Genomic DNA, 57,671 nt, shown 5'->3' with positions numbered 1-57,671 from the left:
TGAACGCATCACCATTCGTTCATATAAAGCCAGGTGCTCATCTTCAGGTTTATCCTGATATTTTTGAATTTCAATGAGTGCATATTGCTGAATGGCCAACAATGGAAGTACAACGCTTTCACGCAGTTTAATACTATTTCGGCTTCTGGCATTATCTTCCAATAACTCTTTATCGCCAGATACCTTTAACACCATCTCTCTTGTCAACAAATATTCATTGTAGATGATTTTCCAGAAATCACCAAACTTCTCATCATTCTCCATATACTTAGTCAATGCAAAGTTTGTTTTACTCATACTCTGCATACTATTCGATATCAAAGCCTTAAAGAATATTGATGAATTATGTAACTCCTTACAATCATCCAGATTACCTGCTTCTTCCTGCTCTTTTAGTGCTGTTCCTAAACCGTAGAAACCAGGCACATTCTGCTTCAATTGACTCCAGGCTCCCACAAAAGGAATCGCCCTTAAATCATCAAATTCAAGCTTATCACTTGCACCTCTCTTTGATGGTCGACTACCAATATTTGCCAGTCCATAGTATTTCAATGTACTTCGCTCTTCCAGGAAAGGAATAAATAAAGGATGGGCTTTTAAGGCAGCATACTTGTCATAGCCACTTTCCGACATTTGTTGAATCAGCCCTCTTTGACTTTCGCTTAAATCAGAATCTGTACGGTTAAATAAATTATTCTCAAAGCCTGCTGTCATCAGGTGCCCCAGGTTATGTGTAGCAGCCTCTTTAATGCCGTAATGAGAGCTAATGGTTTGCCCCTGAATAGTCAGCTGTATCTGGTGACTATCAATTGTTTTTCCTAATGCCGAATAAAACAAATGCGTATTACCACCACCACGTGCCGGGGGGCCTCCTCGCCCATCGAAGAAAACAACTTCAATATCACATTCACGTGAAATCATTGAAATATCTTCTTTTGCACGATAGATACCCCAGTTAGCCATCAGATATCCACCATCCTTTGTACCGTCTGAGAATCCAAGCATAACCGTCTGACGGTTTTTACGATTGGCTAAATGCGTTTTATACTTTGGATGATTATAGAGCGTCTTCATGGATTGACCTGCTCCCTTAAGATCATCAACCGTTTCAAATAATGGCACCACATCTAATGACAATGGCTCATCGCCCCAGCTGCATAATCGTGCCAGGGAAACTACTTTGGCAATATCAATGGCCCCGCGGCAATTACTGATAATATAACGATGCGCAGCACGCTGTCCGTTTTCGTTTTGAATGCTACGAATCGCTTTCATCGATTCTAAAGTGTCACGCACTAAATCATCTTCAAATACACTGGTATCAATGCGACCTTTAACTTTCAACAATAAGTTTAATTGCTCTTTTTCGGTTAATTCCCACATGTTATCCGGAAATAACCCCGGATTAACACGCATCACCTCATTAAAAGCCTTGCCAATTATTCGGCTATCCTGTCGAATATCAATACTAGCAAAGAAAAAGCCAAATTGCTTTATCTTCCGTTTAAATGATTTTACTTTATCTATAAACAAGCTTTGATGTTCATCTTTAAGCAATTTCTCAACCTTATCTAGCTGCGATAATAAGTGATTTACATCAATATTCTTCTCACCATTAGCATTGGTCAGCTCTTCGCTAAATTGCTCATCCAATTCGTTTAAAATATCATAAACACCTTCAAAGCTCATTCGACGCTTGATGGCTTTTAGCTCGTTATGGTAACAGGTAGCCAATGTAAAACGTAGCTTTCGGGCTACTTTTAATGTCGTATCGACCTTCACAAACGGATTACCATCACGATCGCCTCCAGGCCAAAAACCCATGGTGACTAATTCTTTGTTGTGATCTATTTTACCGGGGAAAAACTCATCAATTCGATCCAGTAACTGCCCAACTGCCGAATAAAAAATATTACCTAAATACCAGGTGAGCGCCATGGCCTCATCATAGGCCGATGGTTTTTTCTTGCGATAAAAAGGTGTTTTACCCAATTGCTGCAGCAAATCGCGTGCATACCCTACTTCATCATTCGTGATAGCCTCAGTTAAATCTGTTGAGATAGCCAGTACGCGCCCCGGGTAAAACTGTGTTGGGTGAGCTGTAAGAACCACCCGGATTCCAAATGTGTCGAGGAGCTCTTCCATTTGTTCTTCCAGGTTGCGATTTTCAACCTTTTGCTTTATTCTCCCCCACGAATCTGAATCATTAATACGATGTATTTTAGTATAGGCTGCTTCTTCAAGTGCATCAATCAATACAATCTGACGTTCGACGTATTGAATGATTTTAAACAAAAAAGAAATACGTTCTCTTTCGGTTAAATCTGGTTTATGTTCTTTAAAAAAACTATTAATGATGGCCGAAGGTGATTCTCCGCTGTCGAATCCATTCTCACAGGCTTCTTTTAACAATGGCAACAATAATCCGGTTTGTTGTACTGCATCCAATGGAAGTGTGAGAAATAAACTATTATAAAGCTGGTACTTAAGCTCAACCAACTCACGATAAGACCTCTCAATTTGGTTCATTCGAAATATATTTGTGTATTGTTAACTATTGAAAAAGATTAGCTTATAAATCAAAAGCAATAACCTCTTCTTTATAACAAATACAAAGATAAGATGTTTTTAAAAGCAATACTATAACGAAATATTTCTTTAATATTTTTTAAGCTTTTACTCAAGTTGAAGGTTTAAGAACAATGAGATATTAATTTAAAAAGAAGTTAACTGATTATTATGGTATTTTTCTACCTTTGTAGCTTGTAATTTTCGCTCGTATTGAGCAATTGAAAAAACTTATAAAATTATTGTTGTGCCGGAAACAAGATATGTATTTGTAACCGGAGGTGTTGCCTCCTCATTGGGAAAAGGAATTATATCAGCTTCATTAGCAAAATTATTACAGGCAAGAGGCTATAAAGTAACCATTCAAAAGCTTGATCCTTATTTAAATGTTGACCCGGGAACACTAAATCCGTATGAGCATGGTGAATGTTATGTAACCGAAGATGGTGCAGAAACAGATTTAGATCTAGGGCATTACGAGCGTTTTTTGAATGTTCCTACATCACAAGCTAATAATGTTACTACAGGACGCATTTACCAAAACGTTATTAATAAGGAGCGTAAAGGAGATTACCTTGGTAAAACTGTTCAGATTATCCCACATATTACCGATGAAATCAAACGCAATATAAAGCTACTTGGTACCAAGAATAAATATGACTTTGTAATTACAGAGATAGGTGGTACTGTTGGCGACATTGAATCCTTACCTTATGTTGAGGCTGTTCGTCAGTTAAAATGGGAATTAGGAAATCATGCAGCAGTTGTACACTTAACTTTGGTACCTTTCTTAAGTGCATCGGGCGAATTAAAAACGAAACCAACACAGCATTCAGTAAAGCAATTGCTTGAAAATGGTATTCAGCCAGATGTATTGGTCTTACGAACTGAAAAAGAATTATCGCAAGATATTCGTCGCAAGGTGGCTTTGTTTTGTAATGTTGACAGTAAAGCCGTTATTCAGTCAATTGATGTTAAAACAATCTATGAAGTTCCTGTTAAAATGCAGGAAGAAGGATTAGATGAAATTGTGCTGAAGAAAGTTGATTTGCCAATCGATGAAAAACCTGCTTTAAAAGACTGGAAAGGCTTTTTGAACAAACTATACAAGGCTGAAAAAACGGTTAAAATTGGATTGGTTGGTAAATATGTAGAATTAGCTGATGCCTACAAATCAATTATTGAAGCCTTGCATCATGCAGGAACCTACAACAACCGTAAAGCTAAAGTTGAGTTAATTCATTCTGAAGAAATCAACGATAATAATGCTGCAGAAAAACTTAAAGGCTTAGATGGTGTATTAGTGGCTCCAGGCTTTGGTCATCGTGGTATTGAAGGAAAGTTATCAGCCATTAAATATGTTCGCGAGAACAACATTCCTTTCTTAGGAATTTGCTTGGGAATGCAATGTGCCGTTATTGAATATGCCCGCAATGTATTAAAGTTAGGTGAAGCTAACTCACGCGAAATGAATGAACGCACGCCAAATGCAGTTATCGACTTGATGGAAGATCAAAAGAATGTGACCGACATGGGTGGAACCATGCGATTAGGAGCTTACGATTGCAATCTTAAAAAAGGCACAAAGTCATTTGAAGCATATGGCAAAGATGATGTTAAGGAGCGTCACCGTCATCGTTATGAATTTAATAACGAATACCTCGACCAATACGAAAAGGCAGGTATGAAAGCTGCTGGATGCAATCCGGAAACAGGACTGGTTGAAATCATGGAATTACCAGAACACAAATGGTTTGTTGGTGTTCAGTTCCATCCTGAATACAGCAGTACAGTCTTAAAGCCACATCCTATTTTTATGGCCTTTATAAAAGCCGCAATTCAAGAATAAACTAACACACAAAGAAATAAAATGGATAGAAATTCGATAACCGGAATTGTACTTATCACCGTTATTCTGGGTTTCTTCTGGTGGATAAACAAACCATCGGAAGAACAACAAGCCGAACAGCAGCGTCGACGTGACTCTATCGCTTTGGTAGAAAAAGTTAGGCTCGAAGCTGAAGCCCAAGCCGATGCTGCCAGAAAAGTAGAAGCAGAACAGGAAGTTGTTGAGAAAGACCCTGCTACCATTGCAGCTGAAAAAGCAAGCAAATATGGTTTCTTCGCTTCAGCAGCGGATGGTCAGCAGTCATTTGTGACGCTTGAAAACAATCTGATTAAAATGAAAATATCAACCAAAGGTGCTCGCATCTATTCGGTTGAATTAAAAGAATACAATAATCACGAAGGCAACCCGGTTGTCTTAATGCATGGTGACCAAAATAAGTTTGGTTTTTACTTTACACATAGTAACCGTAATTTCCATACCAATAATTTATATTTTGATGTAGCCTCAACCTCGTCTGACAAAGCTGATTTTGTGGTGAATGCAGAAGAAGGACAAATGACCTTCTCATACACCCTACCAGATAACAGCTACATGGCCGATTTCAATATTACAACTCGTAATATGGCCAGTATCATGTCAACCAATACCGGTTCTTTAGGTATTGAGTGGAATATGCGTATGGATGCGCAAGAGAAAGCTCCTGATTTTGAGCGTCAGCGTTCGGGTGTTTATTTCAAATATGATCAGGAAGATGTTGACCATATTAATGCAGCCAGCTCAGATAGTGAGAAATTAAGTACCAAAGTACAATGGGTAGCTTTTAAAGACCAGTTTTTCTCATCCGTGTTTATTTCAAAAGATAACTTCTTAAGCGGAGAAGTATCAACTGAAGCACCTGAAGAAAAAAGTGATGAATTAATTATGAATGCCAAAGCATTGGTGAATGTACCTTACTCAGGTAATGACAATTTGGCGTTTCAGTTTTATTTCGGACCTAATGACTTTAAAACCTTAAAACCATTCGAAGAGGAATATCAACTTCGTAAATTAGTTTATCTGGGTTGGGGACCATTACGCATCATTAATTTAGGTGTTATTGAGGTCTTCCATTTCTTCGAAGGTTTTATTAGCAACTATGGTTTAATTATTCTGTTATTAACCATTCTGATTAAACTACTCCTCTTCCCTCTTACATATAAATCATATGTTTCTACGGCTAAAATGAAAGTGTTAAAGCCACAGATTGAAGAGATAAATAATAAGATACCGAAGGATAAAGCAATGGAGCGCCAGCAAGCGACTATGGCGCTATATCGTAAGGCAGGTGTAAACCCTATGGGTGGATGTTTACCTATGTTATTGCAGATGCCAATCCTGTTTGCGATGTTCCAATTCTTCCCGGCATCTATTGAGTTACGTGGCGAAGCATTTTTATGGGCAGATGATTTATCATCGTATGATTCAATCTTCCAACTTCCATTTGAAATCCCATTTTATGGCGACCATGTTAGTTTATTCTGTTTATTAATGTCCATCACTAATATTGTGTATACTCGTATCAATCAGGAAATGACTCAAAGCAGTCAGCAAATGCCTGGTATGAAAGGTATGATGTACATGATGCCAGTGATGTTCTTGTTCTTCTTTAATAATTATGCATCGGGATTAAGTTACTATTACTTTATCTCAACATTAATCACTATCGGACAGACTTTATTAATCCGTCGATTTGTTGATGAGGATGCACTATTGGCAAAACTAAATGCCAATAAGAAGAAGCCAAGCAAGAAATCGAAATTCCAGCAGCGACTAGAAGATATGCAAAAGCAACAAGCACAAGCTGGTAAAAAAGGTAAGAGAAAATAACACTTAATGTGTATGATAAAATAAAGCCGTTTGATAATCATCAAACGGCTTTATTATTATATGTTTTATTTATTCTGAAGCATTATTCTTGTTGCCCTGGCGCAAGCTTTTAGGCAAATGAGGCATATTCGGAATTGGAGGTAATAGCTCCTTTAATTCCATCAAAGGGTCTAAGAAATTCTTGCGAAAATCAGCAGGTGGAACAATCACACGTAACGAAAGCGGATGAATCCTTATTTCAGCCTTTTTACCAAGCTCTACAGGTTCGCCATCTAAATGACCTAATAGCGTATTATCACTTTCAATGATAATATCCTTAGCTTTCGTCACCACATCATATCGCCGCTGATCAACACTTTGGTCCAGAATACTTATTAACAAAGAAGGCCCGTCATAAAACGGAAATTCCTTGATAATACAAACATCAATTAAGCCATCATCGATTTTGGCCTGCGGTGCAATATGAATATTATTACCCCACTGCGATGAATTAGCAAATGTGATCATAAAAGCAGGTAGCTCAAATGTTTTTCCATCGATAGAAATACGATAAACTGACGCCTTGTATTTTGCGTATTCAAGAGCAATTAACTTTACATATCCTGCAGGCCCGCGATTCTTTTGTTTGGCAAACTTATGGCTTATATGGGCATCAAAACCGATACCGGTAACATTCAATGAAACCTGATCATTGACTTTTAGAGTGTCAATTTTTTTTATCTCCATGTGGTTAATCACCTGAATAGCTCTATTAACCTTTAATGGAATATCTAAATACCGCGCCAGGCCATTTCCCGAACCTGTTGGAATTATTGCTAAGGCAGTAGTTGTATTGATTAAGGCCGAACCAACCTCATTAACAGTTCCATCACCACCAACTGCAACAACGACATCAAATTTATCAATGGCTTTCTGAGCCAACTCCCTGGCATGACCAGCATATTCGGTATAGGCTATTTCTACCTCTATCCTATCGTGTGCAATTTCACTCTCAACAGCTTGCTCAACTGTTTTCTGCTTTCCAATTCCTGAAATTGGATTGATAAGAAATAGTACGCGATTTTTCATTTCAACTTATGAATTAGCTTTATAGCGAACTGTTATTTACGCTTCTGACCTCTTGTTTTTGGCTTCTTATATTTGGCTGCAAGTTTCCTGCGATAAGAACCTCCCTGATTAGTCTTGTTGTTTTTATCTTTCTTTTCGTGGAAAGCCGCACCCTTCTGGACAGTAATTTTTGGCGTTTTAACCAACTTCATTCCTGCCAGAATTTCTTTCTCCGATTCTAACAAACGTTCGCTTTCATTAACCTCCACAGGCATGGGATGCAACACCACCTCTTTCTTCATTAAACGCTGAATAGAAGCCCAAATCTCTTCATCATTTTCAGTAACAAAAGCAATTGACATACCATCAGATTCAGCACGACCTGTACGGCCAATTCGGTGAATATAAGATTCGGCTGTTTCGGGTAAGTCATAGTTCACTACATGGCTTACTTGTGAGATATCCATACCACGTGCAATCAAATCTGTGGCAATCAATACACGGCTTTTACCTTCCAAAAACTCCTCAACCATACGAAATCGGAAATTTTGCGATTTATTAGAATGTATGACACCAATTTGTTCTGGATATTCGGCATTTAATTCATCAAATAGCAAATCGGCAAGGCTTTTATTCTGAACGAAAACCAATACCTTTTCCATCGTTTTATCACTCCCCAGCAAGTGAACCAACAAATTGCGTTTGGTATAAAAATTCGGAACGATATAACCAGTCTGAAATATTTTCTCCAATGGCGTTCCTGTTGCCGCTACTTCAACCCTGATTGGGTTATAAAACCATTGATTAATTAAGGTCTCCACATCGTCGGTAACTGTGGCTGAAAACATCAGGTTTTGACGTTTATCAGGTAATAACTCCTGAATTTGCTCTAATTGTGCTCTAAAGCCAAGGTTGAGCATTTCATCCACTTCATCAATTACCAGTTTCTGGATAGTTTTAAGTCTTAGTACACCCGTTAAGCACAGGTCAATCAAGCGTCCTGGTGTAGCAACCAGAATATCCAAACCTGCATACACAAGTTCTTTCTGCGTATTTATATTCGTACCACCATACACCCCACCAACTCTAACGCTCATGTATTCGGTCATCTTACGAAACTCACCTGCGACTTGCTCTACCAGCTCCCTCGTTGGAACCAATACCAGCACACGCGGATGTTTTTTTTCTGAATACTTTAATTGACGTAGAATAGGTAATATATAAGCAAAGGTTTTACCAGTTCCTGTTTGCGCAATTCCTACCACATCTTTTCCCGACATAATTACCGGAAAAGCTTTTTCCTGAATGGGCGTTGCATCAGTTAAACCAATATCTTCCAAGGCATTTAGAAGAACGGTATTAATATTTAAGTCTGTAAACTTCAATGTCCAATAATTTAGTTTGTTGCAAAAGTAATGGCTTTATATAACTAATCCGATATTTCAATAATGAATTATTAACTAATTATTGCCGAAAACAATCATTTTGCCAACAAATGATTTTTCTGTGTCATCACGTTTATTTTTTTAACACATTTTGAGATAACCTTTTACACATACTTTCGTAATACTTTTCTGATGAAGAGTTGGGTTAAAAATAATCTGGCAGCCAGCGAGTTTCAGTTAGATGATGGATTGAACTATTGGCGCGAGAAGATTTACAAGAGTATAATACTAATAGTATCCATTGTTGGATTACCAGCATATGCCTTTGGCATGTATATGAGTATAGTACATAAAGTGTATTCAGTTGCTATAATTGATACAGTCGTTTATGCTTCACTTTTATACTTATGGCTTAAGAACCCTTTTAAGCTTCGCACAAAAGTACACATACTTATTTGTCTACCTCTTATCGTTGGATGTTCTCTTATTCTAATTTTAGGCCCTAAAGGAGCAGGATTCAGCTACTTTATCGGTTTTATGATACTGACATCCATTTTAATGGGTATACGAGGTGTAATATATGGCCTTAGCTTACATATCTGTTTCACCTCTATAGTTGCATTTGGCCTATATTATGGATGGTTTCCAAATTTAGGTGTAAACCTTTACAGCACTATGGATTGGCTTACTATAGCTATTAATTCTCTTGTTGTTTGTTCTATTACCTCAATACCACTATCTATTTTAATAAAAGGACTTGGCGATTATATCAAAAAACACAATGTGCTAGAAAAAGTACTGAAAGAGAAGATAATACAATTAAACAGTGCCAAGAATGAAGCCGAAAAAGCAAATGATTTAAAAACAAAGTTTCTGGCCAATATGAGCCATGAAGTTCGCACGCCTTTAAACGTTATCATGGGTTTTTCAGAAATTGTACAAAATGGTATGTACAATGATAAAGCGGAAAGAAATCAATTTCTTCGAACAATTAGTATTAACGGCCATTATCTGCTTAATGTGATTGAAAACATCCTTGATATCTCTATGATTGAATCGAATCAATTTAAGTATAGTATCCATGAAGTTGGTGTATTAAGCATTATAAATGAACTAAAAGAAGTATATCAACTCAAAAAAACAGATTTGGAGATAAGCTTTGCCAATACCAGTCATAAAGAAGAGCTATTAATAACAAGCGATGAAACACGCCTGAAGCAAGTATTGATTAACCTCATTAACAACGCGATTAAATATACCGAAAAAGGCAGTGTAAAAGTTGATTATAATACAAATGCCTCACATGTAATTTTTAGAGTTAGTGACACAGGAGTAGGAATACACCCTGATAACATTGAAACGATATTTGAACGCTTTGTAAAGATTGAGGGTGAAAACACGGTAAAAGATGGTACTGGTTTAGGATTGGCCATTTCAAAAAGCATCATAGAAACACTGGGTGGGGAACTAGCCGTGAGTTCAGAATTATCTAAAGGGTCGGTATTTACAGTTACATTACCATTACAAACTGCCAAAACACTTCCATCTTCTAACAGCGAAAATGCTTTGACAGCTTAATTTGATTACTGCTCGTAATTATAACTCACCATCCAGTTAATACCATATTTATCAGTAAACATGCCAAACAAAGAACCCCAAAAGGTTTTTTCAAGTGGCATATTAACCTGACCTCCTTCTGATAATCCTTCAAATAGCCGTTTTGCTTCATCTTCAGTATCAGCATTAATTGAAACTGAAATATTGTTACCAACTATACAAGGCGGGCCAAACGCTGGTGATGAATCACTACCCATCAATACAGTTTCTTTACTTATCTGCAGAGATACATGCATTATTTTATCAGCCTCCGAATCAGGAATCGGATGTTCTGATGGCATTTCCTTAAAACGACTCAGGTTTTCAAATTCACCACCAAAAATCGTTTTATAAAAGTTAAAAGCCTCTTCGCAATTACCTTCATAAGTAATGTATGGATTTACTGTTGCCATAACGTATACTTTTAAATTATTTAGAAAGAATAAAAATAAGAATAATATCAGTAATATTCCAATTTGATGACTTATGTACCACTAGCAGTTGACACGGTTTTTAATTCATAGTAAATTTATCAAAACAGAGGTTAATAAAACATTAAAACACGGTGAATTATCGATAATGAGTGCCCACTAAATTTTAATATTCGAATAAATTTTCTATTTTTATTACAGACTTATATTTACTATTAAACCATTTCAATATGAGTACAACAACAATCACATTTAATCAGCTAAGGAAGATTAAGGATAGTCTGCCTGATGGAAGCATTCACACAATTGCTGAAGAGTTAAACCTCGACGTAGAAACAGTAAGAAATTACTTTGGCGGTGCCAACTATGATCGAGGTAAGAGTGTAGGGATACATCTTGAACAAGGACCCGACGGCGGTATTGTAGAATTAGATGACACAACTATCCTGGAAATGGCCCGCAACATTATCGAAGGCAAAACGCCTGTTGCTCAAAGTTAACGTTTTACATCAGATAAAAGAAAAGCGCCTATTGGCGCTTTTTTTATGCTTGTTAGTCAAAGTTAGTACTCGAATAGGCAAAAACTTTAGTTTTAAACTCTTCAACAGTTTATTTTATAAACTTCTCTCTGTTCTGAAGGTTAAGCAATCCCCAAAGAGATGCTACAGATGCAACTATAAGCCATGTTCGCATATGTTTTAACACAACACTATCCCATACTATCTCACTCATACCTGATGGCAAATCAAACGGATTTAAAAACACATTCCAGGGACTTCCTTCCATGAATTCGGTAAACAGCCATACCAGCAAACCAATTATTACCACCACAACAGCCGTTCCGTTACCATTTTTTACCACGGTGCTAAAAAAGAATCCTAACATACCGAATAGTAGCACTGGAACCATAAGGCGTAAAGTCATTTCCCAAACTGGAATATTAATGAGCAAAAAACTACTAAGGTTAGTCATTAAAAAGATAAACCAAAAGACCATAAAAAAGGCCATCACCAGTCTGACCAACCATATTTTATAGCGATAATTAGGTATACCAAATAAGATTTCGAGAATACGTGCATCTTCATCGTTTTGAATGCCATAAGTAGTCGGAAAAAAGATGAGCAAAAAAGCAGGGAACATTAACTGATAATATACTCCTTCGACACTAACTGAATCGGCTGCAAACAAGCTAATGGAAGTAATTAAAAGGTAGAATATAAGTGATGCTCCTAAGAAATACACAAATTTGTTTCCGAAAACTATCTTAAGGTTATACTTGATAAACTTAAGAAGTAATTTAAGGCTGGCTATGCTTTTAATGTTTGTCATCTGAGTGTTTCCTTAAATTGTTTTTTAATAACCAGATATAGGCATCTTCTAAAACGGCACTTACGCCAACAGCATCCTCCACCGGTTTACTATTAGCAATACAACGTACTCTGATATTTTCTCTGTCTCGCATATGATGTACTACCAAATGTTGCTTATTAACCGATTCAAAATCCTCGGCTTTAATATCAAATTGCCATACTTTATTGTTGGCTATATTAACCATTTGACTTGGCTCGCCCCAATATTTCAGGTCTCCTTTGCTCATTACCGCTACCTGATTACACGAACTTGATATATCTTCAATAATATGTGTTGAGAATAAAACAATACGCTCGCGACTTAACTCAACCAATAAATTTCGAAAACGAATACGTTCGCGTGGATCCAAACCTGCCGTTGGTTCATCAACAACCAATATTTTTGGCAGATGAAGCAAAATCATAGCAATACCAATTCGCTGTTTCATACCACCTGAGAACGAGCCAATTTTATCGTCCTTTCGCTCCCACATATGCACTGATTTTAACACATACTCTAAACGTTCTTCTCTAAGTGCAGCTTCAGTAATTCCTCTTACAATAGCCTGATAATCCAGAAACTCAAATGCAGACATATTTTCATAAGTTCCAAACTCCTGCGGCAAATAACCAATAATCCCTTGCAGTTCTTCACGCTTTTCTGCTGTATCATAGCCATTGATATATACTTTACCATAGCTTTGTTCCAATACGCCACAGATAATTCGCATTAAAGTCGTTTTACCAGCACCATTGGGGCCGAGCAAACCAATCATACCCGTTTTAAACTCCAATGAAATGCCTTTAAGCGCCTTGAATGGTGTCTTTTGTTTACCTATACCAGGCATACTTCTTAATAAGCGGTAATATGAACGTCGCCAGCCAGCAAATCGTCCGGTAATACGTTCAATGTTTACTTTTTCACTTTTCAATTTCTTGCCAGAGTGAACTAGTATTAATAATAAATACCATAAAACACCCACAACTATGGCAAGAGAAAGGGCACTCCAATGCATTGCAAGTATCACCATTCCAATGGCCGGATAACCAAGGTTTATTAATTTGCCAAGCAGATTTACAAAACGGTTTTGTTTTTCATTTGACCTAAACCAATCATTATAAACCTGTTTGAAAAAGAAATAATTAAGGATGGTGAACACCAACCCCCATAAAACGGTATCGAGGTACCACCAGGTAAAGTAGATGGCAAAACCAAATAATGGCACTTGCCAAACCAATTGCTTAATAAACTGTCTTTTCGATTTATTTTTTGAAGAATCGATGTCCCTTTGCTTTTTCAAACGTGCTTTATATTCACGAATAAACTGGGTATCTCTGTCGTATACTTTCACCAGATTACGAATGGTGATATTCACTTCTTCCTCAGGCTTCAATAAATTAGCACTTGCCATTCGCAATGATGATTTCACAAAATACACGATAGACGGAACACCACTAATTATCAACACTCCATAAAGCATTTGCCAGGCAAATGAGGCATCTGAATAAAAATAAACCAAAGCTAATCCGCCCGTCCATAATACATAAATGAGCATTTTCAGCCAAAATTGAAGGCTACGAATCCACCCCAATGCACTGTCTAGACCAAAGGCAAATGTTGGCATAAATACCAACGTTAACAGGGTACTAAAACTTAATCCGCCAACTACTGTAATGGCAAAGGGCGCCCCTAAAACACCTACGTATTCCGATTTCCCCATAGCCAATGGCATCATAGCTATAATTGTGGTTATGGCTGTAATGGTTATAGGTCGAATACGAGAGATACCTGCTTGCATCAATGCACGGGCATGATTATAACCTTCTCGTCTAAGCTGTCGCGAATAGTCAATCAGCAAAATCCCATTATTGACCACCACTCCGAGTAAAATCAGGAAACCAATGAATGTGTTGATATTGAGCAGTGAATTACCTGTTAGCACCAAGGCTAATAATGAGCCTATAGCAGCCAAAGGAACAGAAAAGAGCATCACTACCGGCGCAGTTAAAGATTCAAACACCGATGCTAATATCATAAATACTAACAGCAAGCCAATTAAGCCTAAAAACTTAAACTCGGCAAACATGTCTTCTTCATGTATCACCTTTAAGGATACCTTTGAAGAAACCGGAATTGAAGCCACTAGTTCATCCACTTGCAAACGAGCATCTTCCAATATGGTTTTTGAGTTATTTACTTCATCAGAGAAGCGGTAAGTTACTTCTATCTCTTTCTCCTGATTAACACGCATTATCTCCGTACGCCCGGATGCGTAGTTTATTTCTGAGAAATCTCGCAGTGGCACAATAGCATCCTGATTATTGGTGATGTTTAACTTTTGCAAGTCATCCATTGTTTTGGCCGGTATTTCATCTAAACGGTCATCATCCACCGTCTTCATGATGATGTCATAGGTCTCATTATCAACTTTCAATTGCCCGCCTGAACTCACTTCTGAACGAAAAGTAAATAATTCAGATGCCACGTTATTAGGTGAAATATTCATAAGCCCCATTAAATAACCATCCATATCTAAATGAACTTCCGGTCGTTTATTGGAGCTAGATATACGGGCACGCTGCAGGTTATCAATATTGTTCTCTAAATAGTATTTAATATCATTGGCCACCATGAGCATTTGGTCATAGTCCTCCCCTTTGATTACCACCTTTTCTTCCTGTTCACCCAAACCAAGAAACATCATCATACCTAAACCAGGGTTTGAACCAAAAGCACCATTGCCACCCATGGCCGATGTTGAACTTTGTGAAAGACTAATCTCCCCGCCCTCCACTTCATCAATGCGCTCTTGTATGTCAGCCCGAATTTCAGGAATGGAGCGTTTGGCAATTTTTTGATAGTCTTCTTTCAGAATAACAGAAATGCTGGCCTCATCTTCGTAAACCTGAGCCACTACATCCTCCTTCTCTTCAATATCTGCCAATCGGTTCTCAATTTCACGCACCACCTTGTCAGTATTAGATAACATGGAGCCTGCTGACATCTCAACGCTAATGTTAAACTCTTTGGTTTCGGCCTCTTGTTGTGTTGTTACACTAACACCAATACTAACAATGAGAACTACAAAAAACACAAGCAAAATACCAATAATGGTTACTGCAGGTCGACGTAATGTAGCTTTTAACAGCAAAATATAGTACTGCACCAGTTTATTGTGTAAATCCAGCTTCTCCAGAGCTTCAATGCGATTTCGTACTATCCCTGACAGGAATAAATGGGAAAGCATTGGAATAAGGATTAATGCCACTAGCAATGACACCACCAAAGTTGAAATTATGGATACACTAATGTGTTTCGCTATTTCTCTGAAAATCATCTGCTCTGAGAAAACAAATGGTAGAAATACAGAGATTGTTGTTAAGGTGGCAGCTGTTACCGAGCGCCACACTTCTTTGGTTCCCTTAACCACACTATCCTCTCCTGAATGCCTGCCAGTTGATGCAACGCGATAGATATTCTCCATCACTACCACACTATTATCGAGCAACATACCAATGGCTAATGCCAATCCAACCAAGGTTAACACATTAATTGAAATATCGCTGGCAAAGAAAAAGTTAAATGCTCCATATACCGAAAGTGGAACAGATAGCATTACCATTCCTACTAACGGAATATTGTTTAAGAATATCCATAAAACAAATATGGCCAATATGCCACCTACAAAAGCTAACTCAATAATTGAATCGAGATTACTTTCCATTGTTTCAGCCTGATTACTAACTACAACCAGCTCAATTCCATTGGCTTTATATTCGTCGTTTATCTGATCAATCAAATGAATGGTATTCTCTGATAAATCAATCATGTTGACCTGGGCATCTTTCGCAATAGAAATTGACACCGATTCCATACCATTCACACGACTGTATGAATCATCTTCTTTAACACTAAAGTTTACTTGCGCTACATCTTTTAACAGTACTGGTCCATCAGCCTTCACCACAATATTCTCCACATCACTAATGCGATTATAGTCAGCCTCAGCAGTGACATAATATTGCATTTGACCTTTCACTACTTTCCCGGCGAAAACTTTCTCATTCTGTCCGGAAGTAATCAATTGGCGAATGCGGCCGGATGTTAAGCCATAACTATCCAATACATCCTGACGACAAATGATTTCAACTGATTTTTGCCGACCACCAGAAACCTGAATCGATGAAACACCATCAACACTTTCGAGTTTACTTTTTATATCTTGCTCGATGACATTTCTAATACGGTCAACACCACCTTCACCCCTGACCTGAACAGTCATAAACTGACTATTAACTTGCTCCACATCAGCTTTAAACACTTGAGCCATCATTGTTTCAGGTAGAACGTTTGACGCACCCTCGATCTTCTCAACAAGTTTGAGATAACTGTATTTGACGTCAGCATTACGCGAAAGGTATACCAAAATCATGGCTTGCCCTGGTCGCACCCGTGTTTCTATTTTCTCAATGCCTTCCAAAGTACTTATGATGCCTTCAACAGGTATGGCTCCTTCTTGTTCCATGTGCAAAGGATCCAATTCGGTACTAGCTCTTACCTGCACAAACAGTAGAGGATATTCAGTATTGGGCAACAATTCAAAGGACAATTGTCTGTATGAAATAACACCCAACATGGTGAGTGCCACAAACAACATGCTGACAAGTACTTTTCGATTTATTAATTCTCTCATACCTGCCAACTCTATTTGGTTCGGTTAAATAAGTGGTCAAACACAAAATACACACAAGGTATCACCACCAACGTTAATAGCGTCGATGTAACCAGACCTCCAATAACTGCAATGGCCATTGGCGCACGTAATGAGGCACTATCACCAAATCCGAACGTCAAGGGCACCAGAGCTAAAATAGTGGTTAAACTGGTCATTAATATTGGCCTGACACGTTGCTGACCTGCAGCAATAACAGCATCTTTTAAGGACATTCCTCCCTTTTTATACTGATTGATAGCATCCACCAGTATAATGGAGTCGTTAACCGCAATACCAGCTAACATTACAATACCAATGTAGGCCATAATATTAAAAGTATGACCTAAGATGTAAAAAGCCCAAACAGCACCAACTCCTGCCAAAGGAATGGTTAACAATATGGTAAACGGATGTAACAATGATTCAAACTGCGAAGCCATTACCATGTATACCAAAATGATTGACAAAATAAGCGCAAACTGAAGGCTTCCAAAAGCTTCTTTACGCTTCTCTTCTTCACCCAAAATACTTACTGTTGATGTTGGGTTAATATTTAGTTGTTGAATTGACTGTTCTAAATCGGCTGCAAAATGATCAAAAGGTCTGTTATCAGTTACCATAGCCGATATACGAATCACTCGTTTTTGATTGTTTCGTAATACTTCTCGTGGTGCCTGACCAATTGATATTGTTGCTACTTCTGATAATAGGACATCCTTATCGCCTTGTGAAATTTTCAAATCGGCCAATTCATTAAGTCTGACATCAGGCGTTTCAAGAGTTATGTCGGTTAAATCGCCATTGATCTCCATGCTTCCGCCATCCTTTGAGGAAAGGTAGTTAGACAGGTTGCTCATAATGCTTGATACATCCAGGTTAAAGATACCAGCCCTTATACGATCAATCACTACGTTTACCTCAGGCGCACCATCTTCAAATGAACTTTTAACATTGTATATCTCAGTATTTTGTCGGATACTCTCGGTTACCAAAATAGCTGACTCCTCCAAATTATCGGAATTATTATCTTCAATTTCGATTACTAAAGGAGCTTCGTCGTTCCCAAGTAATGTTTGAATGGCCGATTGTTCTTGCACAAAGCGCATTTCAAGTCCGCTTACACTTCCAAAAAGCTCGTTTAAGACCGCTACAACCTGAGTAAATGACGCATGCACTTCATCTTTTAATACCAGCTTTATAAAGCCCGTATTTTCGCCCTGCTCTGATGTTGAAGCTGTTTCGCCAGAAGTTTCTGGTCCGGCATGTGTGTATATCCATTTCAGCTTATCACCAAAAGCATCCATAACCATTTGCTCCATTTGAATAAGCGTAACATCCGTTTTATTAAGTGATGTACCAGCAGGAAAAACAGTTTCAATGGTTACTTCATTGGATTGTATCTCAGGCATAAACTCACTTCCAACACGGGGCAATATCCATGCTGTAACAGCGATAATACATAATGCTCCAACTAAAATATATGCTCTGTTATTCAAGACCCTTGTTAAGAAACGATGATAAGCTTTAAACCCTGTCTCTGTTGGCTTATTCACCGGAGTTTTTCTTTCACTACCTTTAAATACATATTTGCTTAACACCGGTATAACCAGCAGCGCCACCACTAAAGATGATAACAAGGAGAACGCCACTGTCCAGGCCTGATCCTTAAATAATTCACCCGAAGCACCGTGCAAATATACGATGGGAAGAAATACAACAATGGTGGTTAGTGTTGATGCTGTTAGAGCCCCACCTACTTCTGATGTGCCCTCAATGGCTGCTTGCTTAACCGGAAGTCCTTCTTCAATTTTCCTGACAATGTTTTCAACTACCACAATGGCATTATCAACTAACATACCAGCTCCCAGAGCCAAACCACCCAAGGTCATTATATTGAGTGTTAAACCATTAAAGTACATTAAATTAAAAGTAGCAATAATGGATACCGGAATCGCCAGACTAATAATCAGCGTAACGCCAAAACGACGCAAGAAAATAAACAATACAAAAACCGCGAGAATAATACCCAGTAGTGCACTCTCCTGTACCTCACCTATGGCACTTTGGATAAAAGCTCCCTGATTATTGACTACTTGCAATTGATATCCTGGCAAACGTTGTTGAATGCCGGTAAATGCTTCTTCTAATTTCTCTACGGCCGCAACCGTATTAAATCGGGTTTCTTTATAAATGGAAATACCTAAACACCTTTGTCCGTTTATACGGACAATGCTTTCCGGTTCTCTATTTTGCAGCTTAACAACAGCTACATCCTTCAAAAGCACTGGCGATGTTTCAGTTGAAGTTGCCTGACTTGCCCCCTGTTGGATATCTTCCGTACCATTCTGATTCAATTTAACCACCAGGTTTTCAACATCATGAAGAGCCGATAATGAGCTTAAACCTTTAATAATATAACGTTGGCCCATTTCTTCAATAGAGCCACCAGACACATTCTGATTGAAATTATTAATGGTATTCAATAAGGATGTGGTGGTCAGGTTATTCACATCAAGCAAATGCGGATCGGCGACAACCATTACTTCGGCATTTTCTTCACCCGAGATACGAATATCAGCAATACCTTCAATGCGAATCAGTTCGTTACGAATGTAATTCTCTGCTACTTTACGCAGGGCATTCATGTCATCGACCTCATTATGACTAAAAGCTGCTTTTATAACAGGCGATGCATTCGGATCAAAACGAGAAATATTAAGTTCTTCTACATCTTCATTCTGGCTAACAGGTGTTAAAGCTTTCTGAAGGTCAAGGAAAGCCTCATCAATATCTTTCCCCCAATCGTACTCAACAGTAACAATGGCCGCACCTACCCGGCTTACCGATGAAACATTCAAAACTCCACTTTGACGCACCGCTAATGCTTCAACCTGTTCAACAAAGCGTTTTTCTATTTCTTCGGGCGAACGCTCTCCTGAAATGATTTCGGCATAAATCCTTGGATTTTGAAGATCGGGAAACAAATCAGTTCCTAGTCGTGAAAGTGAGATACCACCCAATAAGATGATACCTAAAACAATCATCAACACTGTAACCGGGTAATTAACCGAAAAACGAGAAATTGATCTCATATTATTGTTGTTAGATTTTTACAAATTGACATTAGATAAAAGACTGATTTAACTAGCTTACAACACATGCTTACCTGTTTTACAACGAATAGTTATCAGTTTGCGATCCGATAGTTATCCGTTTACGATCCGATAAGCATCGGTAATTAACTATTACAGGTCAATCTTTTCATCTAAGCATTATTTACTTTACGACTTTCACTTTCGAACGATCCTTTAATGTTTCAAAGCCTTTAATAATCAGGCGTTCATCGGGTTTCAAACCTTCCAACACTTCAATTTCAGTTAGCGTTTCCAGCCCTGTGCGGATATAACGTTTTTGAGCTGCAGAGTTTTTAGCTACAAATACCATTCTTCGGTTACCTTCGGATAAGATCACATCTTTAGGTATGACCAATGCACTATCGCGCTGATCAACCACAATTTCGGCCTTAACAAACATTCCTGGTTTCAATAATGCACTATGATTATCAACTTTTAATCGTCCTTTGAATGTGCGCGCCTCCATGTCGATAGCAGGCGACAATTCAGTGATACGACCTTTTAAGGTATCATTGGGTAAGGCATAATTCATAATGTTGGCTTGCTGATCAATGCGTACCTGACCTAGCAGGTTTTCCGGCATGCTCAAATCCATCATCATGGTTGAATAGTTCATTAAACTCAACACTGCTGTGGCATTGTCAACACGGATACCCGGAGAAAAATAAGGCAAATCAGTTATCACGCCGTCAAAAGGAGAACGAATATTCAGCTTTTCAATACTAAGCTCAGCATTTTGGTATGTTTGCTTTGATGTTAGCAATGTTTTTTCAGAATTCACCAACTCACGCTTTGTAACACCACCTTTTTCAAATAAGGCTTGTTGTTTTTCATATTCCATTTCTGAAATCTCCATGTCCAGATGTGCTCCATCGAGGTTGGCATTATTGGTATATTCCTGGTCTTCCAAAAGAATGATGAGCTGTCCTTTTTTTACTCTATCGCCCATTTTAAAAGGCTTACCCGTTTTTGGGTTAGTTTGTAAATAATAGTGAGCAGTAAGCTCCGTTTTAAGATTGGCTTCCAACTGAGGTTTTATCGACCCTGTAGTAATCAGGGTTTGTTCAATGGGCTTCTTCTTCACCTCTTGAACAGACACATTAACCGCAACATCGGTATTAAAACTTGAAGCTTCATTTTTACATGAAACCATCAGTGTCACAATCAATGCGAGAAGAATGATTGAGCTATATCGAAGTATTGAATTTTTATTTATCATGGTATGAGAGTATTATCAGTTAGTATTTGGCTTATTGAATCATTTCATATTTCATTACATCGTCAATTATACTGCGGTGCATTTCAAAGTCATACAAGGTCTGTAACTTCATATTAAGAAGCTCCAGTTTATAATTAATTAATGCGTTGGTTAATGCGTTTTTCTTTTGTGTCAGCTGATTTTGAAAGAGGTTAAGATCCATACTTGTTAAATCACCATTGCGGTATTTCTCAAGGTTAATTTCATAAGTAAGCTGTGCATTCTCCTCATTTTTTCGCGCAATATCTATTTGAATAAGTGTATTATCAATACCACGATTAATTTTGCGAATATTTAAACGGATGGTCTTCTGCTCATCCTGTAAATTGTACTCGCTGGTTTTTAAGGATGCTTCGGCCGCTCGCATTCGTGCTTTCTTTTCGCCCCAATCGAATAAAGGTACTTCCAGGCTAAAGCGTACATCCTCATTATCATTCGGATTATCATAAATGCCTTTTATCGACTCATTTTCACCAAATAAACCTACCGACACATTAACATTTCCTTTAAACTCATTGGTGGCATTGGTTTTAATGATATCAAATTTTCCGGTCTCAATATCTATCTGGCGTTGACGTATTTCCATGCGATTACTTAGCGCAAAATTTGTGGCCATGCCTAAATCAATGTCAACCGGCAGAACAGATACCTCAGCAATTACCATAATCTCTTCAGAGAGCGATAATCCAAGCATTTGCTTAAAATTATCTTTGATATTCTCCAATTCTACTTCATTATTTTGCACGGTAGACTGGCTGGTCATCATGTCCAATTCGGCCTGTAACTGTTCTTCCTTGGCGGTTAAACCGGCTTCTACCTTATTGCTGATTATATCATAACTCTTTTTACGATTTTCCCACTCCTCGCGCGAAGTGATGAGTTCCATCTGTTTCTGATATATCTGGTAAAAATATTGTGTAATTTGTTGCTCTACATTAAGGGCTTCTAAAGCATAATTAAGTTTGGCATTTTCATGATCAAACTCCAGCTCTTTCAGCGTCATTTTTGTACGATTATATGTAAAAAGCGGCTGATTAACCGTGAGGCGAAGGTTATTACTGAAGCCCTCAAATGAATTAGCAGAGGATGTACTGTAGTTATCACGATAACCAAAAGTATTTTCTAAGGAAATCGTACCATCTGTCCAAATTACAGGTTGCGTAATACTTAATGTTCCGTTACTCTGAGTACTTTCCGAAGTAAACCATTGCTGGTTAAACTCATCATACTGTCGGTTATTGGAATAGACATATGGATTAAGGTTTAATCTGAAATTCGAACGTAGCGACGCCCTCTGTGCGTTTAACAATTCTCGTGTTCGTTCAAGCCCTAAACGCATTCGTACAATTTGCGGACTGCTTTTTAAGGCTTCTTCCACCGATTGATTCAGTGTCATTAACCGCTGTCCCTGAACGAATGCTACACTTGTAATTAGTAACATGGTCGTTACCACAATCATTTTCTTCATAGATATATTGTCTTTTTACTCTATTATTTTTTTACCCATTTAACAGCATCACCAATCACATACCTACTGGTGGAAACATCTGATAATTTTACATTGGCCATTCCATCTGAGAAATAATACTCACCAAGATATATCCAACCATTATTATCGTTATTAACCGTCACTTCAACCTGTTCTTCACCATCATCATGATAAACAGTAAAACGATAGTTATTATCCTTGTTACCAGAGTTGCGTCCTCTTCCAAATCTGGATGCAATATTAGGAATGTAGGCATGAACTTCGTACATGCCAGATTGTGTTAAGTCAGCTTTCCAATTCACGTAGCCTTCACCGCTACCACTTCTTTTATAAACTGCTGATTTTAAGTACTCGCCAAAGAATTTATCACCAGCTATAGGTTTCCAGCTTACCGGAGGCGACCAGAAACGTATCATACCATAAGTATCGTTCTCTTCTTCCTCTTCATTCTGCATTGATACCCACCAGTCTTTAACCGTACGACTTTCGCCGGTGTTGACAAAAGAAAATCCTTCATCTTCGTTATCAACAATTATTTCATTTGCGCTGCTGAATTTTATAGCTCTGGTGATTTCATTAAGCCCTTCAAAATACTTAACCTTTTTATTATTTCGAATCACATTATTGATGATTAAGGTCTGATTAGAAGGAATATTAGCTGCTAAAAAGGTGTTAACAGATACCTCACGTGGTTCATCATCCAGCAAGAAGCCAATTTCATAGGTTTGTCCTGCTTTTAATACAAAGCTTTGCTCATTATCCTCATTAGCATCCATTTGAAAGCGCGAACGGAAGCGGCCGCGACCTCCTCTTTGCATTCCTTCGCGTATGGTAAATGCCATTATTCCATCAGCATCACCACTATTAGCGACTTTTACTCTTAGAAAATAACGCATACGGTTACCTTCCTTAATTTCATATACATCAGCCGAACTAAATAAAAATGCCGGACTATAAGCCTCATTGAGCCAGTTAGAATACACTGTTGAGAATTCGGATTGACTAATATTACTTATTGAACGATTAAAATCGTTGATACTGGTATTAGCAAAACGATTACTCTGAATTAACTCATCTAACTGTTTGTCAAAAGAACTATGCCCCACATTAACCTTTAAATTAGAGAATAACTGACTGCCTTTTGATGCAAATACATTTCCAAGTGTATTAACATCTTCCTTGTCTATTAATTCTTTGAGGCTATTATTTCGTAATTTGAGTATCACTTCATCATTACTAGACAGACCTCCTAAATCACGCATTCGGGTTTCATTCATTCGCTGATGCAAATAGTTTTCAAGTGCTATGGTTAAGAGTGGATATTCATCTTCCACAATTCGGTTGGCATACGTAAAGTATAATGGAAAAACCTGATAACGTCCCCAGTTTTCGACATGACGTTCACCTTCTTGTCGTCTTCCAAAAAAGAACCGTGATGGCTTTATGAAGTTATCACCCAAATAGTTTTTCATTAGCTCAACCTGCAATTCCTTTTCAGAACGTTCTTCATTTGATCTATCCATTCTTCTATCGATGCGGCCGCGAACATTATCTAAATCATTTTGCCATGTTCCGCCACCATTTTCAGGAAACAAAACCATTTCGGGCATGACACTCTCAGTTGATAATGACCAGTTACGTAAATAGGAATACATATTAATAGGTGCTTCAACAACCGAAAACCTATCAAATGGATAATTAACACCAAGTTTACGTTCCAAATCATCTTTTATGTCCTTTATAACAAAGGATACCGTGTCATTAAGCTCTGTAAAATACTCTTTGTAAAAGTCGTGTTCTTTATGATGATATAGACTAAACTCAATGCTATCAACCATGGTTGTATGTCGCTCGTAGTCCCCAATAATTACACTATAGGCATTAAATGGGTGTTCTGATGTAAATTGATATTTACCAGCGTCTAAACTATCTTTCACTCCCTGCGAAATAACCTCTAAACTTGGCTTCGTATGAACAGTTAAGTTCATTTCATTAAACGGGTAACTTACCCAATATTGTTTATTGGCAACAACCGGATACCAGTTGGTTTCGCGTGTTAAAAGCAGATAATCAGGCAATACAAAACTATATTGCTTGCCAGCTAACAAAGGGTCTAAGCGATTCTCTGCATCTCTTGTCTCAGCAGAAATATCAGGATAAAGTGCCTCATCCATAATAACACCACTGTAAGATAAATCGAGCTGAAAACTACTTATTACATTACTATTAAGCTCAATGCTGAGCAAGTGTGCCTCACGGGTATAATTAACTAATTCCGAGTCAATGGAACAAGACGTAACTTTCAATCCAGGATTCAAGGCTAATACAAGTTTAGTGTCATTCCCAACACCATTTTTTGACATTTGCATTGAAAACTTACAATCGATGCCTTTATTTTGATGAAAAAGAGCCACATCGTAGTTGTCAATTCGATATGACGAATTAACTAGTTTCTGATTTAGTTCCTTTATATGTACTTGCAAATTAGACTTAGTGGTGTCATTGGCAATTATTTTAAACACACCAAAACAAGCGCCAGAGAACATTAGAAGCATGAAAGAAATCAAAAAGGGCTTACTAAGTTTTTGTTGCTCTAAACGTGGTAATCGCCAAACGGTGGCCAAGATAAACATGAGCCCTAAAATCAAATATACCGAGCGATGTAATATTAAGCCCAATAAATCGTCAAAGCCAGTAAAATCAGAGCGCATAAATGGTGTATAAAACCCAAGTATATCAAACAAGCCCCAATGCTTGTTTCCTAAATAAAATAAAGACAAGGCTATAAAACCAAGCAAAAGCACAAAGGTAACAGCCTGATTACGAACCAATGTCATCGTAAAGAATGACAAGCCTAAAACAAATATTAGAGTCGGTAAAGAAATTAGTAAAGGATAAATTACATACGACAACCAGGGAACAGCTACCTCATTGGCAATTAAGGTGAATAATATGCCACTCATCAACACGAAAATGTTGAGAATAATAAAAACTTTTAAAACTCCTATCGTTTTACCGATTACATAGTCAAAATTTGCCATGCTACGAACATAGAATGCTTCGGTAGTATCTAATTTTTTATCACGTCCCAGAAAATCTGCTGACAAGAAAACGGCAATAATAGCTTGAGCAATATTAAGTATCCACATATTAAAATATGGCGCACCAGAAGGTAGCAGTCTTCCAGGCCATCCACCGTCGGCAATACTTGTTAAACCAAAGAGGTTAAACATGAGTATGAAACCAATTATGATGATTGCAAAAATTCTAAAGAACCAACTTCTGAAAAGTGTTTTGGACTCGAAACGGGCGACTGTACGAATATTAAATAGGGATATCATTGGTATTTGAATTTTTCGTTAGCAACATATTCCATAAAATACACGTAGGCATGCTCAAGGTTAGGCTCAACCAAAGTAGTATCCCACCCATCTACCTCATTAGCTACAAATTCAATCTCGTAGCCACCAACGCCTGGCACAGATGTAATCACAGGAAACTGTTCACTGATTACTTTCATCTGCTCAAACGATACATTCGTTTTAAACACATGACCTTCAGATTGTTTTATAAACTGCTCAGGCGATCCTTTAAAATGAACTTGCCCGCGATTAAGAAGGGCCATCTGTCGGCAGGTTGATGAAATATCTCCCACAATATGTGTCGAAAGAATAATGATAACTTCCTTTTGACTCAGATTTGATAAAATATTACGAAAACGTATACGTTCTTCAGGATCCAGACCTGTTGTGGGTTCATCTACAATCACAATTTTAGGATCGCCAATTAAAGCCTGAGCAATTCCTAAACGCCTTTTCATACCTCCGGATAATTTGTTGGCATAACGATTTCGAACATCAAATAAACCAACTTGCTCTAATAAGTCATCTACCGCAGCCAAGCGCTCTTTCTTCTTACTGATACCGGCCAATGATGCTGCGTAATCGAGAAATTCCCAGGTTCTTAACTTCGCAAAAAACCGAAAGTCCTGAGGCAAATACCCGAGCATCGAGCGTACTTCAGAGCGATTTTTTGATAGCTTCATATCATTTACCATTACTTCGCCATGACTAGGCTGAAGTAAAGTAACTAATATTCGCATTAATGTAGACTTACCTGCTCCGTTGGGACCTAGTAAGCCAAACATGCCTGAATCAATTTCGAGATTTACTTTATTAAGTGCTCTGAAGTCATTTTTATATACCTGACTAAGGTCATTAATCTTAATTTTCAAAATATATGAGTTTAGGTCGCTACTTATCAACTAAAAATATACCAATAGACTTACTTCGCTTAGTATAAATTAATTAAACACATTAGCCAACTTGATAACTGTTCGTATTCGATACAACATGTTCTATATCGTACATACACTCCATCAATTTATTATTCATAATTTAAATATAGCCATTCTTCCATCATTACTGTTCATAAGCGGACAACTAGAAATAATTAAAACTATCTATCACTCTCACTTAGACGAGATAAATAAATTCATCCGGCGATATATTTCATATAAATTGCTACAAGTTGATCTTGTGCCATTTAGCATGAACGCTATATTTGATGAGATAAATAAAGTGATAAAAAGGTTACAATTTATTTGATAAAAATAGTTGAATAACTATCTTTGCATCGCTTTTGAGAAAAAGCACTAAGGATGGTCCAGTAGCTCAGTTGGATAGAGCAATAGCCTTCTAAGCTATGGGTCGTGGGTTCGAATCCCGCCTGGATCACCAAAGAAACCCTCATTGTCAATTACAATGAGGGTTTCGTGTTTTAAATTATTATGATTTTTATACTCTATTCAGAAGGATTATACCAAATTGGAGATGTATAAGCGCGCTCCTGACCAATTAATTCAGCACCTTCAGGGATATGAGCACCCATACGTACTTTGTCATATACTAACCAACGTGGTGTTGGTATTTCAATAACACGTGCATAGTAAAATGCTTTTTCATTTGGATTGAAATCAGGATCTCTCCAAACTGCCATTAGTTCCGAAGCACCAATTGTATTAGTCCAGCTGGCTGATTCTAAATCTACTGTATTACCAACTGCTTTTTTACACCTTCCTTCTTTATTAATCTTTCGACCATCTGAAACAGCAACATCATAAACACGTTCATGTAATTTACCATTGGCATCTTCCCATCCTTTTATTATCTGAATTCGGTCAAGATTAGCACCAACCGGATCACGTAACGCATATACCATAAAGTTAGGCGCTTCAGAACCCTTGCTTTTCCTTAGATCTCCACCCATCGGAACACCTTTATCATAACCAACAAAAGCAGGAGAACGACTTCTCAAATCATCATCTACAAAATCCCAACCACCAAAGAAGCGAACAGGGATACGTGGTCCTGTTGTAGCATAAGTTTCTTTGCGTTCCATGGCATCAAATATGGCCTCTCTGGTATTTTCGGTTGCCCACACTCCCTGATACCCGGAAGCTACGATCATATCCCCACTAATCTCGCCTAATTCTGACTTAATAAAGGGGTGTTCCACCCTATGCTTCGACGGCTCCACACTTACTGATTTACCAAAGAAATTATCTTCTTCTGCAGTCGATAGCGAGGTATGACTATCAGTTGCTCCCACCATACCAAATTTATATGGATTCGTCCCAAATTTCGATTCCAACATCAAGCCGTTTTTCAAAGCTTCCCTCGCATACTCTCCAGCCAACATTTCAGTTTTCTTTAATTCAGAAATATCAAGATTACCAACATCCCAGGTTTCATAATCTGCAAATTCATCATCTGGAGAAAGGAATGGGTGTGTTTCACCATCCCCTTTAATTTGGGTTACCTCATACAATGGTTCCCATTTAGCACGCTGTTCTACGTAATTCTTGTCAACGACGCCTCCTGCATATGTTTTATCAACAGGAAACATCCAACCATTGGACAGGTTACCGTTATGCGATAATGCTAAGGCCTGTCCACCTGTTTTTTCTTCGTACATTTCCAACCATTCGTACAAATCAAGTGGGTCTTGAGAACCTAATGGAGGCAATGTGACCATAGGGACTACCTGCCCGGCTCTTGTCTTGTCGTCTCGAAGAATTACGTTCCTGTGCAAATTAAATCCTTTAGGTACGGATGTCCATTCATAGCCAATTAGAGCCGTAAACTTACCTGGTTCATTGTATTTATCAGCTGTTCTGATAATGTCTTCCCATAAACTGGTATACACTTTTGATCCAGGACTGTAATCGTTCAACATGGCTTTTGGAAGCGTTCCTTGTGCGAAATTCTGAATTAACTCAAAGGCTGCTTCACCTGCATCGGCACCTCCCCTTTCAAAAGCCTCGTGCCATTTTTTTCCAAGTGGTTCTGCAACCACATTCGGCGCCCCTTCCTGAATACCAACAGCCAATCCCATTAAATCGGAATGGTCAGTAATCACCACCCAATCTAAAGGACGACCTAGTTTTACAGATAATCCGGTTGAAGAAGTAATTTCCTCACCTTTACATAAGCGATACGCATCTTCGTGCCCCAGCACATTACCGAACAATCCGGCATCCAATGAAACACCTGTATGCAAGTGTGTTTCGCCCCAATAAACATTATTCGGGAAATTTCTTTTAGCGTATGGCGAATAGGTTTTTCCCGGATATAATCCTTTGATATTTTTCATATCCGGAGAGCCGATATCTTGTGCACTCGCCCATCCTGACAAAAAGAAAGCGGCACAAAAAAGAATAATTAAATTTTTCATAGGTAATTATTTTTATAAGATTTGATTATCAATTATTATGATTCTGTGATTTGAAAAATTACAACTAATAAAAGCAATAGTCAATTTTTATTAAATATTTCAAATACATCCATTACAGGTATTCCATCACTTTAATATAAAAGAGCACTGCTTTATAAAACTTTCATAGCAAGTGATTAATTAAGTTTAGCATTCAAGCTATTAGCATTAGCCTGCATTACGCTTAAGAAATCGCCTTCAGATGGTACATTTCCACACGGGTCAAAAACCAGCACGTCTATATTCCTTTTCTTTAATTCGTCTTTAATTTCATCGCTTGGTTCACCTTCCCAAATCATTAAACCCGATGGGTGATGGTGAAGCAGGTGTTCGAGCTCATGCCATTGTTTATGCGATGGCATCATATCTGGCTCAAAGTGAACACTATGAATATGCAATTGATAGGCTGATGCTAGATACTGATACACGGGATGTGAACCGATAATAACTTTCTCAGATGAGATGCTTTTCAATTTCATATCCAACTTCGATAATTCAGCAACTAATTGTTTATGATTACTAATGAGTTCAGCTTTCTTATTTGGTACTAATTCTATCAATTTATCTTTAATAGCATCAGCTTGTTTAACTGCAATTGATAAGTCTAACCATGTTGTAAATGCTAGACCGGTATGCACATGCTCCTCACCTTCACCATGACTATGAGCCGTCCCTTCCTGAACTTCAATGTATCTATCCTTGACTGCTTCAGTTGTATTAAACTTGATGCGTTCAGGTAGACTAACATTACTTAGCCATTTGGCATAATTAGCCCCATTGGTGAATAGAACATCACTCCGCTGCAAAATGCTTAGACTCTCAGAGTCAGGCATCCAATATGCCGGATCAACTCCTTCTGAAATAGGGTACTTCAGGTCGATATAGGCTCCACCAATACGTTCGGTAAAATAGTAGAGTGGATAGTTAACGACTGAAACAACCGGTTTAGAAGGCTGTTCACTTTGTTTGTTTTCTTTTTTGACATTACAGGCAAAAAAACTACATGCCAATAACACGAGTAGTAAATTCTTCATTTGTTTATATTTAAGTTTGGTTATAATTCAATAGTTTATAAAATAAATTGTTGAATAAAACTCTCTACAAAGTAGCCTGATATAGCATACAATGCAGCTGCAAGCATAAGGCTTCCGACTATAATGACTAACAGCTCGGACACTACAATTTCGAAGGTTTTGGTTTTACTCGAACCTATGGTAAACATAGTATACAACTCCTTCTTTCTCAATCGAAGCGTCAATACGATTATCAAGCTTAATATCAATAATGTTGCAAACCCAACAAGAATAAATACAGTATTGAAGATGTGCTTTATTCTGAATATATTTTCAAGTAAGTTAGCAATAACTTCAGACGGAATTAATATCTGCTCTTGTATAATATCTGTTTTATAGCGCCCCCGTAGAAGTGTGGCAGCTTTATGATTATCGGGTATAAATAGTATCGAGGTGATCGGAAAATTACTTTTATCGCCATGAAAATGGAAGCTCTCCAATTTCTCACCATCAATCTTGTTGTAAATAAACAACTTGGCACTTGCCGTAATACTTGTACTATCTTGTTCGAGAATTAAAGTAGGATCTTTAACCTCAGTCATATCTTCATGCCCATGTCCCAGTCCCATAATTACCCAGTTCGTTTTCAAATCGGTAAAAACCGCCCGGTCATCTGGAGTATTTGATGTTTTTAATACTCCTACCACTTTCATCTGCAATGGGTAGGAACCAGCTAAATCAAGGAAATTGTCAGGTGAAGAAACCAGACTATCTCCCGGGCCTAGATTGAGGCTTTCTGCAACCAATGCCCCTAAAACACATTCGCCAACAAACTGTAAATTATGCCCCTCTTCAATATCTAAATTTCTGAATCTAAAATAATCTAGGGTAGTACCAACAATCGGATAGTTTCTAGCATTAAAAACAGATATAAACGGAATGGAATAACCAAAGCCAAGCCTATCGAGTTCATTTGCTTTGCTAAAAGTAATTTGCTCTACATTGCATTGCTCAAAATAAATACTATTAATCACTAAATCAGTAGCATTGTCTTTTGCCCCGATTATTAAGGGAGTGGCATCGGCACGTGCCATCATCTGTGTTTCACTTTCGCTTATAAGTCTCCCAAGACCCAGAGGCAAATATAATATCACACCTATTGCTCCTATCAGTATGATTGTACGATAGATGTGGTATTGTAAATATTTTAGTCCCAAATACAAACTCTGAATCATACCTTATCAATTGTTAAATCGTTAAAATCAATTATGGAATCAAAGTCCTTTAACATATCGTAATCATGCGTTACAGTAACAAGGGTAGCGTTGTTTTTTCTGGCATATGCGAAGAGCAGGTTCATGATGTTCGTTTTGTTATTCGGATCAAGGTTACCTGTTGGTTCGTCGGCAAGAATAATGGATGGCCTTGCAACCAATGCTCTGCAAATGGCTAATCGCTGCTTTTCGCCATGTGACAGCTGATGAGGGTATTTTCCAAGTTTATTTTCTATTCCCATTTCGTGGGCAATATTTTTAATCCAGATATTCGTTTCGCCATTTAACTGGATACTATCGTTTATTTTGAAAGGTAAAAGAATATTATCTAAACCATTTAAATAAGATATCAGTCTAAAATCCTGAAAAACAAACCCAATATCTTTAATTCTAAAGTTGCGCCTGGCTTTATCAGATAGAAGACATACATCGGTATTACCCACTTTTACACTCCCACTAAAAGGCTCCAAAATGCCAGCAATCAGGTTTAAAAGTGTTGTTTTACCCGAACCGCTTTGTCCGATAACAGCAGTAGTACTCCCCCTTGATATGTTAAGTGCATCAATTTTCAGCTTGAAATCAGACCCAGGGTAATGGAATTCCAGATTGCTAAGTTCTATCATGTTGGTTTAGGTTTCGTTTTAGTTTATCTATTAACAGATATAATCGCTTTAATCATTTTAATACAAACGTCTGGCATCCAGAATTTCTATATCACTTATTTTCCATACGTTCTTCTCAATGATAAAAGTGACTAATGCCCTGTATTTATTTTGTCGATAATGTGTATGTCCAAAATGATTCACTGAACCTCGGACTTTCCATTCGATATCGACCTTATAAATATTGGTTTCCAGTTTACTTAATTTATGTAACTCGGTTATATTCACCTCATCCACAGTAGCCCTAGCTCCTCCTCTATTTTCCAAAGCCATTGACTCTCGATTCTGCAAGTAAATTTCTACCAACTGTTCGTTTGTAACACTCATAGCTAAACGGTCATATACCACATCTTCCTGCTTTCGATCAAAAGCACGATACACATTGGTGAGCAAGTCACCCAATAATCTCTCACCCTTCTCTACGGAAGGTTTTCCATGAGAAATGGCATTCATTGCCAATACTGGTCTGGCAAAAGGGAATAAAGCAAAGCCAAGTATGAGTAGTGATAAAAGGCATATACGATTTTTTGTTCCTTCTAATTTTTCTCTTCGATAGTACCAAAGGATGATGAACACAATCGCCAAAATCAACCATAAGCCATAGGACACGATGGGTATGGGTCTGTTCTTTACTTCAATAGGTTCAATGGCAGGAACCTTAAAGCCTTTGATGCGGCTTTCCCATGTTACCATATTATTATCGGGACATAGTATATCTGCAGAAGTTGCATGAGGATCTACCATTGACAAATCTATCTCATGATTATCAGGAAACAGATGCCATGCAAAACGAATTGAATCAGGATAATCATCCATCAGATAATTAAGCGAAATGCCAATAATGGCTTCATTTATATCTTCGTCAACTGCCGTTTCTTTGATGCTAACTCCGCCCCTGCCCAGTGTCACAAAATTAACATTAACCTTTTCAGCTTTAATTTGATGATTATTGATATAGGTGGTATCCGATGTACTTATGAGTTGCTCCAGCCTTGCTTTAATTTCTTCTTGTTGCTCAGCAGGAATCATATTTTTTTTGGTTTTTAACTTAAGAATCCGGACAAGTTCACTCCCTTTAATCAGGATTTCTTTACGAGCTTCATAAGGCTCTACCGAGAGGAAAACCATGATTGGTGATGTCATAAAACCTTTGCTTTTTGATACACCTGTTGCGCCTTCAATGGGGTTATTTGTCGAGGTTTGAACCATCACCTCTTGTCCTGAGTTCTGAAAATCAAGCGTTTGCTTTTTATCCGCCAAAATATTATCCTCAAAAAGAAACAGGATACAAAAAACCGCCAAACTGCCTGTTATCATTGGTAAATAAGTGCTTCTTAAGGAAATTCTTTTAATTCTATAAACAACAATAAGCAACAAGCTACCAAGGCTATAGTTACCTAAATCAATGGCTAAGTTAAAAGCAAACATCGCCTGTATTCTTTGTGTCATCAAGAGGTTCTCAGTTTGTAATTCATTACCAAATGACAAACCATGAATCAAAGCCGTAAAAAAGATTAAAGCTGGAAGATAAGGAGCCTTCTTTGCCCGATATAAATGATATGAAGTATAAATAACTAATAATAAAACAACCAAATCACCAAACAGCAGTTCAAAACCAATGATGCGCATTTCGGCCAAAAGCATGGCAGTCATTTGTCCCAGTGCAAAATAAAGCAACATGCGGTAGGCTTTACGATTTGGCATGGCTAAGACCAAACACAATACAAATAGTACATGAATCCATTTAAATCCATAATGTTTCAAACCCGTTACAAAATATGTTTTTAGCAAGTCGGTGGTACTATATTGCACCTCCATAATCTGATTAAGCGGCACATGAATGCCATTAAGCGTGCGTGTGAAAAAACCTTTAAAAGTTTTGCCATCTAACCATTGTGCAGTGATATCTACAGCATTTCTGGCCCAAGGCAAAAGCAATACATCTTCTGCTTCAAAACCACGGTTAGACGAACTTATCTCAGCTTTTAGTGTAACCCATTCTGATTGAAACTCCCTCGAAGGCGTAGAAATGTTAAATCCTTGCGGCAATATCGGCTCTTTAAATGAACCTAGAAATACCTGAGGTATATCGACTTCAAATATATAAGTGGTATCGCTTTTTTGAATCAGTCGTACTTTAGCAATACCTGGATCATCGGCATATAGTTCAGGTGAACTAAAGCAAAAAATCACAATTAATAAAAGTATTGGTCGCAAACCATTATTCAAGGACTTTAGGTATGCATTATCGAATAAGTGTAGTGTTAAGAAGTTGGCCAACAGTTTTGTCATCTTCGGTACATTTAGGTCGTTAACAATTAGCTATCATCTCGGGGAGTTATTTTTGAATCTTCAAAAACAACCTTATACTGCTTGCGCATTAAGGCATACTCTTCCTTCTTCTTCAGCGCTTTTTGTTTAGCCGTCCATTCGCGCTCAACAATGTCCCATACCTCGTTTAAATCAGGCACCTCTCCTTTTTGTATCTTTTCAATACGAACTAAATGCCAGCCATAAACCGATGCTACAGGTCCTACCCACTCTTGTTCTTTAAGTTTAAACACCTGATCGGCAAACTCCCTTCCAGTTTTACGAGCCACATTCGTCATTGTTTCTGATGCAAAATCAATGGGTAGCATCATTAAGCTATACTTTTGATGTTGCTCAATTCCAGCACCTTTCTTAAGCTTTTCCAACACCTCAATTGCAGTTTCCTTGTCGTCCTTATCGAAATATAATTGAGAAAAAGTGATCCTGGAATCATCTCTGAATTTATCAGGATTAGCCGTCAGGTAATCGCGCAACTGCTGCTCAGTGGCATAAACAGTTGAATAATCGTCAAGCATCATTTCCATTAACTGACGCAAACGTTTCTTGACTGCTACATCCGATTTATCAAGTCCCATATTCACCGCCTCTTTGTAGAAGATTTCATCCATCACATGACCGTAAATCTGGTTCTGCATTTCTTCTTCAGTAGGATAACGATTCCAGGTACGCAAGTAGTCTTCACGTAACAAGTCAATTTGTGCATTGGTAACAACTACCTTTTTATTAGTATTCTCAACAAATTGCCCAACTGCCTCATAAATAAAATACAAGGCTGTGCCACATATTATAAAGATGAAAAGGGGATGCTTTAATATACGTCTGACGTAATTCATATATTTAAGATTGTTTGGTTTCAATTCTCCATTTTAGTTTGATTCCGTTAAAGCCGGATAGATATAGTGAATCACTCCATTTTGGGCTTCGGTATCCTCAAAGAGAACACGTGACTCGTTCACTTTATGCCGGGCAGGTTTAAAACTAATCGATATATCCTTACCGCTTATCGTCTCTAATTGATCAAATTCTTTTAAATCCTTACTAAATAACTTCCCTTCAACAATGTGTGCCTTCAAAAACTTCTTTAAGTTCCTGACCGATAATTGATCTAGTGGAGTTTCTAAGTTCTCAATGGCTTTATCAACCGGAATAAACAATGTAAAACTTTCACTACCAGCCAATTCTTCGATCAGGCCCGTTTTTTCAAGTGCTGCATTAAACAATTGTATCCTTTCACCCTTACTAATTAATTCCGATAGCAGAGGTAGTTGATCCAATCGATTATAAGTCATTATATTCTCAGCTTTAAGGTAATAGTTTTGGTTGATAGAGGAGATCATCGCTCTGCCAAACCTGAAGTTAGGCAGTTCAATGGGCATTTCTTCATTTATTAACTCTCCACTTATCATTACCATTTGTCCATCTTCAAGATCAGCAAACTTCTCACTTGGGACTCTGAAACCTGTACCGAACATATCAGCCACACAGCAGTACATAAAGGTGGACATAAGTGCAAAGCTACCATGTCCATCTAATTCATCAAGTCGCTTAACAACACCAACAGTTGTAAATGACCTTCCTTTATTGTATACCTTATCAGCCTCTGTAGTAGACAAAGTGCGTAACTCTTCTTTTGGAAAGCGTGATTGGTCTATTTGATCCCATAAACCAGCCTGCATAAAGTGTTCTGAAGGATTGATTGTACTCTCATTTGGTACATAGGGTTTGCCAATTAAAACAACGAGTAATAGTACACCAAAAAACAAAATATTGACAATGTTACTTTTGGGTGACTTAAACAATGAAGTGATACCTATAATGAGAATTAATATGGAACCGGCAAAAGTTAGCCACCGGAAGTTTTCATTCATCAACAATGCATACTTTTCGGATAAGGACAACCAAAGCGTAAAGACACCAACCAACAGTAAGAAACCCGTCTCTATTATCCCATATATTTTTCGCATAGTTACTTGCATACTTTAAAAGCTTAATAAATCCAAACTTCCGATTAATAAGGAGGCCAGATAAATGATTATAAAAGGAACAACTAACAAGCTTACTACCATTAAGCGTTTAAAAGTGATACCATACATACCAATAAGTTTTAAGTCAACCATTGGTCCTATGCCAATAAACGCTAATTGGGCAGCAACCGGAAATCCAACAAAAGAAGCCGCCACAAAGGCATCAGCCTCTGAACAGATAGATAAGAGTATAGCTAACAACATCATGCCCGCAATAGAGAGAGCCAGATTACCACTAAAATACGCCATTGCATTCTCAGGCAAAAAGGTTTTAAAAGCGGCAGCAATTAAAGCACCTAAAATAAGATATTTACCCATATCCATAAACTCAACAGCCGCATGCCGAAAAGTAGATACTATTTTTTTTCCCAGTGGCTCATGTGTATGGTTATGAGTATGATCATGCGAATGCTCATGTTGATGGATGTGTGTATGATTCGGATTATCACAATCATGTTTGTCGGACCGGACTTTCAACGGCTTGACAACCGAAGCCATTTGGCGCGATATAAGCGCAACAATAGCAGCTACTATAACTGCCAAACCTATGCGCGCGAATACCATTGAAAAACTCCCTCTAAAGGCGATATAAGTGGACGCCAATACCACCGGATTAACAATTGGAGCAGCCAACATATAAGCAATGGCAATATAAGGTGGTACACCTTTACTCATTAAACGACGAACAATAGGTACAACACCACATTCGCAAGTTGGCAAAACAAAGCCTGAGCCAATACCCAGTGCCAGGCCTCCAGCGATATTTTTTGGTACCATCCCCAATAGACGTTGGGTTGAAACAAAGACTTCAATAAACGATGAAAAGAGGGCTCCAATTACCAGAAATGGCATGGCCTCTATGAAAATAGCAAGAGCAATAGCTGCAAACAGGTTAAAAGTTTCGTACATGTTGATGTTAGGTCTTTGCTTTGGTAGCTACAATTAGTTTGGTCAATTAAAAGTAGCTTCCTGGTCCGTAAAAGCTTATTACCAAATCTATACTAAATAGCAATTAATTCCCACTATTTGTTTTGAAAAGTTTTGCAGCCTTTCCTTAAAAAGCACTTCTCATCAATCATCGGGTTGTTTATAATCCAATGTACACTCATGATAAGTGCACTTAAATATCTCAAGATAACTTTGCAGATACGCGGAATACAGGACTTTAAAAAAAACATAAAAGCAAAGAGATACTTTTATATACCAAAGCGGCCACCTCTTTAAAAGAAGTGGCCGCTGTATGCAATTGAATTATAAATAAATGCTGAAATCGTATTAGATGCGTTTCATCATATGTTCTACTTCTCTTATTTGAGCTGTTAGCATCTTCTGTTTGTCTAGTTTCTTCGCCTCCTGTATATGAATTTTTGCCAACTTTTTATTACGTTTGGCCAAATAGAAACCTGCAAGATTTAGCTTTGCCATTGCTTGATCACTTTTCAAGCGAAGACCGGTCGATAAAGCTTTCTTAAAACTCTTTTCGGCCAAAGCAGGTTGGTGTGTTTGAGCCTGAGTTAAACCTAATAGGTAGTAATAATAGGCTTCCTGGCTCTTTATCATGCGCTCTGGGTGCTTTACTTTATTAAGTATCCCCTCAACAGTTGAGAACTTGCTTTTCCTGATAAAAATGAAGGCCAACAGGTTCATTTCATTTTTGAAGTGAAAAAGAATTAATAAAGAAGAGATTATAACCGCAACAACGCCTAAGCCTACAAAGCTATTGATAAAAAGAAAAACGGATAATGCAGTAATAAGTATGGCTAATATTAATCGAATGTATTTTCCTAACATGGTCTATCAGTTTATAATTTACGGCACAAAACAATGCAATTTCTGCAATATAACAAGCATTTCGGACCATTCATTTGAGCTAAATATTCCTTTACCCTGTTGCACAATAATATAGCAGAAGCTCATTTTCTATATGCCTTTTAAATTAGCAATTATTTGAGGCGTATTTATTCCCTAAATTCTTTCCAAACTTTTTTTTAAAGAAGGTTATATTAATTTCCTAGTTAGATATCACCAATCATTTAATTGGATAAGGACATTGCTCAAAAAGATTTTTGGTTATGGTGTTAATTCGTTTTTCTGCTTCTTCAGGACTATCGGATCTTTCTCCTTCGGCCTCACCCACCCATATGATTTTTTTAGATTTACGATCGACAAACATCAATTTCAACTGGCCAATATGCGGATCGGGAGGAATAACATCTTCGTTAGCCCGATTAAATTTCATCCCGAACATCTGAAACCCTCTAAGTGAACGATACCACATGATGTCACCAGATGAATATCTTCGTCTGTTCTTATACGCTTTATTATAGTCATCGCAGATAGAATATAAAATATAAATATCTGGTTTATGCTCTTTGAAAACGAGCCCTCGTAGTTCAGCTTGGCTTGTGAAACTTTTACGTATTTGCGGCAAGTTCGCGGTACTTATAATCGAATTTTCGTTATCGAAAGCACCATCTTCTGCAAATAATAGGACATTGAAAGTTTTATACTTCGAGAAATCTACATCAGCTTCATAAAGCGTGCTATATTCAATCACACTGCAGGCGGAATTAAGTACAACTAATAAAACAATCAGCAAACTTCTCATAATAAATAATGTTGAGCAATTGAATTAATCAAAAATCAAATTGACTCCTATTCTTCCATTAATATACTTTGCACTTTCAAGGTTAAACAACGCATCAAAATTGTCAGTAACACCATAAATCTGAAAAGGTCCGGCATTAAATGCCAGGCCAAAACCTATATTGGCTGGTGCATTTTTTTTCATTGAATAGCTCAATACCGAAGAAAGCCATTTCTTATGCGTAAATCCGGTAGCTATTGATACTTCAGGCACAAAAAACTCGTTGATATTATAGTTACGTGATAACAAACCAATGCTCCACCAGTCTTTCAGTTGATAATCAGCATTCAGTATAAAACTTCCCATCAAATTAGTCGTATAGTCCCCTTCGGAATCCGTAACTTTAAAAGCATCTTTAAACTCCTCTTCAACTTCATCCCAGTAATCATCACTATCATCATCATCACCTGCAATTTCATCACTCACATCGGCCCCTAAATATGAATACGTTCCAGTGGTTGAAAACTCAGTTACATCTGTGCTAAAAGTAATACTACCAATATCAATTAAAGAAGCACCAACATGTAGCTTATCTGTTATCTGAAAACTTCCACCGAAATCAATACCAAAACCTAAATTATCTGTTGCCAAAAAATCTTCAGCTCCAAACTCGTTTGTAAAGTCAACATCTTTGACATATCCATCCTCATCGTAATAAATATCCATTGGAAGGTTAGTACGAATACTTGCATTACCTGATAGGGATAATAAACTATTTTGAGAAGTAATAAATTGCATATCTATCGATTCTGATTCGACCATAGCTACGCCTAAAAGAGCTTTAATACGTGTTCCTATTCTTACTTTTTCATTTATTTCATATGACCAGCCTAAGGCTATTTCTGTGTAATCAATACCTTTCACATACATGTCCGATAAGTCATGATTAATTGGCATATCTCCATTATAATTCCAGTTACCAAGCCTTAAATCAAATAAAGCCTTGGGGTAATTAGCCCTTGCCTTTAATTTATGATTGATATCCAATGAAAAGAAAGAGCGCCCACGTTCAAATCCAAAACCAAGCAATTGAAGTGTAGCCTCGGTTGTAAAAAAATTATTATCCTGTATTTGGGTTGATACATAATCCAAATCAACCATTAAAGAATCGCCTTTTCCACTTGGGCGAATGATATCATTCCAGCTAAAACCTGAATTTGAACCATTAATTTGCACTCCTCCAAGAGCCGGGAACGCAATATACCATCCACTTGTTGGCTTTAAAGCTGGATTCATAATGGTTCGTTGAGGAACACCCCGGAGAAAAATATTTGTATTATCCTGTGCCTCCAATCGACTAATTGACGAAGCAATAAGAATAACTATTAAAAATATGTAATTTCTATATGATATCATGTTGCTATAGTTCCGGATTATCAAAAACACCTTTAATATTCACACTCATATCCAGTGCCTGATCGGTTGTAAGAACAACCATTTGAGACTCATCTTCATAATTGCTTCTTGTCAAATGCATTCTAAGCCGCAACTCTTCTGCCATTTTCAGGTGTTCAATATGCTCACTTGTTAAGACTACTCTATTATATTGCTCAATCGTTTTCTCATGATAGCCATCAGAATTTACAGGTGCGGCCTCTAATAATAATGCCCTAATTGTGCTTAAAATCATATCTTGCTCTTCATCATAAATATCAATAAACATTTCTGTCTGAAAAGGGAAACTACTACTTCCTGCAACCTCCATCGAACCTTCAACCAAGTCTTGCAGTACTTCATAATCATCCATAAACAAGGTATCGATAGCCATGCCACTATTGGCTCTAAATACGGTTGGCACTTCAACCAGATAACCTAGGTTAACGGCGCTTTCGTCGGTTAATTCTACCTCATCAAACAATGCATATCCAGGGTTAAGTAACAGGTCTGCCTCATACTCAATCGTTTCAGGCATATAACTCATAAAGTCAATAATATTTGAATTATTCTTATCGACTACCAATGTATCCTGTATATACTCACCCTCGGGCGATGCAGGTACAACAATATTAGGGAATATCAATTCGAGAGAATCCTCAGGTGCAATTTCACTTTTAAAATAAGGATCGATAATTCCAATGAAAGGTGTTGAATTAGTGATTAATAAATTAACTACTGGCGTGTCGAACTCAACACCTTCAGGAAATTTCTCAAGGTTATCGTAATTCATTTCTATACTACCTGATTCAAACCTAAGGGAATTCTCAGTCATGGTACCTTTGATGTAATCATAGTCTAACTCATCTACCACAAACAGTATTTTGCCAATTTCAAGATCATAGTTACGACTCGCATCCTGCGAACTAAAAGTTAATATGGCTGGTAAATTCTGATCAACTAATTCAAAAAAGTCATTTTCAAAAAATGCCTCGTATGACTGACTATTACTCAACTCTGTTTCAATAATCTTACCGCCATCCTGCGCATTTATAGTTGGCAGTTCAATTTTTAAATATAGTGGCGATGTCAGTTCTTCGCCAGATATGGCCATTCGATAGCTAGCCTCAAAGGCACTTAATGTTCCATTCTCGGTAATAATTGGAATATTTATTGGGATGCTAAACTCACTTCCACGATTTAATTCAGAATAAACCACATCTACTTCCTGTTGCTCCATGGAAAATTCAAACAAGTCATCTAAAGTTAAGTTTGAAACTGAATCCTCTTTCTGATAAAGAATAATGCGTTCAAAATCGTTGTCATCCTTATAGTAACGAATATAATCAGTATCATCATTAAAGATATCTTTCATCGTTACCTGTGCATGCATCAAAGGCATTGCTACGCCAGGTGTTATTTCAATATCACCATCAAGCTTATCGGTATTAAACAAATCACCGGTGCATGAATAGAATACCAATAGAAGTAGTATAAATTTTAAGATATATAGATTCTTTACCATTTGTTTATTGATTAATCCAATAGTTTTCAAACAAAACAAATTACGTTCAAATTAGTTCCAAATCAAGTGTTTGTTCAATAAATAATGGCGACTATCTATATCTTAATTTCATACTCAGAATGAGGCTTAAAACATTGATATCAATCAATTGTTAAATAATTAGAACTTGCATTTTTAACTGTTCATCTAAATCAAACATGCAGCAAATTAACCAAGCCAAACTATCTCTCCCCGCAATAGCACGACACTTCATTAGCAACCAACTAATTCAAGATAAGCTATCTCAAACTACTTTTGGGACTATCACTATATTGGATGCGCCTGTTGGCTATGGAAAAACAAGCCAACTTGCATACTATGCAAGCACAAATGAACAAACGGCATGGGTCAGTCTTGATGAAAGAGATAATGTATTAAATAGTTTTGTGATTTATTTTATAAAGGCCATTCAGCAAGTGAATCCCAACTTTGGGATGAAACTGAATAAGGAAGTTTCAACAGAAGAAAACCTGGCGACATTACTCAATGAAATTAATCAACTTGAAAAGCCTGTAAGTATTATACTTGATAGTTTTCACACAATTAATGATGCAAGTATTTTTTCATTTATCAACTCACTCTTTGCTTATCCCCAACAAAAGCTTAAGCTAATTATCGCAGGAGAGTGCGTGAAATATAGCAATAGAGCATTATCAACAAAGGGTATTATTACCCAATTGGGCGATGAGCAACTTAGACTTACCCAAGAAGACTTATCTAATTACCTGAAAGTGAATCGCCATATTCCTTCATTTATAAATCCTAAAGAAGTATACGCCCATACTCAAGGTTGGCCACTTGGTGTTATGACCTTATTTAACCTGGCTCCTAATTTTAATCGATTTGCGAATGTTGTTTCGGAATGGGAAAATCATTTATTAAACCTCTTGGATGAAAACATCGCTTCACTACCAAATAATATGAGAGATGTAGTAGAGTTGTTCGTTTTTAAAGTAAACTGGTTCAATTTTGACATGTTGCAACACCTCATTATCTCACAAAAGTTAGATACAGATTATACTGCCGATAGTCTTTTAAGCACGATTTATAATTCTGGAGTTCCTATAACAAAATCTTCAAAAAACATTTATAAGCCACTTGCTATCGTTTCCAGAATAAACAAACGTAGAAACAATAGAAAAATCACTGAATATCAAAAAGAAACACTGATTGAACTGGCCGAATATTGCAATAATAATGACTTCTTTGACGAAGCGTTTCAATACTTTATTTTGGCTGGCAAAAGTGAATTGGCAAGCAAAATTTTCAATCGTTTGAGAACTCAGTTAATGAGTGAGGGAAACCTTAATGCCTTAAATCAATACATTAAGAAATTGCCAGATAACAATACACTTGCTTTTAAATTAAGTACCATATGGATTAAAATATATACCGGTAAATTCCTACATATTAAAGATGAAATAACTGCGATTGAGGAAGCACTTTTTCAAGAAGAACAGAAGCACACAGACCCTAGTATAATTGGTGAATTTCACCTTATTAAAGCTTTTATTTATTATTATCTGGAGGGTGACTACAAACAAGCAAGTAACTCTTCAATAAAAGCAATTGATACGATCGACGCAAACCAGGATTATTTATTTGGTTTGGGGTGGATGTATTATGCATTATCAATGCAAGCATTAGGAGAAGCCAAAGAAGCAAAAATTCTGCTGACTAGTGCCATGGAAGAAGGTCGAAAAACACAATCACAAGTACTTATTCAAACGGCACTTTGTCTCATCCAATGGCTTAATGGACATTCACTTGATTTGCTTTTGAGTGCTAAACACATCGAAAATATTAGTTCAACAGGTATATTAAGTGATAATATAGCACGTTCGAGGTATTTTTCTGCCTTGGCTTATATCTTCAGTCACAATAAAGAAAAAGCAGTGTTAGAGCTGGATTATTTTAAGAATGAAAAACTCGTTCATACATCAGTTTTTCCTTTTTGGGGTAAAGTGTTGTATTTAAGAATGCTATTCAGGGAATTATCATCAGAAGAAGTCAATGAACGAATATTAGAACTTAGTGAATGGGCCCAGCAAAGAGGCGAACAGTTATTAATCGAATACATAAAGCTCATCACCTATTACATTTCATGGTTTCGAAATAAAAAAGAATCAGCCATAAACTGGGCCATTAATGATACATCCATTTCCGTTAGTCCTTTAATACATGTTATTTCAAAGCAAAACATCCGTGCCCAAATACTGATAAGTTCTGAGGATTTAAACCATGTGAAAATTGGATTGAACCTTATAAGACCTATAATAGAAAATCCAGAAAAATATTATAATATCCATCAGCGAATTTTAGCGCTAATAACTGGAACTATTGCAGAATATAAGGTTGGGAATCATCAAAAGGCGATTGACTATTTTAACGGGGCTGCTCAACTAGCAGAATCCAATAGCTTATACTACTTCTTTGATGAATTAAAAGGTGAATTAATTGAATTAGTAAACAATAATCTGGATATAATACATTTAAACAAATCACTGAAAACAATTTATTTAAGTTCAAACGATTCGAACTTAAATGAAGAAGATAAAAAGGCGTTGACTAAACGAGAAATTGAAATTGTGCTAATGATTCACCATAATTTCAATAACAATCAAATAGCCGACAAACTTTTTATTTCTGAAAAAACGGTTAAACGCCACATCGCCAACCTATACAAAAAACTTCAGGTTAATAATCGTGAGGAAGCTATCAAGCATACAAAACCATTGCTTAAAGCTTATAAAAAAAGGGTTTGACCAAACTGTCAAACCCTAAACACAACACATAAACACTAACGCTTTCGCATTAAACCACAATAATAACCTAAATCTTAATTTCCTATTCCTTCCCCTTTTTCAGGTAATTTAAAAGTTGATAATTCAAATTCAATTCCACTATCTACAGTTTGGTCATGCACCAAGTGATAAAAAGCTTGTCCGGCTAGTCCATTATTATGAACCATCACATCCTCATAACTATGCCTGAATAAAACAGAAACAACATAATCCAGTTCCTTGGGAACATAAACCGGAACATTATAATCTTCAACCTTAACACCGTTTATTGAAGCGTTATATATTTGAGAATCGAATATTTGTCCTGTTCCGTTTGCTAAATGAACAGATACCTGATCTAGCTCAAGTGGTATTTCATACTCACCTACTTCAACTACCGGCATATCTTTTCTATTCACTATATAATAAGCCTTTTTACCAGAAGCTCTGTCATCATATTCAGGATGAGTTACCTCAATACCAAACCAGCCAATGGCTGAGAAGGTAATTTGCGGATCAGTTAAATCTACATTTTCAAATCGCTTATCCTCAAACATGCCCGTTTCAGGATTATAAAGTTCATGGATATCAACTATATATCCCGTAGTGATGTAGTTATGCTGAATTTCATCTTCATTTGTTGTACTCTTTAAAGGCACCTCTACTGGTTCTGAAAAGTTGGTATAAGTCAGGTCCACTTCACATACATTACCTTCATGGGGTAATTCACTACCAGGCCTTTCCATTAATTCCTCTTGACAGGCATAAAAAGAAATTATGACCAACAAGCTAACGAATATTTTATATGTCTTTTTCATGATACACATCTTACTAAACCCTATTCGAAAATGACGCTCTCAACCCAGTAATATTTACACTCTCCTGAATTACCAGCTTTTATTTGAACCTTTTCTTTCCCTCCATTTCTGTGTTCTACTTCTATTGTAAAATCTTTCTCCATTTCAATGTAAATGGGTTGGTATTCTTCAACTTCTATCTTCTCAATCTCCATTTTCTCAATGGTAAATCGTACATCAACTGAGCGGAACACTAATAGTGTGGCAAATTGCCTTAATTCCATAGGAATAATCAATTCCTGGCCCCCTGGCCAATCATCAAATTCATTCACTTCGAAACCATAATAAGCTACTTGACTTGCTTTATTTTGAACGTAATCGGGATGTATTACTTCAATACTAAATGGCCCTGCAGTTTCAAATTCAATGCTCTGGTCGTTCAGGTTTATGTTTTCAAATTCAATATCATCATAATAACCTTCTTGCGGGTTTTCTGCACTAACTATCCACGCGTTAAACACTTTTACTGTATAACCTGAAGTCTCATAACTATGAACCAGTTTATCTTCATCAAATTCATATTCATACCAGTTTTGCATTGAAAACAAGCCTAAACTTTCACCTTTTAAGCCATTGTTGGAACTCAGTATAATTGAGCGCTTTGTAATTGGCTCAATAGGCTTTGTTAATGTAAGCTCTTGTTGCCAGCCATCATCAGATTGCGTGCAACTAACACTCAACAAACTAAGCACTAAAAGACTATATGCAATTATTGTTTTCATTTTATTAAGTGTTTGATTGTTTAATCTTTAGGTACCACCACCATTGTTTTTTATGCAATGACAGTGGCTAAATCCCTATCATTTTGACATTTTATAGTCCAATGCCACCACCATCAGTTGGTGTGTCAAAAACTGGTAAATCAAAGATGATACCATGACCCACTTCTTGTTCATGCACTGTATGGTAAAATGCCTCTCCGGCTAAACCTGAATTTGTGGCAGTATCTGTACCTCCGTCGTGTTGGAAAGTAACACTTACAGTATAGTCAACCTCGGCTTCTACATAAACGGGACTATTAAACGCCGTTACAGGAACATCCTGTATGGTAGCTGATTGAATCTGTGAACTAAATTCTTGTCCTGTGCCATTTGCCAGGTGAACAGATACTTGCGACAACTCTAATGGAATTGTTACATTACCGCCACTTACAACATCAACTCTTGGTGTATTTACCCCATAGTAAGCCGTTGTTCCTACTGCAGCATAATCAGGGTGCGACACCTCAATACCAAACCATCCGATGGCCTCAAATGATATTCCCGGATTGGCTAAGTCAACATCTGTCCATGTTTCATTTACAAACTGTCCTGTTGAAGAATCATATAATTCTTTGATAACAACTGTATAGCCCGTTGATAAATAATTATGAGTAACAGCTGCAGGATCATATGTACTTGCCGACTTTAAATTGTTACCAATAAAATCGGTATACGATAAATCTACACTTACTATTTCACCTTCGTGTGGTCCTTCACTACCCGGAGCACTAATTCCACCATCATCTTCATTACAACTAGTAAATAATATAACGGCTAAACTCAATAACAAACCAAATTTAATTGTCTTCATTGTTTTTGTTTTTAGATTTTCGAAACTTGTTTACGCCCTAAGCATTGCAAATCAATTGCCACAAACTGAAAATCTTTATTCGTAAACATGAAGCCAATCAACCACTAAACCATAACATTATGAATATGTGCACTTTATATAATTTAAAATACACCGGATGTAGACATACAAATACACCTATTACATCCTATAAATGAGTATTAATCATTCATTTTAGAGCGTATAAAACAGATGTTTGGCACAGTAAAACACTCGGTTAAAACCCAGCAGCCCATAAAAAAAGCTCAGTCAAACTGAGCTCATCATATAATTAAGGTGCCTAAAAAGCCCAGGCATGCCCCATTGTTATGTAAAAGGTGAAATCATCCTTACTGAAGGCGAAGTCCATTCCCATTTTCATTCCAAACTTACGGGCTATTAAATAGCGAAAACCACCGCCTCCACTCACAACATTATTGCCATCACTTATATCGCTATAATCTTTAAAAGCAGTTCCCATGCCGGCAAATCCAATGAGATGCCATCGTTTATACGCGTTCCAGTCCACCTCTCCCTCAAAAGCCAGTACATTATTATCTTGATACTTTAAAAATGGCACTGCGCAGTTGTACAAAGGGTCTGGTATAAAATGGCACATCGCCCAACTTACTATTGGCCACAAGTTTGCCTCCAATAACCAATTTTCTATTGACGTCTTTAATTCCAATAAAACTTGAGTTAATTTTTCCATACAGGTCTTCTCCTCCCATCCATGTATCACTATAAATACCTAATACCTGCGCCCAAATACCATTCGTAGGTGATATAACATTATTTCGTGAGTCATAAATAAACATAGCCGACAACTCGCTAACGCTCGTTTCAATTTCAATACCCGAGAACTCAGGAATATCAATAGGCAGCTTAAAAGTATTTGTGATTGGAGCTAGTGTATATTTAAGTCCACTAAAAAAATTAGTTTCTGCCAAACGAAACTGTATTTGTTGCAGAATTATCCATGTATTCATATTCATTTCAACCGGTTTAGGAAGCCGGCCATAGTAATCGATATTAACATTGATCTTTCCAATGACACCCAGGTATCGTATCTTATCTTCGTTCCAGAAGCCCGCATGTAGTGCACCAGCCATCCATGTTCCATTTTCGGTATACCCGCCAAAACCTCCGGTGATACTCGGTGGTCGCTTTTTATTTTCATACGAATCGTGGAAGTACAGTAAAGCCATAGCTCCACCATAGCCAACTGATGGCTCAGTAATTAACATCGGAACAGGCAACAAGCCTTTTTTGGATATTAAAAAATCACTGACATCAAAAGCTAAATCTGCACTATCACGGAAAACCGACAATTTATCTTGAGCGCAGATTTTGGCACTCAGAATAGTTAGGATAAACAGCGAAAGGATGAGTTTCATTGAAATATTATAAGGTTAGTATAAGTTATTGGTTTTAATGAGTTGCTTAATTAATGATATTCGAAATTAACCCATGAATAATTACCAATTTTCCATTCATCACCTATTCGTCGTCCTGTAATTGTAATGATTGCTGAGCTTGTATGTAATTCTCCATTATGATCCTTACGTGAAAGAATACACTTATAAACAGTATTAAAGTACTTATGATTCTTTACCTCAATATCTAAGAAGTCAATATCAGAAAATTCTATACTTATTTTTTCAGCTTTCTTGAAACTCTTTAAGAATTTTCGAAATTCTTTGTTTGTATAAGCCATGATTTTTCCTTTGTCTTCGGTATAGACAGCTACCTGACTAACAACAAACATTGGTGTAAAGTATTGTAATATTTCTTCTTCTTCCGTATTAATAGCAAATTTCTGCCACGATTTATGAAGTTTGTGCACCAGTTCTTTAATCTCCATTTCGTCAGTTGGTGCCAACTTGAGCTTTAATGAATCAATAATCTGTTGGTTCTTCAATGTATCGAGTTCCACAGTCTTAATTATACTATCTGGTTGTGATATACTTTGGTTGTAATTATTGGCACACAAAAACTGAACAACAAATACAAATATTAAGACACCGGATACTCTATTGATTATTGACATATGGCTATTGATTAAAATGTAATTATATAACAGCGTTTAGCATATACTGTTCTTAAAAATGTATCATTTATCTTTTTTCATCTGCTACCGTATTGTTGTAACCAAATGTATATTTGGCAGCCAACTGCAATCGATGAAATGCCCCATTAACACCACCTTGTAATTCTCTATAGCCATACATATACTCTGCACCAAAACGCAATTGCGGCGCTATATCCCATTTGATATTGCCAGATATGCTATAACTCGATTTATTTATCTCTGGCACAACAAGATTGTCGTCATGCATGGCGTTATATACTGCCACACTAAAGCTTGAACTCCAAACTTTGGGTTTCCAAAAGTGATTATAAGCAATGTAAGCATTTACCACATCAATGGTATTTAGTGCACCTTCATTATCAACGACAGCACCAGCACTGAAACCGGCAGACAGATATCGCCCGAGTCCGGTACCATATGTCGCCATCATACGGATATCATCACCTCGTCTACCAACTTTGATTTTACCACCAGTGGTGATTCCTACCCCCATAGCATAATGCTTGATGGAATCTTTTTTGTGCAAGGTTCGTCCCATAATTGCCACAGCCCAGTTTCCCCAATCGCCGGAGAAATTATTTCTGAATATTATATCAGGGGAGACTTCTGATTCGGTTACTTCCGTATGACTCTCCTGATATGGCGTAATGGTTGTTTCCGGATTCTCCAGAGCTAACCACCAGTTGCCAAGTTTAAATCTGATTTGTGGCTGACGCACAAAAACTAATCCATCCATTGCACCTGCAAAATCAATTTCATCAGGTACAACAACAACCATAAAAGTCGACCAAGTTTGTCCAATCAATAATTTATCCCACTCAAAATAAGCATGCCTGATACGCGGATTGTAAGAATTAGTCACTTTCTCATCTCCAGCTTTTGACATCATAAAATCCAATTCAATAAATCCGTGAATTTCTTTCCCTAACAGATTAGTCTTTACATCAAAATTAAATCGTGATTCCTTTACATGGTAATCAAGATCAATATGTTCATCTTTTGCTCCAACAGGTATTTGACTTGGCAGGTGGAAATCACGCAATGGACTTGATTCTCCAACATCTCCATTCTCATACCAGGTATTGATAAAATCAGCCTTGATATATCCACCAAATTTAAATGTGGTTTGACTCTCGTTTTCCTGAGCACAAACACCTATCGTCATAAATAGTAATAATGGGTAAAATAGCTTTTTCATGTTTATTAATCTTGAATTAGGTTGTTAGAGTTTCGAATTATAAATTAAGCTTATCTGCCATTTGTTTAAATAATGGCACAGATATACCCACAATAAAACGCCATCTTGACCAATCAATTTGTGATTCCTGCTCATCAACAGAGGCCACACTTGCATCATCATTTGGGAAATCAATTGGCCTTTTAATAGCATATTTAGCTGATGCATTAGTTGCACCCAACGTTAAATCGGCCCAGCTAAGATCTAAGATGACACCGGCACCAAAATGAGATATATCAGAGCGAAAAGTTGAACCTATATATACTAAATCTTCTCGCGGGTCAATACCATAAGAATTCGGAATTGCAGCTGAAAAATCGGTAGAATAACTTACGTAAGCCCCAACTTTTTCATTGACATTAATGTTGTAACCAACACCAAAATTGAAGACTGAATTAAGTCTATTAACGAGTTGTCCATATTTTTCTTCTCCTGTACTTTGACCCGTGAAAGGTTCTGATTGCATAATTGTATGTCGGTCAACTGCACTGAAGTATTCAGAACTAACATGAAACGTGCCCTTTAAAATTTTAAAACCAGCGCCTACTGCAACCGACCAAGGTGTTTTATGAATCGCTTCCAGACCATCTTGTGTATCTAATTCATAAACACTTGAATTTGATTCATAAGCTGTACTGAAATATTCGTATTGCATATCGCCTTCGCCAAATAAGCGTAAATTTGGAGTTGTCACAGTTATACCAGCTGTCATACGCTTCAGCTGATAAGATAAACCAATCTTCCATAATAAACCAAACTGGTCGTAAGAATAGCTATTCTTTTGAGTAAACATTTCTAAGCGCTCATCTTCAGGATAAGCCTGAAGATTGCTCTCAATCAGTGAACTCTGCTCTCGTGCTGTAATAAATGTAGACACACCAATGCTAAGCTTCTCTGACAATGATTTACTCCAGCTAACTCCCATCCATTCCTCTTTAACTTTCTTATTCAGTTCAATTCGGCCACTAAAATATTCCTCACCAGGTAATGACTCTATCACATCACCATAAACCTGACTTCTTGTTGAAAAATTAATATCGGATGTATAACGTGTAAGAAAGGCATAGGCAAATTTATGCTCTGGCAACCATTTTATCTTAAAAGTACCGGCTACAAGGCTTGGTGCTCCACCAAATTTAGATTTTTTTAAATCAATGTCATCACCAGCACCATTTTCAAAATTGGTATTACTCAATTGGTAAACCTTTGCACTAATTACAAAAGCTGGTTTTTCAATTTGACCTAATCGTGCCGGATTATAAAACACAGCCCCTAAGTCGCTTACACTACCCACTACTGAATTACTTAATAACATTGATTTGGTACCATATTGTTCGGTCCAGTAATGAGCATCTTGTGCAACAACATTTTGCACAAGTAAAGTCATGATAATAATAAAAAGTGAGAACTTTCTCATTTGAGGTAGATTTTAGGTTATATATCATTTCTATTAAAAAGCTTCTCCAATTCTGAAATAAATACCCCAATCATCAAGCCCAACTGCTGCTTCCATCCCCACGTTCATTCCTGTTTTTGGAAAAACCGTGTAACGGAAACCTCCACCAATTGATGGAAATAGTTTGCCATCATTGCTTTCAATATTTGACTTCCAGACTGTAGCCATACCAGCAAATCCAACAAATCCAAGTTTATCATATAGATTCCACCGGTATTCTCCCTGAACTGTCATGATACTTTCACCTCGGTATTCACCCTGCGTATAGCCCCGTATATCGTTGCGACCAACGATGAATTGTTGTTCAAAAGCTACATCTCCCAGTCCGAATCCGCCTTTAACACGATAGGCAATAACATCGCGCTTATCTATAACAGCAAAATACTGATTGTGATCCACTTCAATCCGTTGCCCGACAAATTCATTATCCAGAAATTCCGGAGTAAATGACATACTTATGTTATCGTTAAAACCAGAATAGGGATAATATACATTTGAACGAGTATCAGCAGTTATTTTTACACCGATAGCATTGAAACTGGTTTCTTTATTACTTTGCCCTTCTATTTCTGTATCAGTTTTGCTCATCACATAAGACAAACCACCGTACAAAAACCGGTAAACACGTCGCTGAACTTGGATATAGCCAAACGCCACTGAAGTGTTGTAGTCGATGGGCATTCCACCTGGCACATCTGGAAAAAACTGAAATCCATTGGATGCCAAACCGCCAGCAAATGTCAAACGCCAGTTATCTTCGTTCCAGTACATGCGCTGAAAAATTAGGGTCACCCAATTACCTTCTGTAGAATATTTTCCTACAAAACCGGTCATTGATCGTGGTGAGATAGTATCATTTAAACTTAAACGGTAGCTTGCCATAGGCACTCCTCCAAATTCGAAACCTCCTGTTCGGTTGTAATTAATATATGGTACAGGAACAAAATTCACCTTTTTTTCCGTTGAATCTCTTTTTTCTGCAGCAATAGCAGTTGTACATACAAACTGAACCAAGTATAAAGCAATTAGTTTTGCAACTAATAAACGGGTATAAATCATATGGTGGTTAAATTAAAATACTTCTTTAAAATTATAATAAAAACCAATACTTTTTGCCCTTATGGTCAACTGAATAAACCAATACGACGAATATGATAAATTTCATTATTACTCTTTACATACTTATGCATTTCATCTGCTACACATTAACATCTTAATTATTGGATATAATTCTACTTCAAATATTAATATGCTTATGGCATTAAGGAATGCAGTTAGCTTATACCCATATAATTTACATCTTTCGATATTGGTTATCAAGCCTATTTGATTAGAGTTAAAAAACAGTCTTCTAAATAGGCTGCCAATTATAACAATAACAGATTCTACAGCTAATGGTAACTTTTGGTGGTAAAAGAAAAATAGCTATCTTCAAAACTCAAAATTAACCATACCTCATTATAATGCAGTCTGTTATTCAAGGACAATACTTTCTAATGGATAGGACATTAAAATCAGTGAACTTTTTTAATGGTTCAATTGAGAATGATGAAACCTGTATTTATGAGGTATTTCGCATCGAAAACGGCAAACCACTGTTTTTACAAGCTCATCTGGAACGATTTGATAACAGCCTAGCTATTAGCGGAAAAGAAATTAACTTTAATACAAAACAGATATCCAATAGACTAAAGCTCCTGTTTTCAGCCAACGATATTCAAAATGGAAATGTAAAGCTGGATTATCGAATTAAAAACGATGGGGAAGCTATTTTTATGGCTTATTTTATTCCTGTCAAATACCCGGGGGAGTTAGAAAAAAGGGAAGGTATCAGGTGCAGTTTGCAGTTTTCTGAACGGCATCATCCGCAAGCCAAAATCTATAATCCAGATGTACGTGGTAAGGCCAATTCGATTATTGAACAGGGTCAGACCTATGAAACAATATTGGTTAATTCGAATAATTGCCTGACAGAGGGCAGTCGTAGCAACCTGTTTTTTATAAAAGATAATACATTGTTTACAGCCGATGACTCACTGGTTTTACCTGGCATTATGCGAAAACAAATGCTTTTAATAGCTGACAAATTAAAAATCCAAGTTGTTTTTCGTGCTGTAATGCTAGAGGAAATGGAGACAATGGAGGCCGCATTTATAACTGGAACTTCTCCACGATTACTACCGATTAAGCAGCTCGATAAAGTGACATTTAAAGTTGAGCATCCGATATTATTACAGATGATTAAAGAAGTCGAAGAACTGATTCTCGCCCAGATATAAGACATAAAAAAAGGAGGGTCACCCCTCCTTTTACCACTCATATGTCAATCCCATTAAGGAAATTCAACCATATTATAATCGTTTATATTAGCACGCGGAATTGATGCGTCAAATTTGGCATTAATGGCATCAATAAAGGCGTTCGCAATAATAGCAGAACCACGACCTGTTGCGTGTATTCCATCCAATGAAAAGACACCACCAGTTACAAATGCACCAGTATAAGTATGACCATCAATGATTATTCCTGTCGTACTAAGTTCTTTCATTTTCATATTTAAATCTGCATGTGCAAAACCATGTTGCTCACTAAGCGACTTAATTGTCACATTGTATTCTGCAGTTGCAGTTGCAATAGCCGCTAATTCAGTTGCATCAAGCACATATTCAGCAGGTACAGGCACCTGTGTTCCCCATCCTTCATTTGCAATTTTGTCGGTTGGTAATGTCAATAAGAATTTTTCGTCGGCTTTTATCTGGCGAATTCCCATTAATGGCCAGCTCTCATCAGCAATAACTAAAGCATTTGCTCCGGCACTAAACTCAATACGTGGAAGACCATTTGCATCAGCTGCAGCATTGTAATCAGTATAAGCTGCATTAAGCATATCAGCAGTTGCCTGATCAAGTGGTAGTGCATTGTAAGGAACTGTATTGAAGAATGGAATGGTTTCTACAGCAGGAATATTTCCTAATACACCTTTGGCTCCATTTGCTACCAGCGCCGTAAGAGCCTGACTATATGCACCAGCGAAAATTGCAGGATCAGTGATAGCATCACCTTCTCCTCCTGCCATAGCATAAGCTAATACATCGTTATTACCTGCCCATAACGAAATAAAACTAGCTTGTGCAGCAAGTGCATCACCTAAAACAGAAGCCATTGGTTGGCTCATAAACCTTGTGTAAAATGGATTGTAATTACCAAAACCAGCTGCTGGATTACCAAAACCTTCTGCTAACAAGTGAATTAGTTTTGCTCCAGGAACACCATAATTCTGATTCTCTGCACTCGCTACTTGTTCTCCAAATATATTTGCATCTCCAACAGTAGGTTGCGGTTTCAGTGAACCATCGACAATATTTAATTCATAATAACCATTAAAAACACCAGGTTGTAACTGAGTTGAACCAACACTACTTTCTGAAAGAACGAAAGGTTGGTTATAAGAATCACTTCCCACGTACATTAACTGTTTTCCAAGAATAGCACTAAAGCTTTCTTCCTGACCTCGTCGCCCTAAAGCTCCATCGGTATAACCAGCTGTATATGAATCACCAATGGCAATAAATTTTGAAAAGTCAGCCGTTCCTGTTGAAGGTGTAAATTCATCTACCTTAGGTTCACATGACCATAATGCTACTGCACCTAACAATAGTGCATATTTAAATATATATTGTTTCATCAGTATCATTTATTAAAATGAATAATTTAAACCAATACCTGGAATTACAGCATTTGAATAGTAAGTTCCGTAAAAGTTCGTTGGGGCATAACCATCTTCACGCTTTGTTCCGTGAATGTATAATAATGATGCATCAAGTGATAGTTTGTCATTGATTTGATAACCACATCCCAATGACATCCCAATCTTATCAGTACCTGGTGTTTCTGGCGTCAATAAATCTTCCGGAATTGGTGTAGTGTCATAGTAAATACCTGCTCTGAACTGAAACTTTTCATTCATGGCATATTCGGCTCCCAAACGATACACCATTGTATTTTCAAAATCGCGCTGATTTTGAGAATCTTCTAAAATAGGTGTATTATTCTCAAAATCAAAGTCAAGACTTTCGTATGCTGACCAGCCAACATATTGCAAATCGGCTGCTAAGAGTAATTTATCATTAATCTGATAACCTACCCCAAATGTAATATTGGTAGGCATAGGCAATTCTGCTTTAAACTTTGTTTTAGCAGGAAAAGAAGTTTCATCATCATACAAGTCCTTTGGTACGTTAAACGTTGCTTCACCTTCATCTAATTTTACCTTTACCTCAGAACGATAACTTATTCCAAACGATAATTTATCAGATGGTTTATAACTTAAACCTGCATTAAATCCATAGGCCCAAGTATTTCCAGAGATATTTGTACTTCCATCACCATTCATATCCTGCAGTGGTAAAGCTTTATTTAAATCAACATTACCATTAACAGCCATAAATCCAACACCAAATCCTAACTTATCATTTATTTTATACGAAACTGTAGGTTGTATAAAGATAGCACGTAATGAAATATCCTGGATTAAATATTTACCATCCCAATCATCACCCCATTTTAAAGAGTTACCATAAGGCGTTGTGATAGCTAAACCAACAGCTAATTTATCGCTTATCTTTGTAGCACCATAAAAATAAAACGGCGTTCCCATAGGGTTATCCGATTGAGCTTCATAAGTTGAAGGTGCTTGCTTTTGAAAGGTGTTATTTGAGAAAATTAAACTTCCTCCAAATGAAAAATCATACTTTTTATCCATTAAGCCTAAGGCGCCAGGATTAAAATGCATGCTCGAAGCTCCCATTAATAAACCAGCACCAGTATGTCCCATACCAGTCTGCCGATTGCCTTGCAGGTTTACTTGATATCCTTCAGCAAATAACTGAAATCCAAGCACAAATAAACCAAAGAATAAACCTATTCTCTTCATGTAAGAATGATTAGTGAATGTTATTTAAGAATTTTTAACACGCGAATATAGCCTAATTTTTTAAATATCTAAACATTTAAATAATTGACAATCAACCCTTTTAAACATTTGAGTCTTTTGTTCGTTTATTTATTAAACATCCCTTCATAACATTTGGCACCCATAACGTTTAAGAGTTAAAACTGACTATACTTAATCGTATGACCGGATGAGTACTTAATTTTGGAGTTACCCCATTTTTTTAAGTAAATCCAAAAGTTAGCTGAGATTCCTTTCTTTGCTTATATGCCTTGGGGTTACCTGGGTGACGAGAAAAGATATTGTACAAACCATCACCAAGGGCATAAAATTTAAAATCAGGAACCCCAAATAC

40 protein-coding genes and 1 tRNA gene (1 of these 41 running past the window's edge) are annotated in these 57,671 nt (G+C 37.1%); 7 read left to right on the top strand and 34 right to left on the bottom strand.

Annotated features, from left to right (window positions below; all coding sequences use genetic code 11):
* Positions 1–2,529, bottom strand: the 5' portion of a protein-coding gene (locus tag JIV24_RS10810; protein WP_200465052.1) for a phosphoenolpyruvate carboxylase. The gene continues 39 nt to the left of window position 1, outside the view; only the first 2,529 of its 2,568 coding nucleotides appear in the window; the start codon lies at positions 2,527–2,529; the stop codon falls past the left edge of the window.
* Between the two features lie 286 nt (positions 2,530–2,815).
* Here JIV24_RS10810 and JIV24_RS10805 point away from each other — a divergent pair, with 286 nt between their 5' ends.
* Positions 2,816–4,417 (top strand): CTP synthase, encoded by a 1,602-nt coding sequence (locus tag JIV24_RS10805; protein WP_200465051.1) that lies wholly within the window; start codon positions 2,816–2,818, stop codon positions 4,415–4,417.
* A gap of 21 nt (positions 4,418–4,438) precedes the next feature.
* Positions 4,439–6,283 (top strand): membrane protein insertase YidC, encoded by a 1,845-nt coding sequence (yidC, locus tag JIV24_RS10800; protein ID WP_200465050.1) that lies wholly within the window; start codon positions 4,439–4,441, stop codon positions 6,281–6,283.
* Positions 6,284–6,352: 69 nt separating this feature from the next.
* Here the strand turns inward: yidC and JIV24_RS10795 are convergent, their stop codons facing one another.
* Positions 6,353–7,351, bottom strand: coding sequence for a diacylglycerol/lipid kinase family protein (locus JIV24_RS10795; protein WP_200465049.1), 999 nt, complete (start codon positions 7,349–7,351; stop codon positions 6,353–6,355).
* 32 nt (positions 7,352–7,383) lie between these two features.
* Complete coding sequence (locus JIV24_RS10790) at positions 7,384–8,715, bottom strand: DEAD/DEAH box helicase (protein ID WP_200465048.1); 1,332 nt, start codon at positions 8,713–8,715, stop codon at positions 7,384–7,386.
* Positions 8,716–8,907: 192 nt separating this feature from the next.
* Here JIV24_RS10790 and JIV24_RS10785 point away from each other — a divergent pair, with 192 nt between their 5' ends.
* Positions 8,908–10,293 carry a sensor histidine kinase gene (locus tag JIV24_RS10785; RefSeq protein WP_200465047.1) on the top strand — a complete coding sequence of 462 codons (1,386 nt, stop codon included), beginning with the start codon at positions 8,908–8,910 and terminating at the stop codon, positions 10,291–10,293.
* Between the two features lie 5 nt (positions 10,294–10,298).
* On the opposite strand, the gene JIV24_RS10780 is transcribed toward JIV24_RS10785, so the two are convergent.
* Positions 10,299–10,724, bottom strand: a complete 426-nt coding sequence (locus JIV24_RS10780; RefSeq protein ID WP_200465046.1) for a VOC family protein — start codon at positions 10,722–10,724, stop codon at positions 10,299–10,301.
* Between the two features lie 248 nt (positions 10,725–10,972).
* Here JIV24_RS10780 and JIV24_RS10775 point away from each other — a divergent pair, with 248 nt between their 5' ends.
* A complete protein-coding gene (locus tag JIV24_RS10775; RefSeq protein ID WP_200465045.1) occupies positions 10,973–11,242 on the top strand; it encodes a DNA-binding protein in 270 nt (89 codons plus the stop codon).
* Between the two features lie 109 nt (positions 11,243–11,351).
* On the opposite strand, the gene JIV24_RS10770 is transcribed toward JIV24_RS10775, so the two are convergent.
* The 7 genes from JIV24_RS10770 to JIV24_RS10740 all read right to left on the bottom strand — a co-directional run bounded on the left by JIV24_RS10770 (position 11,352) and on the right by JIV24_RS10740 (position 26,921).
* Entirely contained in the window at positions 11,352–12,071 is a 720-nt protein-coding gene (locus JIV24_RS10770; RefSeq protein WP_200465044.1) for a hypothetical protein, read from the bottom strand.
* Positions 12,058–16,785, bottom strand: coding sequence for an efflux RND transporter permease subunit (locus JIV24_RS10765; protein ID WP_200465043.1), 4,728 nt, complete (start codon positions 16,783–16,785; stop codon positions 12,058–12,060). The genes JIV24_RS10770 and JIV24_RS10765 overlap by 14 nt, the downstream gene beginning before the upstream one ends.
* A gap of 11 nt (positions 16,786–16,796) precedes the next feature.
* Positions 16,797–19,898 carry an efflux RND transporter permease subunit gene (locus JIV24_RS10760; protein ID WP_200465042.1) on the bottom strand — a complete coding sequence of 1,034 codons (3,102 nt, stop codon included), beginning with the start codon at positions 19,896–19,898 and terminating at the stop codon, positions 16,797–16,799.
* Between the two features lie 184 nt (positions 19,899–20,082).
* Positions 20,083–21,159, bottom strand: coding sequence for an efflux RND transporter periplasmic adaptor subunit (locus JIV24_RS10755; protein ID WP_200465041.1), 1,077 nt, complete (start codon positions 21,157–21,159; stop codon positions 20,083–20,085).
* Between the two features lie 31 nt (positions 21,160–21,190).
* Positions 21,191–22,666, bottom strand: a complete 1,476-nt coding sequence (locus JIV24_RS10750) for a TolC family protein (protein WP_200465040.1) — start codon at positions 22,664–22,666, stop codon at positions 21,191–21,193.
* Positions 22,667–22,689: 23 nt separating this feature from the next.
* Positions 22,690–26,028 carry a golvesin C-terminal-like domain-containing protein gene (locus tag JIV24_RS10745; protein WP_200465039.1) on the bottom strand — a complete coding sequence of 1,113 codons (3,339 nt, stop codon included), beginning with the start codon at positions 26,026–26,028 and terminating at the stop codon, positions 22,690–22,692.
* Positions 26,025–26,921, bottom strand: coding sequence for an ABC transporter ATP-binding protein (locus JIV24_RS10740; protein WP_200465038.1), 897 nt, complete (start codon positions 26,919–26,921; stop codon positions 26,025–26,027). Before JIV24_RS10740 ends, JIV24_RS10745 begins: the two co-directional genes overlap by 4 nt.
* Before the next feature lie 428 nt (positions 26,922–27,349).
* On the opposite strand from JIV24_RS10740, the gene JIV24_RS10735 reads away from it, so the two are divergent.
* A tRNA-Arg gene (locus JIV24_RS10735) sits at positions 27,350–27,426 on the top strand.
* 64 nt (positions 27,427–27,490) lie between these two features.
* On the opposite strand, the gene JIV24_RS10730 is transcribed toward JIV24_RS10735, so the two are convergent.
* The 12 genes from JIV24_RS10730 to JIV24_RS10675 form a co-directional block, all read right to left on the bottom strand.
* Positions 27,491–29,422 carry a DUF3604 domain-containing protein gene (locus tag JIV24_RS10730; protein ID WP_200465037.1) on the bottom strand — a complete coding sequence of 644 codons (1,932 nt, stop codon included), beginning with the start codon at positions 29,420–29,422 and terminating at the stop codon, positions 27,491–27,493.
* Positions 29,423–29,598: 176 nt separating this feature from the next.
* Positions 29,599–30,495 carry a metal ABC transporter substrate-binding protein gene (locus tag JIV24_RS10725; protein ID WP_200465036.1) on the bottom strand — a complete coding sequence of 299 codons (897 nt, stop codon included), beginning with the start codon at positions 30,493–30,495 and terminating at the stop codon, positions 29,599–29,601.
* A 35-nt stretch (positions 30,496–30,530) separates the two neighbouring features.
* On the bottom strand, positions 30,531–31,709 hold the full coding sequence (locus tag JIV24_RS10720; protein WP_200465035.1) for an ABC transporter permease: 1,179 nt from the start codon (positions 31,707–31,709) through the stop codon (positions 30,531–30,533).
* Positions 31,706–32,371, bottom strand: a complete 666-nt coding sequence (locus JIV24_RS10715; protein WP_200465034.1) for an ABC transporter ATP-binding protein — start codon at positions 32,369–32,371, stop codon at positions 31,706–31,708. The genes JIV24_RS10720 and JIV24_RS10715 overlap by 4 nt, the downstream gene beginning before the upstream one ends.
* A 57-nt stretch (positions 32,372–32,428) precedes the next feature.
* Positions 32,429–34,702, bottom strand: coding sequence for a HupE/UreJ family protein (locus JIV24_RS10710; protein WP_200465033.1), 2,274 nt, complete (start codon positions 34,700–34,702; stop codon positions 32,429–32,431).
* Positions 34,703–34,728: 26 nt separating this feature from the next.
* Positions 34,729–35,574, bottom strand: a complete 846-nt coding sequence (locus JIV24_RS10705) for a peptidyl-prolyl cis-trans isomerase (protein ID WP_200465032.1) — start codon at positions 35,572–35,574, stop codon at positions 34,729–34,731.
* Between the two features lie 33 nt (positions 35,575–35,607).
* Complete coding sequence (locus JIV24_RS10700; RefSeq protein WP_200465031.1) at positions 35,608–36,705, bottom strand: fasciclin domain-containing protein; 1,098 nt, start codon at positions 36,703–36,705, stop codon at positions 35,608–35,610.
* Positions 36,706–36,720: 15 nt separating this feature from the next.
* Entirely contained in the window at positions 36,721–37,674 is a 954-nt protein-coding gene (locus JIV24_RS10695; RefSeq protein WP_200465030.1) for a permease, read from the bottom strand.
* A gap of 366 nt (positions 37,675–38,040) precedes the next feature.
* The gene (locus JIV24_RS10690; RefSeq protein WP_200465029.1) at positions 38,041–38,556 is read right to left on the bottom strand and encodes a tetratricopeptide repeat protein; all 516 of its coding nucleotides are present in this window, start codon (positions 38,554–38,556) and stop codon (positions 38,041–38,043) included.
* Between the two features lie 238 nt (positions 38,557–38,794).
* Complete coding sequence (locus JIV24_RS10685) at positions 38,795–39,373, bottom strand: DUF4136 domain-containing protein (protein ID WP_200465028.1); 579 nt, start codon at positions 39,371–39,373, stop codon at positions 38,795–38,797.
* 24 nt (positions 39,374–39,397) lie between these two features.
* A complete protein-coding gene (locus JIV24_RS10680) occupies positions 39,398–40,768 on the bottom strand; it encodes a DUF5723 family protein (protein ID WP_234445790.1) in 1,371 nt (456 codons plus the stop codon).
* A 4-nt stretch (positions 40,769–40,772) separates the two neighbouring features.
* Complete coding sequence (locus tag JIV24_RS10675) at positions 40,773–42,311, bottom strand: hypothetical protein (protein WP_200465026.1); 1,539 nt, start codon at positions 42,309–42,311, stop codon at positions 40,773–40,775.
* Between the two features lie 197 nt (positions 42,312–42,508).
* Here JIV24_RS10675 and JIV24_RS10670 point away from each other — a divergent pair, with 197 nt between their 5' ends.
* On the top strand, positions 42,509–45,115 hold the full coding sequence (locus tag JIV24_RS10670) for a LuxR C-terminal-related transcriptional regulator (protein ID WP_200465025.1): 2,607 nt from the start codon (positions 42,509–42,511) through the stop codon (positions 45,113–45,115).
* Positions 45,116–45,189: 74 nt separating this feature from the next.
* Here the strand turns inward: JIV24_RS10670 and JIV24_RS10665 are convergent, their stop codons facing one another.
* The 9 genes from JIV24_RS10665 to JIV24_RS10625 all read right to left on the bottom strand — a co-directional run bounded on the left by JIV24_RS10665 (position 45,190) and on the right by JIV24_RS10625 (position 53,424).
* On the bottom strand, positions 45,190–45,951 hold the full coding sequence (locus JIV24_RS10665; protein ID WP_200465024.1) for a hypothetical protein: 762 nt from the start codon (positions 45,949–45,951) through the stop codon (positions 45,190–45,192).
* Positions 45,952–45,971: 20 nt separating this feature from the next.
* Positions 45,972–46,712, bottom strand: coding sequence for a hypothetical protein (locus JIV24_RS10660; protein ID WP_200465023.1), 741 nt, complete (start codon positions 46,710–46,712; stop codon positions 45,972–45,974).
* Positions 46,713–46,803: 91 nt separating this feature from the next.
* A complete protein-coding gene (locus JIV24_RS10655) occupies positions 46,804–47,562 on the bottom strand; it encodes a hypothetical protein (protein ID WP_200465022.1) in 759 nt (252 codons plus the stop codon).
* 319 nt (positions 47,563–47,881) lie between these two features.
* Positions 47,882–48,160 (bottom strand): hypothetical protein, encoded by a 279-nt coding sequence (locus tag JIV24_RS10650; RefSeq protein ID WP_200465021.1) that lies wholly within the window; start codon positions 48,158–48,160, stop codon positions 47,882–47,884.
* Positions 48,135–48,977: a hypothetical protein gene (locus JIV24_RS10645; protein ID WP_200465020.1), complete on the bottom strand. Its 843-nt coding sequence runs from the start codon at positions 48,975–48,977 to the stop codon at positions 48,135–48,137. Before JIV24_RS10645 ends, JIV24_RS10650 begins: the two co-directional genes overlap by 26 nt.
* 50 nt (positions 48,978–49,027) lie before the next feature.
* Positions 49,028–49,630, bottom strand: coding sequence for a hypothetical protein (locus tag JIV24_RS10640; protein ID WP_200465019.1), 603 nt, complete (start codon positions 49,628–49,630; stop codon positions 49,028–49,030).
* A gap of 67 nt (positions 49,631–49,697) precedes the next feature.
* Entirely contained in the window at positions 49,698–50,870 is a 1,173-nt protein-coding gene (locus JIV24_RS10635) for a DcaP family trimeric outer membrane transporter (RefSeq protein WP_200465018.1), read from the bottom strand.
* 37 nt (positions 50,871–50,907) lie between these two features.
* Positions 50,908–52,326: a hypothetical protein gene (locus JIV24_RS10630; protein WP_200465017.1), complete on the bottom strand. Its 1,419-nt coding sequence runs from the start codon at positions 52,324–52,326 to the stop codon at positions 50,908–50,910.
* A 33-nt stretch (positions 52,327–52,359) separates the two neighbouring features.
* On the bottom strand, positions 52,360–53,424 hold the full coding sequence (locus tag JIV24_RS10625) for a BamA/TamA family outer membrane protein (RefSeq protein ID WP_200465016.1): 1,065 nt from the start codon (positions 53,422–53,424) through the stop codon (positions 52,360–52,362).
* Positions 53,425–53,861: 437 nt separating this feature from the next.
* Here JIV24_RS10625 and JIV24_RS10620 point away from each other — a divergent pair, with 437 nt between their 5' ends.
* On the top strand, positions 53,862–54,644 hold the full coding sequence (locus JIV24_RS10620; protein ID WP_200465015.1) for an aminotransferase class IV: 783 nt from the start codon (positions 53,862–53,864) through the stop codon (positions 54,642–54,644).
* Between the two features lie 53 nt (positions 54,645–54,697).
* Here JIV24_RS10620 and JIV24_RS10615 read toward each other — a convergent pair whose 3' ends face one another.
* Together JIV24_RS10615 and JIV24_RS10610 are read right to left on the bottom strand one after the other, a co-directional pair.
* Positions 54,698–56,050 (bottom strand): SGNH/GDSL hydrolase family protein, encoded by a 1,353-nt coding sequence (locus tag JIV24_RS10615; protein ID WP_200465014.1) that lies wholly within the window; start codon positions 56,048–56,050, stop codon positions 54,698–54,700.
* A gap of 12 nt (positions 56,051–56,062) precedes the next feature.
* Positions 56,063–57,298: an OmpP1/FadL family transporter gene (locus JIV24_RS10610; RefSeq protein WP_200465013.1), complete on the bottom strand. Its 1,236-nt coding sequence runs from the start codon at positions 57,296–57,298 to the stop codon at positions 56,063–56,065.
* Positions 57,299–57,671: the final 373 nt, after the last annotated feature.

This window comes from Carboxylicivirga marina, from assembly GCF_016612505.1.
GTDB lineage: Bacteria > Bacteroidota > Bacteroidia > Bacteroidales > Marinilabiliaceae > Carboxylicivirga > Carboxylicivirga marina.
Note: the sequence above shows the minus strand (reverse complement) of the source record. Positions and strands in the feature narration are given on the sequence as shown.

Coding starts and splice junctions, on each gene's coding strand:
- JIV24_RS10655 (WP_200465022.1), bottom strand. CDS start 47,562: ATGAAGACAATTAAATTTGGTTTGTTATTGAGTTTAGCCGTTATATTA.
- JIV24_RS10795 (WP_200465049.1), bottom strand. CDS start 7,351: ATGAAAAATCGCGTACTATTTCTTATCAATCCAATTTCAGGAATTGGA.
- JIV24_RS10700 (WP_200465031.1), bottom strand. CDS start 36,705: ATGCGAAAAATATATGGGATAATAGAGACGGGTTTCTTACTGTTGGTT.
- JIV24_RS10695 (WP_200465030.1), bottom strand. CDS start 37,674: ATGTACGAAACTTTTAACCTGTTTGCAGCTATTGCTCTTGCTATTTTC.
- JIV24_RS10785 (WP_200465047.1), top strand. CDS start 8,908: ATGAAGAGTTGGGTTAAAAATAATCTGGCAGCCAGCGAGTTTCAGTTA.
- JIV24_RS10780 (WP_200465046.1), bottom strand. CDS start 10,724: ATGGCAACAGTAAATCCATACATTACTTATGAAGGTAATTGCGAAGAG.
- JIV24_RS10770 (WP_200465044.1), bottom strand. CDS start 12,071: ATGACAAACATTAAAAGCATAGCCAGCCTTAAATTACTTCTTAAGTTT.
- JIV24_RS10635 (WP_200465018.1), bottom strand. CDS start 50,870: ATGAAAAAGCTATTTTACCCATTATTACTATTTATGACGATAGGTGTT.
- JIV24_RS10680 (WP_234445790.1), bottom strand. CDS start 40,768: ATGATATCATATAGAAATTACATATTTTTAATAGTTATTCTTATTGCT.
- yidC (WP_200465050.1), top strand. CDS start 4,439: ATGGATAGAAATTCGATAACCGGAATTGTACTTATCACCGTTATTCTG.
- JIV24_RS10705 (WP_200465032.1), bottom strand. CDS start 35,574: ATGAATTACGTCAGACGTATATTAAAGCATCCCCTTTTCATCTTTATA.
- JIV24_RS10720 (WP_200465035.1), bottom strand. CDS start 31,709: ATGATTCAGAGTTTGTATTTGGGACTAAAATATTTACAATACCACATC.
- JIV24_RS10775 (WP_200465045.1), top strand. CDS start 10,973: ATGAGTACAACAACAATCACATTTAATCAGCTAAGGAAGATTAAGGAT.
- JIV24_RS10690 (WP_200465029.1), bottom strand. CDS start 38,556: ATGTTAGGAAAATACATTCGATTAATATTAGCCATACTTATTACTGCA.
- JIV24_RS10640 (WP_200465019.1), bottom strand. CDS start 49,630: ATGTCAATAATCAATAGAGTATCCGGTGTCTTAATATTTGTATTTGTT.
- JIV24_RS10730 (WP_200465037.1), bottom strand. CDS start 29,422: ATGAAAAATTTAATTATTCTTTTTTGTGCCGCTTTCTTTTTGTCAGGA.
- JIV24_RS10665 (WP_200465024.1), bottom strand. CDS start 45,951: ATGAAAAAGACATATAAAATATTCGTTAGCTTGTTGGTCATAATTTCT.
- JIV24_RS10630 (WP_200465017.1), bottom strand. CDS start 52,326: ATGAGAAAGTTCTCACTTTTTATTATTATCATGACTTTACTTGTGCAA.
- JIV24_RS10715 (WP_200465034.1), bottom strand. CDS start 32,371: ATGATAGAACTTAGCAATCTGGAATTCCATTACCCTGGGTCTGATTTC.
- JIV24_RS10710 (WP_200465033.1), bottom strand. CDS start 34,702: ATGACAAAACTGTTGGCCAACTTCTTAACACTACACTTATTCGATAAT.
- JIV24_RS10645 (WP_200465020.1), bottom strand. CDS start 48,977: ATGAAACTCATCCTTTCGCTGTTTATCCTAACTATTCTGAGTGCCAAA.
- JIV24_RS10660 (WP_200465023.1), bottom strand. CDS start 46,712: ATGAAAACAATAATTGCATATAGTCTTTTAGTGCTTAGTTTGTTGAGT.
- JIV24_RS10610 (WP_200465013.1), bottom strand. CDS start 57,298: ATGAAGAGAATAGGTTTATTCTTTGGTTTATTTGTGCTTGGATTTCAG.
- JIV24_RS10625 (WP_200465016.1), bottom strand. CDS start 53,424: ATGATTTATACCCGTTTATTAGTTGCAAAACTAATTGCTTTATACTTG.
- JIV24_RS10760 (WP_200465042.1), bottom strand. CDS start 19,898: ATGAGATCAATTTCTCGTTTTTCGGTTAATTACCCGGTTACAGTGTTG.
- JIV24_RS10765 (WP_200465043.1), bottom strand. CDS start 16,785: ATGAGAGAATTAATAAATCGAAAAGTACTTGTCAGCATGTTGTTTGTG.
- JIV24_RS10745 (WP_200465039.1), bottom strand. CDS start 26,028: ATGATATCCCTATTTAATATTCGTACAGTCGCCCGTTTCGAGTCCAAA.
- JIV24_RS10750 (WP_200465040.1), bottom strand. CDS start 22,666: ATGAAGAAAATGATTGTGGTAACGACCATGTTACTAATTACAAGTGTA.
- JIV24_RS10725 (WP_200465036.1), bottom strand. CDS start 30,495: ATGAAGAATTTACTACTCGTGTTATTGGCATGTAGTTTTTTTGCCTGT.
- JIV24_RS10675 (WP_200465026.1), bottom strand. CDS start 42,311: ATGGTAAAGAATCTATATATCTTAAAATTTATACTACTTCTATTGGTA.
- JIV24_RS10615 (WP_200465014.1), bottom strand. CDS start 56,050: ATGAAACAATATATATTTAAATATGCACTATTGTTAGGTGCAGTAGCA.
- JIV24_RS10755 (WP_200465041.1), bottom strand. CDS start 21,159: ATGATAAATAAAAATTCAATACTTCGATATAGCTCAATCATTCTTCTC.
- JIV24_RS10685 (WP_200465028.1), bottom strand. CDS start 39,373: ATGAGAAGTTTGCTGATTGTTTTATTAGTTGTACTTAATTCCGCCTGC.
- JIV24_RS10670 (WP_200465025.1), top strand. CDS start 42,509: ATGCAGCAAATTAACCAAGCCAAACTATCTCTCCCCGCAATAGCACGA.
- JIV24_RS10620 (WP_200465015.1), top strand. CDS start 53,862: ATGGATAGGACATTAAAATCAGTGAACTTTTTTAATGGTTCAATTGAG.